Source organism: Mycoplasma sp. 5370, assembly GCF_054343435.1.
Window position 1 is genome coordinate 1 of sequence record NZ_JBTGVF010000001.1, and the last position, 57,671, is coordinate 57,671.

Here is a 57,671-nt window from a genome sequence, read left to right on the forward strand (position 1 = left end):
AATTATTATTTTTTATATCACTAAAAAAGGGACATTTTGATTAATAATTTACAAAAAAAGCAAGGATTTGGCAAAAAGTAGTTAAATTCAAAGAATTTTACATATATAATTTTGTTTTATTACATATGAAAACTTAATTTTTTATTTTACTTTTAATTTAAAGTTAAATATTGATTTTTATTATAATAAAAAGTTTTAGGAATAAAAAAACACTGCATTTTTGCAGTGTTGGTAAAATAATTATTTTGCTAATTCTTGTTTTAATCTTTCGATTTCACCGTCTAATAATTTTTCTCATTCACTAGACTTATCATTTGTTAAAAATAAGTTTAGTGCTAATCTTGCCACTTCTCTTTGTTGTTTTTCATATTCTTTTTTTTCTGCTTCTGATTTTTTATCATATTCTGATTTATTTTGGTTAATTGTTAGTTTTACAGTTAAATCAATGTATTCTTCTTTCTTTTTATCTAGTGAAGATTGACATGAAACTGCTAATGCAGCAGTTGTTAAAACAGAAATAGGGGTAGCTAATAATAAAAGTTTCTTTTTCATATTTTTCCTTTCTTTGAATGTTATTTTTAGTTTAATGCTTTTGCATCTTTGTTAGCTCATACGATTGTTAAGATATAAGCCACTATTGGTCAAATAGAGAAAATCATTCCTAAAATTGAACCAACAAATGGAATAAATGAGAATATTGAATTTATTATAATTATTATCATTACTGATAATCAAACAGCAAAGTATTTTTTGTTAGAACCATTTGTTGCATCTTTAATTTTTAATGCAGCAACAAATCCAACAATTGATAATACTAATATTACAATGTTTGAAAAGAAATTCAATATTCCAACAATTAATATAGAACCAACAAGTCCCACACCAGCAGCAAGTGCTCCTTCCGCACTTTGAGTTGCTGCAGCTCCTGCTGCAAATGCTAAAGTTATTATAAAGAGAATTAGACCTGAAAAGGTTAATATTAGATTGGTAATTGAAAAGTTTTTTAAACTTCTTAGTTTTTCTTTAATATTTATTTGCATATTTTTTCCTTATTTTTATTTTTGATTAATTGAAATTTTAAAAAATGAATTATTGAAAAATTATTGAAAATATATTATAAGAGTTTCTTATTTTATAATTTCAAATCTCAATTTGTATCATTTCTTAAAATTAAATTTTACAAAAAAAAAAAAAAACAAGGATTTGCTAAAAATTCATAAAATTTGAATAGTTTTGCATATATAATCATATTTTTTCTATGAATAAATTCATATATAAACTTTTGTAAAGTTTTAAAATAAATTACAAAGAAAATAGGGTTATTTTCAACTTAATTATTAATGTTTTTTTATTATTTTGCTAAAATTTAAATAATTATGATAAAGAAGAAATTTAATTTTTTTGTTTTTTTAAAAGAACACTTTCCAGATAGTTGAAGTAAATGAAAATTATACTTAAAATTTTCTTTACCAATTATTCTTTCAGGAATAATTTTTTCGCTAAACGGTTTTATTGATAATTTTATGGTAACAAAAATACCTCATGGTGTTGATTCTTTATCTTATGCCAACTCTTGAACAGGAATTATAGGTGGTGTTATTGGTGGAATTTCTATAATTTGTTCTGTGCTTGTTGGACAGTATTGAGGAAGCAAAAATTATAAAAAAATAAAAGAAGTAATGAGAGTAAGAGTCTTATTGACTTTTAGTTGTATGACTATATTTGCAATTTTTGCTCTCACTTTATCTGAAAAAATGATTTCTGTTTTTTATCAAAGTAATCAAGATCAAGCAACATTGCAGCAGTCAGTAGATTATTTAAGATTAATAGTAATAACATGAGTTATTTTTGGTTGAACTTCTCCAATGAGTTCTCTTCTTGCAGAAACAGGTCATGGAAAAGAAGCTTTGATTTCTTCTATTGGTTCTCTATTAATTAACATTTTTTTAAATATTCTTTTAATATATGTTTTTAAATTAGGAGTTAAAGGGGCAGCATATGCTTCCATAGCTGCAAGAATTTTTGGAATATTTGGTGATACTTTTTTTGTATTTTTAAAAATAAGAAAAACATTAATTAATCCTTTATCACTTTTTAAAGTGTCAAGAGATACATGAAAAAAAGTTGTTTTTAGATTACACAGTGCCTTTTTAATTACAGGAAATTCTGTATTAATAATACTAAGAAGTGCTCTTTTTAATAGAATTTTCCCTCAAGGAACAATCGGGAAAGAAGAATGAGCAATTGGAGCTGCTGCTATTCTTGGATTAACAGGATCGATAAGTGAAATATTTTTAGCTGTTTTTGGAGCTCTTAGTTCTAACATTTCTGTTTTTGTAGGAAAACACCTTGGAAATAAAGAATTTGAAATTGCTAAGAAAAATGCAAATGAACTTAAAGGTTTTCATTCAACAATTGCACTTGCATTATCATTATTACTTTTACTTTTTACTGTATTTATCCCGTATATTGATTATTTTGCTGCTGAAATAGGAAAAAATTCAGATACAATTTTAGAAGCTAAAAAATTATACTTATCACAATTGCAAGCAACTCTTTTTGTAATAGTAGTATTCAATCCAATTTGAATTTGATTTTCTACTTCAAGTCGATTAATAGCTTCTGGTGGAAGAACAAACTTAGCATCATTACTTGAATTCAGTTTAGAAATTATTGCTTTATTATGACTAGTGATTATAACTTTTGTAATTAAACCACAATCTCTTGGATTAAGTTTAAGTCAAACATATTGAATTTTCTTTTTAGTTGATTTAATCAAATTCCTTGTATTTGAAATAGTGTATTTAAAAGTAGACTGAGCAAGACACATAGATGATCCATTAATAAAAAGAAAAGTGTGAGAAAAAAATGTCTTCAACAATGACTAAAGGAATTGTTATTAATTATCAAGAATACGATGATTATGATGCAATTGTTAAAATTATTACCAACAAGAGAATTATTTCTTTTCTTGCTCGCGGAGTAAGAAAAGTACATAGTAAAAACAGAAGTTCTTTGTTACTTTTAAATGAAGCAGAATTTGAAATCTTTTTAGCCAGACTCAATAATAGAATGTCTAAACTTAAAAAAGCAACACTTATTAGTTTTTTTGATTTACAAAATAATTCTTTTTCATATACAGAATTACAAGAAATCCTTTTTTATTTAGATAAATTAGAATATTCTAACTCTTATTTATATGAACTTATAAAACAGAGTATAAAAATAGCAAATAAAGAAAATGTTTTCTTTATTAAAACATATCTTCTTTGTCATTTATTAGAATACTTTGGTTATAAACAATCTTTTGATAAATGTGTTACTTGTAAAAGTAATAAAGAATTAAGAGATTTTCAATTTTTTGAAGGTGGTTTTAGTTGTAAATACCACTTCAAAACAAGTTTTCAAAGAACAATTGAAGAATTAAAGACATTTTATTATTTATCTCATTCATTAGAAGTTTATATAAAATTTGCTAATTATAAAGCAAATTTCTCTATATATAAAGAGATTAAGCAATTTATTAAGGAAAATATTATATAATTAATAAATATATGTTAAGAATAATAGCAGGAAATTTACGTGGCAGAAAAATAGAACAACCAGACTTAGAAATAGTAAGACCAACAACGGATAAAACAAGAGAAGCCATTTTTTCTTCTATTCAATTTGAAATAGAAGAATCATTAGTTTTAGATTTATTTGGTGGTTCGGGAGCGGTTTCTTTTGAATTTATTTCACGTGGTGCAAAAGAAGTTTTTTTATCTGAAAAAAATAGAAAAATTTTTAATCATATTGTTAATGAACAAAAGAAACTAAAAATTCAAAATATGCATTGTTATAATCTTTCTGCTCTTCAATTGATAAATATGAAAAAGGATAATAAATTTAATTTTATTTTTTTAGATCCACCTTATGAAGAAAAAACATTATTAAATGAAACTTTAAAAGAAATAGCAAACAATGATATTCTTTTAGATAATGGTCAGGTCATTGTTGAAACAAATAGTGATAATATAGAAATTAGTGAATATTTTGAAATTTTAAAAGAAAAAAAATACGGTAAAACTTATATTTATTTTTTAGGTAAGAAATAATAAAGGAAATATATGAAAAAAAATAAGTTAGTAATTTTAGCTGGTCCTTCTGGGGTTGGAAAAGGTACCATTGAAAAAATTTTATTTGAGAATAATGAATTAAAATTAAAGTTATCTTGTTCAGCTACAACAAGAAAACCAAGAGAAGGGGAAATAAATGGGGTACATTACCACTTTATTTCTAATGAAGAATTCGAAGATAAAATAAAGAAAAATGAATTTATTGAATGAAATAAACATTTTGATAATTATTATGGAACTCTTTACTCAGAAATTGAAAAAATTAATCAAGAAGGTTTTTTACCTTTACTTGAAATAGAAACAATCGGTGCATTAAATATTAAAAAATATTACAAAGAAAGAAACGAAGAAGATTCTGTTATTTCAATTTTCTTGTTACCACCTTCTATGGATGATTTGTATACAAGAATAAAAAATAGGGGAACAGAAAGTGAAGAGCAAATTCAAATAAGAATTGATAAAGCAGTTTTAGAATTAGAAGAAAAAGATAAATTTTTACACAAAGTAGTAAATGATATTCCTTTAAATGCTGCTTCTAAAATTAAAGAAATTATTATTTCTGAATTAAACAAATAAAACTTTTATAAAGGAAATTAATGGATAATTATATTTTTAAAACAAATAAAGGCAAAAGGGTTCAAAATGAAGACTCTGTTTTAATATTAGAAAATGAAAAAGTAATTTTTTCAATTGTTTGTGATGGAATGGGTGGACATAATGCAGGAGAAATTGCTTCACAAATAACAGTTGACACATTTAAAACATTATTTTCTACTTTAGAAATAAAAGAAGATAAAAAATCAATTACTAACTGATTTTCTAAAGGGATTAATGATAGTATAATCAACATGAACAAAGCAGCAGAAGAAAACGAACAACTTTTAGACATGGGTACAACAATGGTTGCAACCATATTTGTTAAAAAAAATAAATTACTTTCCTTTGTAAATATAGGTGATTCTAGAATTTATCTATATAGCGATATTTTACAACAACTTTCAAGTGATCAAAATTTAATGAACTATTATATAGAAAAAGAAAAGGTTTCTTTCGAAGTTGCTTCACAATTACCTGGAGCATCTTTTCTTACTTCTTCGCTTGGGCCTAAAAAACGCTATACACCTGAAATCGGTTTTCTTTCTTTAAGTAAAAGAAAAGAAAAAAGTTATTTAATTCAAACTACAGATGGAGTGCATGACTTTATTGATAAACCAACATTAGAAAACATTATGTTTTTGAAAGAAAAAGATCTTGAATACAAAGCAAATAAAATTATAGAAACAGCATTAGCTAATGATTCTAATGATAATTTAACAGTAGCAATAGTGGAAATTAAATAATGAATATACCAACATATAACAAAAAACTACTTCAAAACTATTATATTAGTAACACCTTAGGAAAAGGTGGAATGTCTGTTATTTATTTAGCTGTTAGAAAAAAAGATAATTTTAAGTGTGCAATCAAACTTATGAATTATGAATCAATGAGTGATTTAAGTATTGAACGTTTTAAAGAAGAAATAAGAATAACTAAAAAAGTTGATTCACCTTATGTAGCAAGATTAATTGATTCTTGTTTTGATTTAGAAAATAAGGAATTTTGAATTGCAATGGAACTTGTTGATGGAACCATTTTAAAAAACGTTATTGAAAGATCTGGAACGCTTTCTAAAGAAGATGTTGTTAATTACGCAAAACAAATAACTTTAGGAATTAAAGCAATTCACAAAGCCGGTATTTTCCATAGAGATATTAAAGACACTAATATTATGGTAACAAACCTAAATCAAATTAAAATAATTGATTTAGGTATTGCAATAGATAATGAATCACAAAGGTTGACACAAGAAAATAAAGTCATAGGTTCTGTTCATTATATGCCAGGAGAAATAGCTGATTATAAAGAAAAAGGTTCTGTAAAAATTGATATTTACTCTATTGGTATAGTCATTTATCAAATGTTAATAGGTTGTGTTCCTTTTTCAGGAGATTCACATCTTAAAATTCTTGCTAAACACAAAGAACAATCTTTGCCAAAGATTCAGAATTTAAAACCAACTACAAGTCACGGATTAATAAACATTATTCATCGATGTTTAGCTAAAAATCCATATGATCGCTATAACAATATGAACGAATTATATAATGATTTATCTACTTGTTTAAAACCTGAAAGACTAAGTGAAAATATAATAAATTTTGACCAAAAACAAAGGAAAAACCTTTTTGAATGGCTTGCAACCAGAACCGGAACAATTGTCATAATAAGTGTAATTGTAATTATTTTAATTTTGTTAATAATTACTTTAATTCTTTTATTTAGTTTTTAATATTAAGTCAACTAAATAAAAGAATAAATTAGAAAGGAATTTTGTATTGAATAAAAAAATTGGAAGAGTAATAAAGGTAATTGCTGGTTTTTATGATGTGGAAACTGAAAATAAAGAAATTATAAGATTAAGAGGAAGTGGTAAATTAAGAAACGACAATTTATCACCTGTTGTTGGTGATTTTGTGGAATATGACGAATTAGGTTTTGTGATAAAAGTTAAAGAAAGAAACAATGTTTTTGTAAGACCTAAAATAGCAAACATTGATCAAGTGATTATTGTAATGTCTGTAAAAGAACCTAATTTTAGTTCACTGCTTTTAGATAAGTTTTTAATGATTGTTGAAAGCAAAAACATTAAACCAGTTTTAGCCATTACTAAAATTGATTTAAATTCTAACTATAAAGAAGTTTTAAAAGATTATATTAATTTAAATTATGAAATTCATTTCATTGATAATCATAATAAAAAGGAAGTAAATACAGAATTTTTTGGACTTTTTAAGGACAAAGTTTCTGTATTTATGGGGCAAACTGGTGTAGGAAAAACAAGTTTAATAAATTTATTATCTGAAAATCAATTTGAAACACAATCCATTTCTAAATCCTTAAATAGAGGTAAACACACCACTAGAGTTGTACAAATGATAGATTGAAATCAAGGGAAGTTAATAGATACTCCTGGTTTTTCTTCGTTTGAAATAGAATTAAATAAAGATCAAATAGCAACTGCCTTTAAAATATTTAAATTAAATGCAAATTTATGTAAATTTCGCTCTTGTTTTCACTATAAGGAAGAAGAAAAATATTGTAAAATTAAATTAATGGTAAAAAACGGAGAAATACCATTAACTAGATATGAAAACTATCTTTACTTTTTAAAAGATTTTTTAGGAGAAAAAAATGAAATTAATTAGTCCTTCACTTTTAAGTATTACAAAAGAAAAGAGATTAGAAGTAGCTAAGATTCTATTTAATATGGGAATTAGTTGAATCCATTATGACTATATGGATGCTAAATTTGTTGAAAACAGAGCAATTGAAATTGAAGAAATAGAAAATATAAAAAATAATTCTAAACATCATACAATGGATATTCATATAATGGCTTATGAACCAGAAAAAATAATTGATAAGGTTATTGGTGTTGTTGATTATGCAACAGTTCATTATGAAGTTTTTGACAATCAAGAAGAGATTCTAAAATTGGTTAAAAAATATAAAAATAGAATCAAGTTAGGTATTTCAATTAAACCTAATACAGATTTTAGTGAAATTAAAGATTTACTTAAATATTTTGATTTATTATTAATTATGTCTGTAGAACCAGGTAAAGGCGGACAATCATTTATTGAAAATTCTTTAAACAAAATAGAAGAAGCAAGAAAATTTATTGATAATAATAATTTAAATGTAATTATTCAGGTTGATGGTGGTATTAATGATAAAACTGCGTCTGGCGCTTTCGAAAGCGGAGCAGATGTTTTGGTTTCAGGTTCATATTTAACAATTGAACCTTCAATAGAAAAATTAGAAAAATTATTAAAATAAGGAAAATATGTTAGAGTTTGGAACAGCAGGTATACGTGGTAAATTAGGAAATAAAGAAAGTGAACTAAACACTAAACACGTTTATAGAATTATTGATGGATATGCAAGATATTTACTAAAAAATTTTGCTAATGCAAAACAACAAGGAGTTGTTATCGGAAGAGATAATAGAAATAAATCATTTATCTTTCTAAAATTAGCAACACAAATTTTAAGTAAAAATTATGGTATAAAAGTTTATACTTCTAAACAACCAATTGCAACCCCAATTGTTAGTTTTTTAATAAAACAAAAACAAGCAATAGGTGGTATTAACATTACAGCTTCTCATAATCCTAAAGAATATAATGGTATTAAAATTTATAATAAATTTGGAGCTCAAATCCTTCCTGATGAAGTTAAAAAATTGATTCCATTTTTTAAAAAATATAATAAAATCAACAATAATTTAAATACAAAAAAAATAAATTTTAATAAAAAAGTAATTTGTATAGATAAATATTTACCTGTTTATGTTCAAGAGATATCAAGAATTTTTTCTAATAATTTGTTTGATAATAACCTTAAAATAGCTTATTCGCCACTTCATGGAACCGGTTCTCAAGTTATTAAATTGATTGAAAAACAAACTTCAGTTAAATTTTTAAAAGTAGAATCTGAAATGAAAAATAGCAAACACTTTAATTTTGTTTCGTATCCAAATCCGGAAGAAAAAAGTGCTTATATTAATTTAATTGATTTAATGAAAAAAAACAAAATTAAATATGGGATTTTAACTGATCCTGATGCTGATAGAATTGGTTTTGTAGAACAATTATCAAATAATGAATTTTATTATTTTACTGGTAACGAACTAGCAACTATAATTTTCAATTTTTTAGTAGAAGAAAATTACTATAAAGAAAACGATCTATTAATTTATTCATTTGTGTCAAGCAACCTTCCTTCTATTATTGCTAATAAGCACAATATTAAAAGTCAAATTATTCCTACAGGTTTTAAATGAGTAGGTCCTGAAATAAATAAATATAAAGAAAAATCGCATATTTTTGCATTTGAAGAAAGTTATGGATCTTTAATCAATAGTGATATTTCTTTCGATAAAGATGCATTTCAATCATTAATTTTAATATTAAATATTTTATCTAAAAAAAGAAATATTTCCTTTTTAGAAGAGTTAAATAATATTTATAAAAAATATGGATTTATTTTTAGCAAGGTAGTTTCAATAGAATTGAATTCAATGGAACCATCAAAAATAAACTCTTATTTAGAATCATTTTTAAAAATAAATTTTAGTTTGAAAGTTTCAAAAATTATTGATTATCGAAAAGGTTATAATAATATTGTTGAAAATATGGTTCAAATATTTTTTGAAAATAATTCTTGAGCAGCATTGCGTCCTTCAGGAACAGAACCTAAAATAAAACTTTACATTTTTTCATTAGAAAAAAATAAAACTGAAGCTCAAAATAATTTAGATAAAATACTAAAACAAGCAAAAGAAATATTTATTAAATAAGACACTCGTTGTCTTATTTTTTTAATATAACAACAGTACTATAAAAAAAATAATTTTTTTTCGATACACTCGGCTAAGTTGTTATATAATTTATACACTTAATTATTATTAATAATAATGTTTATGAATAATTAAGTTTGTGAATATATAAATTAAAATTTAAAAATTGAAAGGAAAGACAATGCCAACAATAGCACAATTAGTTAGTCAAGGACGTGTTAATAAAGTAAGAAAAACAAAAGCTCCTGCACTAATAGTTGGTTACAACTCTTTACATAAAAAAGAAACAAAATTACCTTCACCTTTTAAACGTGGAGTTTGTACAAGGGTTGCAACAATGACACCTAAAAAACCTAACTCAGCATTAAGAAAATATGCAAGGGTTAAATTATCAAACGGAATGGAAGTTACAGCTTATATACCAGGAGAAGGACACAACTTACAAGAACACTCTGTAGTTTTAATTCGTGGTGGAAAAGTTAAAGATTTACCAGGGGTTAGATACCATATCGTTAGAGGAACACAAGATACAGCTGGTGTTAATAAAAGAAATCAAGCTAGATCTAAATATGGTGCAAAAAAACCTAAAAAATAATAATTTTATAATATAAAAAATATAGGAGAAAAAATGTCAAGAAGAAAACAAGCGCCTATTCGTGATGTATTAGCTGATCCAATTTTTAACTCTAAATTAGTTACAAAATTAGTAAATGCAATTATGTTAGACGGAAAAAAATCAACAGCGCAAACTATTTTATATTCAGCTTTTGATATTGTTAAGGAAAAAACAGGAAAAGATCCTTTAGAAGTTTTCCAACAAGCTATAAATAACATAACACCTCAATTAGAAATTAGATCAAGAAGAGTTGGGGGAACAAACTACCAAGTTCCAATGGAAGTTTCTGCAAGAAGAAAACAAACTTTATCATTAAGATGATTAATTAATTATTCAAGATTAAGAGCAGAAAAAACAATGGACTTAAGACTTGCAAACGAAATTATCGATGCATCAAACAACACCGGTGGAGCAATTAAGAAAAAAGAGGATACACATAAAATGGCAGAAGCAAATAAAGCATTTGCACATTTTAGATGATAATTATGGCAAGAAAATTTGACCTTAAAGATTATCGTAACATCGGTATAATGGCTCACATTGATGCAGGTAAAACCACAACAACAGAAAGAATTTTATTCCATACAGGAAAAATCCACAAAATTGGTGAAACTCATGATGGTGGTTCACAAATGGACTGAATGGAACAAGAAAAAGAAAGAGGGATTACAATTACCTCTGCTGCTACAACAGCTTTTTGAAAAGATAAAAGAATTAACATTATCGATACACCAGGACACGTTGACTTCACTGTTGAAGTTGAACGTTCACTTAGAGTATTAGATGGTGCTGTTGCGGTTTTAGATGCTCAATCAGGAGTTGAACCACAAACAGAAACAGTTTGAAGACAAGCAACAAATTATAAAGTTCCAAGAATTGTTTATGTTAACAAAATGGATAAAGCAGGAGCTGATTTTGAAGCTTCAATCCGTTCAGTTAAAGAAAGACTTGGAGGTAACGCGGTTGCTATCCAATTAAATATTGGTGCTGAAAATGACTATAAAGGATTAATTGACCTTGTAGAAATGAAAGCATTTGAATACGATGGAGAAAAAGAAGAAATTGCTAAAGAAATCGAAGTTCCAGTTCATTTATTAGATAAAGCTAAAAAAATGAGAGCAGAATTAGTAGAAGCAGTAGCAGATTTTGATGAAGAAATAATGATGCTTGCTTTAGAAGGTGAAGAAATTTCAGCTGATAGATTAAAACAAGCAATTAGAAAAGCAACATTAACTTCAGAATTTTTCCCTGTAGTTTGTGGAACATCATTTAAAAATAAAGGTGTTAAAAAAATGATCGATGCAGTTGTTGATTATTTACCTTCACCTTTAGATGTACCTGCTATTAAAGGATATATAGGGGATGAAGTTGTAGAAGTTCCAGCTTCAGATGATTATGATTTTTCAGCATTAGCATTCAAAATTATGAATGACCCATTTGTTGGAACTTTAACATTCTTTAGAGTTTATTCAGGAGTTTTACAAAAAGGTTCATACGTATATAACTCAACTAAAGATAAAAAAGAGAGAGTTGGACGTATTTTAGAAATGCATGCTAATTCAAGAGAAGAAATCGATGAAGTAAGAGCAGGAGATATCGGTGCTGCTGTAGGTCTAAAAGATACAGTTACAGGTGATACTTTAATTTCTGAAAAATCAAAGCATTTTGTTTTAGAAAAAATGGTATTTCCAGAACCTGTTATTTCTCAAGCATTAGAACCAGCTTCAAAAGCTGCAACTGAAAAATTATCAATTGGTTTACAAAAATTAGCAAATGAAGATCCTACATTTAGAACTTGAACAGATGATGAAACAGGGCAAACTATTATTGCTGGAATGGGTGAATTACACTTAGATATTATTGTTGATCGTTTAAAAAGAGAATTCGGTGTAGAAGCAACAGTTGGTGCACCACAAGTATCTTATCGTGAAACAATTACAAAATCAGCAGAAGTTGAAGGAAAACACATCAAACAATCTGGTGGAAAAGGACAATATGGACATGTTTGAATTAAATTTGAACCAAATCCAGATGGTGGTTTTGAATTTATAGATAAAATTGTTGGTGGAAAAATTCCTAAAGAATATATTAAATCAATTCAAAAAGGACTTGAAGATAAAATGGCTGCTGGTATTTTAGCAGGTTATCCAATGATAGATATTAAAGCTACTTTATTTGATGGTTCATACCATGATGTCGATTCATCAGAAATGGCATATAAAATAGCAGCTTCTAAAGCTTTAACAAAAGCAAAAGATGCTATTGGTACTGTTTTATTAGAACCAATTATGGACGTTTCTGTTGTTGTTCCTGCAGATTATTCAGGAGATGTTATGGGAGACTTATCTCGTAGAAGAGGTCAAGTTAAAGAGCAAGAAACAAGAAGTGATGGAGCAAACATTATTAGAGCAGATGTTCCATTATCAGAAATGTTTGGTTACTCAACTCAATTAAGATCTATGACTTCAGGTCGTGGAACATATCAAATGCAATTTGATCACTATGAAGTAACACCAAAACAAATTGCAGATGTAATTATTAAAAAACGTGCTATTAAAGCAGATGAAGAATAATCTTCTAAAACATAGAATTTTAGAATAACAAAAATTCTATGTTTTTTTACCCTAAAAAATACAAATATACAGAAAAATAAAGAAAAGAGGAATTATGAAAAAGAATTTATTTAAAAAATTATTACCATTAGGAATAACAACCTTAAGTTCAATAACTTTTATTTCTTGTAATGCACAAGAATCAAAAAAAGAAGAAAAGAATGTTATATCAGTTACTACAACACCTTCTCCAACCACCCCAACTACACAAGCAAACCCTGTTAAACAAACTCAAAAAGTAAATATTGATTACAGTAATGCTTTAGTATTTAAAAATGAAAATTCACAAATAAATTGATTTAAAAATTTAAAGAAATATGGTTTTACAGGAATTCAATATTATGCAACAAATAAATTCTTTGGATTAATTGGTCTTGGATGAACTGATAATGAAATTTTTGTTACAAGAGAAGGTTTGGATATAGAGAAAATTAGACAAGTTATAATTCCAAGCAATCCTAAAGAAATCAAAAGATATCGTGATGCTTCTTGAGATGAAGCAACTTCTACTTTAATTTTCAAATATAAAGTAAGAGATGATGAAACTAATAAAGAATATTCACAAACTATTATATTTAATAAACCTGTTGATGAAAATAAAGAACCAGAAAATAAAACAAATATAGATGATGAAAAAACTACAACTGCAGTAACTACAAATAAAAATCCAAATAATGAAAATCCTGATTCAAAATCATCAACTCAAAATTCAGAAGAACCTGCAACTTCAAAAAATGATCAAAATTTACAAAGTCAAGGTAATTCTCCAGAACCTACGCAAGGCGAAAATCCACAAACCCCATCAGATAATAGTGGAGAACAAGGACAAAGTGAACCAGCAGTAACAGAACCAACAAATCCTAAAAATTCAGATTCTGAAGAACCTTCAGAAAATAACTCAATAGATCAAAATATGTATGAAAATGCTTTAGTTCCAGCTTTTGACGATTGAAAATCTAGATTTTTAAATAAATTATCAAGTTTAACAAATCCTTCTTTCAAAGGTCTTCAATATTATTCAAGTAGCAATTTTATAGGAATCCTTGGTGGAAACAGAAGAGAAGATAACAAAATTTTTGTTGCAAAAGAAGGATTAAATCTATCACAAATTAAAAGAGTTTCAGAATTAAAAGGAAACTTTGACAATGTTAATAAATTTCCTTCCATTACAAATGATGCTGTATATGATGCAAGTACTAAAATACTAACTTTTAAATATAAAATAGAAGGGGATTCAACCAATAAAGTATATACACAAACTTTTGATTTAAATGAATCTTCAAATTAAAAAAAATAAATGAAAATACAGGAATTTCCTGTATTTTTGATTTTTAATAATATTATTTAATAAATAAAATTATTTATTTTTGTATTCATCTTTTAGTAATTTTTCTGGAATAGAATAAAGATTAATATGACAATAACCCAAAGGATTTTTTTCAAGATATTTTTGATGATATTCTTCAGCTTTTGTTTTGTCATAAACTTTATCAAATTCAATGTAATTTTCTTTATTTTCTTTATTAATAAATTCTTTATTTAAATCTTCAAATATTTGTAAAACAATTGGATCATTTGAATAAATTCCAACTCTATATTGTGTTCCTTTGTCATTTCCTTGCTTATTTAGAGAGTAAGGATCAATAATATTTAAATATAATTCTCATATAGTTTTTTCATCTATTTGTTCATCATCATAAATAACTCTAACTGCTTCAGCATGCTTTGAACCAGAACAAACTTCTTTATAAGTTACTCCTTCAAAGTCTCCATTTATATAATAAGATTCAGATTGAATAACACCTTTAATTCTTGAAAAATAAGCTTCTACTCCTCAAAAACATCCACCTGCTATAAAAACTTCTTTTTTCATATTTTCTCCTTATTTTTTATTGATAAATTAATGATACTAAAATATAAAAATTAGTATAGAAAAAAGAGCAATAAAATGAAAAAATGCATTTTTTTGCTATAATTTAAATAAAAATTATTTAAAAAGATTATTAAAGTAAGTGAGGTAATATGTTTTTTGATGATAAAGAAGAAAAAGAAAAATATATTCTAGATGACGAAGAAATGGAAACTGTTTTTAAAGAAGAAACAGCAGAAGAAAGTGATGAAGAGGAAGTAGCACCACAAGATAAAGAAGAATATGTGGTTTCTTCTCAAATTATAGAAAATGAAGCAGGTGGAATAATTCCTAAACCTATTTCAGATGAAATGAGAAATTCATTTCTTGAATACGCAATGTCTGTTATTGTTTCTCGTGCTCTTCCAGATGCTCGTGATGGTTTAAAACCAGTTCACAGAAGAATTCTTTACGGTATGAGCGAACTTGGTATTACCCATAGTGTTGCACATAAAAAATCAGCTAGAATTGTTGGTGATGTTTTAGGTAAATATCACCCACACGGTGATTCTTCTGTGTATGATTCAATGGTTCGTATGGCTCAAGATTTCTCATTAAGATATCCATTGATTGATGGACATGGAAACTTTGGTTCTATTGATGGAGATGCAGCAGCAGCGATGCGTTATACAGAAGCAAGAATGTCTAAAATTGCTTCTTTAATGGTAGAAAGCATTAAAAAAGATACAGTAGATTTTATGCCTAACTATGATGGTTCTGAAAGCGAACCAACAATTCTTCCTTCTAAAATCCCAAACTTATTAGTTTCAGGAGTTACTGGTATTGCAGTAGGGATGGCAACAACTATACCACCACACAATTTAGGAGAGGTTATTGATGCCACTATTGCTTTAGCTAAAAATCCAGAAATTTCAATTGATGAATTAATGCAACATATAAAAGGACCAGATTTTCCAACAGGAGCTATGATTTTAGGACAAAGTGGTATTACTAAAGCTTATGAAACTGGTAGAGGTTCCTTTATTTTAAGATCAAAAGCAAAAATTGAAGAATTAAAAAATGGAAAAAGTAAAATAATAGTTTATGAAATCCCTTATGAAATCAAAAAACCTATATTAATTGAAAAAATTGTTCAATTAATTAAAGAAAAAAAACTTGATGGAATTTCTGATATTAGAGATGAAACGTCAAGAGAAGGAATAAGAGTTGTTTTCGATATTAAAAAAGGATTTATCCCTGAAGTAGTACTTAATAATCTTTTTAAATATACATCTTTACAAGTTAGTTATTCTATTAATATGATTGCTTTAGTGAAAGGAGAACCAAAACTTTTAAATCTTAAAGAAGCATTAGAAGTTTATTTAGAGCATCAAATTGATGTATTCACTAGAAGATTGCAATTTGACCTTAAAAAAGCAGAAGAAAGAGTTCATGTTTTAGAAGGATTGAAAATAGCTATTGAAAATATTGATGAAGTAATTAAAATTATTAAATCATCTAAATCCGATGCAGAAGCACAAGAAAAACTCGCTGCAAGATTTAATTTAACTCAAATTCAAACCAAAGCTATTATTGAAATGAGATTAAGCAGATTAACTGGTTTAGCTGTTGAAAAACTAGTTAATGAAATGGAAGAGTTATATCAAAAAATTAAAGAACTTAAAGAAATATTAGATTCAAAAGAAAAATTAATTAACTTAATTGTTTCAGAATTACAGGAAGTAAAAGAAAATTTTGCTGATGAAAGAAGAACTGAAATTACTGCAACAGAAGTAGGAACTATTCAAGATGAAGATTTAATTCCATCTCAAGATGTTGCTATAACATTAACAAATAATGGTTATGTAAAAAGAATAAATATCGATGAATACAAGACACAAAATAGAGGTGGAGTTGGTTCAAACACTGCTTCTACTTATGAAGATGACAACTTAAGTTCTATTTTAATTACTAATACACATACTGATTTATTAATATTTACAAGTTTGGCAAAAGTTTATAGATTAAGATCATATCAAATACCAGAACAAAGCAAACAAGGTAAAGGAATTCCTTTCATTAATTTAATAGGAATTCAAAAGGATGAAAAAGTAATTTCAATGTTATCTATTAATGAATATAATTCAGGTACTTATTTAGTAACAGTTTCTAAAAAAGGAATTATTAAAAAAACAGAAATTAGTAACTATGAAAGAATTAATGCAAATGGAAAAATTGCACTTGGTCTAAAAGAAGGAGATGAACTAAAAAGAGCATTTGTTGTTAAAGATGGTGAAGAAATCATTATTGGAGCATCAAATGGAAATGTTGTTCGTTTCTTAAGTGATGAATTAAGAAGCACAGGAAGACAGTCTGAAGGAGTTAGAGCAATAAAACTTGAACAAGATGATGAAGTAGTAGGTGCTTCAACAACTGCTGAAGGACAATATATTTTAGCTCTTGGTGAATTAGGTTTTGGTAAAAAAACTTTAATTGATGAGTATAGAATCACTGCTCGTGGTGCTAAAGGTGTAAGAACTATTAATAGTGAAAAAGCAGGGAAATTAACTTATATTGGAAATGTTAAAGGAAACGAAGAAATTCTTATTTTAACAAAACAAGGAATTGCTATCAGAACATCCCTTTCTCAAATTGCAGAGACTTCTAGAAATACAAAAGGTGTTAAAATTATTTCTTTAAGAGAAAAAGATTCAATTAAGGCGATTGCAAAAATTGATGGTTTATCAGAAAATTAAAATATTTTATAATAACAAAAATAGTATAAAGAAAAATGAAAAACAATAAAATCAATCAAAAAATGGTTGATTTTTTAAATTTTTGCTATTAACTGGGAAAGAGGAGATAAAATTTCCATTTATACTTACAAAAGCATAAATGGAAATTTTTTGACTAATTAATTATCTTTTAATTTGTTTATGATTTAATAATTCAACCGGTACAATAATTATTAAAATTATACTCATAGGTATTAAAGAACCTAATATTCCTGATAAATAAATATCATCTTTTTTTACAGGATTTGGCAAAAAAGTTCCTATTGCAAAAAGAATAACAATTATTAAAAAGAGCAAACCAAAGAAGATAAAAAAGTTTTGTATATATTTTTTAATATTTCATTTTTTATCAAATGCAAAATCAATATTATTTTTATTTTTTATATAAAATATTAAAGGAAAAAAAGAAAACAAGAATTTATTTACTTTTTTATTCATTTTAGAAATTCATAATCACTGATAAAAAAATAAAAATACCATGACTACAAAACAATAAAATCAAGTAAAAAATAAAAATATTAAAGTAATAATTCTTGTGCTAATTTTGTCAAATAAAGATAAAAAAGATAATATGAAACAAATCACAAAAGTTAATTTAAATATAATTGAATATAAACTAAATAGATGAATTTGTTTTAATTTCATTTGAAAAGAATCTCCCTTTTATTTTTATATTTTCATTATATACCTTTCTTGGTGTGAAATTTAAGAAAATTTCAAAAATAGTATTTTAACAATATTTTTTGTATATATTGAACATTTTTGTTCTATAATAAAAAAAGAAAGAAGGAACAATGGAAAAAATAGATAAAGAAAAAAGATTAAAAGAATTAAGTGATCTTGAATATAAAGTTACACAAGAAGGTTATACTGAAAGACCATTTACAAATAAATATGATAAGCATTTTGAAGAAGGTATTTATGTTGATATAGTAGATGGAACTCCTTTATTTAAATCTGATGATAAATATGATTCTGGTTGTGGTTGACCTGCATTTTCCAAACCTATTGAAGAAGATATTATTACTGAACATAATGATTTTTCTCACAATATGATTAGAGTGGAAGTAAAAAGTAAAAATGCTAATTCTCATTTAGGACATGTTTTTACTGATGGACCTAAAGATAAAGGTGGATTAAGATATTGCATTAATTCAGCATCTTTACGTTTTATCCCTAAAGATGAAATGGAAAAAGAAGGTTATGGAAATTATTTAAAATTATTTGATAAAAAATAGCTTTTATAAAGGAAAAACAGTTGTTTTAGGATAAAAAAAGAAATATCTAGTCGATATTTCTTTTTAACGTCTAAGTATAAATAACATGTCTAAAAAGATTCTTATAAATGATAAAAGTAGGTTTAAACCAAAAAGTAAAGATCTTTTTAACATTATTGATTTTATTTCTTGTTCGTCAAAATTTGTAGAAATGATAATTGAAGCTTCCCTTTGAATTATGTTAAAGTTGAATCCTATTAAAATTCAAGAAACAGCTATACTTATTACTGAAATTACTGTAATAATAACATTGTTAGAAATAAATCAAGTAATTATAGATAAAACTAACATCATAACAATACCAATATAAACAAATATTCTTCATTTAGAAAAATCAATTATATTGAAATATCCTAAAAATCCAAAAACCGCAATTGATAAAGTAGGAATTAACATAGCTAATAATATATATGAAATTGCATTAGCTTGTTCTGTGTTGACTACTTGTAAAATAATGATAGGTATTCAAAATGATTGAAGTAGTATAGTAACAATATAAGCTGCAACTAATAAAAATATATTTTTCGTTTCACTATTGCGAGCTAGATAACTTATTAATGCAAAACATACTAAAATTATGACTAAGTGAATTAATCAGTAAAGATTAGAAACAGCTAATCTAAATATTAAATTTAAATAAGCTGTTTTTACTGCTTCTATAGCAATTGTTGCATAGGAAAGTAAAAATATAACTGCTAATCCAAAAGTTAGTCATAATAGAGAGTAAAACACCATTCTATTTTTTAATTTTTTTTGTGTATGATCTAAAGATACATTTATATTTTTTTGACTTTTATTTATTAACATAATTAATAATTATAACACATTGTTATCTGAGAAAAAATACCTATTTTTCCTAATTTTTTCCTTTTTGAAGTATAAATCTTCTTTTTTGGAAATATTAAATATGAAAATAAGGAAACAAGAAGATATAAAGGACTGTGGACTAGTAGTTTTGCAATCACTTTATCATTATTACCACTCAAAATGGATAAATTTATCTGATTTAAAAAAAGAAACCTTTTATAATCAAGATGGAATAGTGATAAAAAATCTGCAAACACTTTCAGAAAAACACGGAATAAAATTAGAAGCATTTCATATTGATTTTGAAGCACTTTCAAATTTAAAATCAGAGAAACCTTCTATTATTTTAATAAACGAAGGCGAGTTAAATCACTATGTAATCTTTTTAAAAATAGATAAAAATTTTGTTTATTTACTAGATCCGCTTGTAGGTAAAAGAAAAATAGAAATTGAATTTTTTAAAAAAATATTTGTAAATATAATTCTTACAACAGAAAAAATTTTTGATCCTAAAACAAAAGCAATTAAACAGAAAAATCCTTTATTTTTGTATATTTGAAACGAAAAAAGTATTACTATTTTTTTGTTAATTATAGTTTGTTCAATCCTTACTTTTTCTAGTTCTTTCTTTTTAAAAAACGTTATAAATAAAGCAATTTATTTTAATAATATTAGCATTTTGATTAAGTTAACTATTGTTTTTGGTTGAATTTTGTTATTTAGATTTTTGCAAAACATCTTAAAAAGCTTATTTTTAAAAAATTTGCAGATGGTCATAGAAGAAAACATTATGAAAAATTTTATTTTTTCTCTTAAAAGTGCTCAGAACTCACAATTATTTAAATTAGATACTTCAGACTATATAAAAAGATTTAATATAATACCAAGTTTTGCTTCTTTTATATCCAACTTTGCTTTTACATTAGTTTCCGAAATTTCTACTTTTATCTTTGCATTTTTCATTATTTTGTTTTTAAATTGAAAATTATTCTTGATAACTTTCTTAATAGGTTTTATTTTCTTTATGTTTTCCTTTATAGAGAAAAAAGTAGTTAATTCAAAATATAATGATATTTTAAAAAGCAATGCTTCATTAAATTCTAGTTATTATAAAGTAATTACAAATTTTGATAAACTAAAAAAAGAAGATTTTTACAAAATGATTAATAAAGATTTTGAAAGCAAATATAAAAAACTGAAAGAAAAAGATTTTCACTTATGAAAAATTAATTTTATTTTTAAAAATTTCCAAAAATTTTTAATTGAGTTTTTACCAATAATACTAACTTTTATTTGTGCTTTATTTGTTATAAAAGGGGAATTCAAACTCGGTGATATGATTTTATTTATAACTTTTTTTGCTGCTTTTGTAAATCCCTTGAATAGTATTTCAGATTTAATAGTGTATTATCCAATTTTTTTAGAAGAGTATGATTTATTAAAATTCATTTTATTTATTGAAAAAGAAAAAAATGGTACTCATTTAATTGAAAAAATAAAGTCTATTCAACTTGAAAATATAGATTATAAACCTAATAATATTAAATCAATATTAAAAATTAATAATTTAGAAATCAATAATAATTTAATTTTAAAAGGGCAAAATGGTTCAGGAAAATCTACTTTATTGAAAATTTTAAATTTAGATTTAGAATCAAATTTTAAAATAAATAATTTACCAATTTTACATTTTGATAAAAGTGAATTAAGAAAAAAGATAATTTATATTAATAAGGAAAGTTTTTCATCTAGTATAGATGTATTTGGTTATATTACTAAATATAATCCACAAAAAGTTGATACTTTTCTAAACAATTATAGTTTTTATGAATTGGATAAATTATTTATTAAATGACAAATAGATTTAAAAACAGAAATAAAGGAAAATTGGGTTAATTTTTCAGAAGGACAAAAACAAATAATATCTATCTTACAGCTTTTGTGTCAAGAATTCGATTTGATTTTATTGGATGAAGCTTTTGAAAATATATCAATGGAAAATTTTGAAATTTTAAAGAAAATAATTTTAAATTTTCAAAAAGAAGAAATTTTTATAGAAGTTTCTCATTCTAACAAATATTTAAATGAAAGTGAGATTTTTGATCTTGACAAAGAAAAATAATTTAATAATATTTTTATCTATACTTTTATTTTTTATATTTATTATTTCTATATTTTTAATAACAAATATAAAAGAAAATGAGCAAATTCCTATTTCTATTACAGTAAATAATAAGAAAGAATTAAATTTTGAGATAGATACAAACACTTTTTTATCTATTAAAAAAAGTAGTTATATTATAGTAAAAAAACCTTATTTAAAAGATGAAGATAAAGAAACGCTTTTATTTATAAAGGAAATAAAAAACATTAAAAACAATGTTTTTAATGTTCGTTTATCTCAAAATAGTAATTTGAAAATAGTTCCAAATTCATTAATATATGCCAATTTAGTTTTAACCAAATATAAAAATTTTATAGAATTTATTATTTAATTCTTTCAAAAAGTATTTCACCTTTTTGAGTTAGTGTATTATCAAAAAGTTCTCATTTTCCTATATTATCAAAATCAATTGACTCAATATTTAATTGTTGAAGAGCTAAATTCGCTTTGTTTTTTAAAATAGAAGACATAAAGCAAGTTATAGCATAAATTCCGTTTAAAAGAGTATTTAAAACAACTTCCAATCTTTCTTTATTATCTTTTAAAGTTCATGGAAGAGTTAAATCAATATAACCATTTAATTTTTTTGATAGATTAAAAACTTCTTTATAAGCTTTATCAATTTTAAAAGAGTCCATTTCATTGCAAAATTCTTTTTTGGTATTAAGTATTTCAGAAAAAATTTCTTGTTCTAAGTCTGTTAGTTGTTCTTTTTTATATTTTAATGGTACATTAAAAGATTGGTGAATCATTGCGATTGTTCTTGATAATAAATTTCCAAAATTATTAGCTAAATGAGAGTTGTAAACATTTTTGAATTGTTCTTCATCAAAATTAGCATCATGTCCCATAATAATTTGTGTAGATAAGTAGTATTTTACTGGTTCTGCTCCATATTTGTTAATTAATTCAATAGGATCAACTACGTTGTTTAAACTTTTGGACATTTTAATACCATTAGCATCTCTAATAAGACCATGACTTAAAATTGTGGTAGGTAGTTTTAAATCCATTGATTTTAACATAATTGGTCAGTAAATACAGTGAAACCTTGTTATTTCTTTACCTACTATATGAACGATTTCATCTCCATTTTCTCAATATTTCTTAAAATCAGAATCATTTTTTAAACTAAAATTAAGAGCACTTACATAATTAAATAAAGCATCTAATCAAACGTAAATGACGTGTTTTGGATCGTTTTGTAGTTTTATTCCTCAATCAAAAGAAATTCTTGTAACAGAGAGATCTTCTAATCCTTTTTCTAAGAAATTATTTTCTAATTCTTTTATTATTTGTTTTGGAAAAATAAAGTTTTCATTGTTTTTTCAATATTCAAGTAATCATTCTTGAAATTGAGACATTTTAAAAAAATAAGATTCTTCTTCAACTTCAACTAACTCATCTTCACTAACTGGATGAACTAATTTACCGTTTTTTTCTTTAGCTTGTGTAATAGTTAAAAATTCTTCGGAACTAACAGAGTATAAACCTTTATATTTATCTTTATAAATAATTCCTTTAGAAAGTAAAGAATTAAATACATTTAAAACAACTTCCTTATGATTTGTGTTTGTGGTTCTAGAAAAATAATCATAGTCAATTTGTGCTAATTCTCAAAGATCTTTAAATTTTTGAACTTGCATATCAACGTATTTTTGTGGTTCTAGATTATTTTCTTTTGATTTTTGTTGTATTTTTAATCCATGTTCATCTGAACCAGTCAACATTTTTACATCATATTTTCTATTTTTCTTGTAGTTTGCAAAAACTCATGCAAGAGTAGTTGTATATAAATGTCCTATATGAAGATTCCCCGAAGGATAATAAATAGGCGTTGTAATAAAAAATGTTTTTTTCATTTTATCTCCTTGTTTTTATTGGTTTATAAAGTTCTTTAACTTCATCTCTGTATTCATGTTTGCTTTTATCGTTAATATGTAAATAAATGTTTTTTTCAAAAAAAGTCCCCCAACCAGATTGAAATCTAGATTCAATTAAAGCAAATTTAGGATTTTCATTTTCTCTTGGTAATACAAATTGAACTCTTTTTGGTTCGAATTTGTATTTTCTCAATAATTCAAAACAATCCACAAGTCTCTCTATAGGTAAAACAAAACTTAAATACCCTTTTTCTTTAATTATTTTGGAACTTCCTAAAATAATTTGTTCTAAGTTTAATTTTATTTCATGTGTTGCAATCAGTAATTCTTCATTTATCTTTGTTTTTTGCGTATTTTTGTCTATTTTATAAAAAGGCGGATTGCAAACTATTGCATCATATTTTTGTAATTGATTTTTATTGTGTTCTTTATAAAAAAGATTAAAATCATTCAAAATTAAATTAATTTGTTTTTCTTTTTTATTGTGAACAACATTTTTTTTAGCTAAATTTAGGGCTTTTTCTTGAATTTCTAGAGCATCTATTAATATATTTTCATCCCTTTCAGAAATGAAAATAGATAAAGCAGCATTATTTGTTCCTATTTCAAGAATATTTTTAACTTTTCTATTTATAGTTATGAAATTACCTAATAATATTGTATCAACTGAATAATTAAACATATTTTTATCTTGATAAATATACAAGTTAGAATCATAACCTAAAGAATTTAAAACTATTTTTTTATTCATATATTTAATTAAATTTTATTAACCTTGGATTTTCAGAGTATTTTCTTCCTTCTTTAGCTAATAATTTTCCATTAATTTTAGTTGCATCAGCACTGAAAGTATTATTTATGGTTAGCATAAACTCACCTACTCCATAAGAATCAACTGGTGTATTTTCTTTTTCAAACATTGCTATTCTTTCAGGATCAAAACCAGAAGACACAATTATTTTTACATGTTTTCCACCATTTTCATCTAGTGCTTTTCTTAAGTTTTTAATTTGATTTGGAGTAACTCCAAATTCATTTTCATTATTTTTAAACATCTTGTCTCTAACGGCTTTAGAAGTATCAACTCTTACACCGAAAAGTTTTTCTTTAAATTCTTTTAAAACTGCTAAAGAATCGCTAATAACATCGTTGTGAAAATCAACAAGTGCTATTAATGGTTCATCTGGAAAAAGTTCATAGTAATATTTCATTACTTCAACTAAATTCCCGTTAAAATTCTGTATTAATGCATGTGGAATCGAACCAAAAACCACTTCTTCTTTACCTCTTGCTCCTGCATTTGTGGAGTGAGAAGTTATACCAGCAAGTTCAACAGCTATTCCATCCCTTTCTTGATTAGAATAATGGTCTGAACGATCTCCCATAAAGACAATTTCTTTTGTTGGTGCTGCTTCCATACATCTTTTTGCATTAGTAGCAATAGAAGTACTTCTTGCTAAAACTCCATCAATTATACCTTCGTAAATTCCAAAATATTTATATTCTCCTTCTAGTTCAAGAACAACTTCTTTATTATTTATAATTGAACCTTCAGGTAAATATTTTATAGAATATTTAGAAGTATCTGTATTATTTTTTAGCAATTCTAAAGCTTCGTTCATTCCACCTAAAATTGAATTATCATGTCTTTGAAAGAACTGTAAAGTAACAATTGAATTCGGGTTAAATTTTTCGATAATTTGCTTTGCTTTAAAAAAATAATTAGCAGCATAATAATCTAATTTATGTTTCATTTTTTCCTCTTTTCAAAAATTAAGTTTCACTGAAATTAAAAAGTATAACATTTAGTAATAACTATCTTCAGACTTTACTGTCGGCTCGGGAATTCCGCCCGATCATGCTCTATGAGTACGATGGCTTTTACATCCGGTTGGGTAATTATCCCAGTCAGGAAACTACAAACAAATGTTTGCAATAAAATTTTACTAAAAAAAGCAATTTTCCTTTGTAAAAACTTGTTTTTTGTGTAAATTAATACTAATTTGAAAAAAACATAGAACCTAAAGTCCTATGAATTTTCTTTTTCTCCATTATTTACATCGTATTTTTTCTTAAGAAATTCAAATAATCTTTCTGCTTCTTTTTGATCGATGGGAGTATCTATTATTTCAACTTTTTTATTTTTATCTATTTTTAAAATTTCTAATATTGATTTGAAGTAAGGACTATTGGCAAGGTCTATTGTTTTAATTGGCAAATCCATTGCTTGAACTTTTTTCAAGATAAGTTGATTTGTCTGATTTTCAAAAAAAGGAATTAAGTATGAATAATAAATACCACTAGACATCCCTCAGTATCAAGGTTGTGACAAAATTAAATTATTATTTTCAAAAAATTTTTTTGAACTTACACCGTTTAAATAGTGCTTTTCAAATTCTTTTTTATTTATTTCTTGAATTTCTTCTTCACTCAAACTATGATAATTATTTTTATCTAATTCTGGATTTTGATTGTATAAATTTTCTCAAAAGGATTTGTTAAAAAAGTTTAAAAAACTTTCTTGTAATTCATTAAAAGAATAAATTATTTTATAACCATTTTTTATAATTTGATAAGCTTGCTTTTCATAAGTTTTTTTTTGATAATTAAAATGTTTATATTTTTCTAAATTTATCATAAAATGCGGATCTTCAATTTTCTTTATATTATTATTTTCTTGATATTGACTCAACAAATTTCCAAACTCATAAATATCTTGCATTCTATATTGTTTTTCTTCTTTAATTTCTTCATTTTCAGAATCAAAAATTTTTACACAAGAAACAAAAGAAAAAGGAATTGTTGAAACTAAAACAGTATTTAAATAAACTAATTTGTTTTTCATATTATTGAATTGTATAAGTTAAAGCAAGAGCATCATCAATTGAATTATCAAACAATCTATCACTATATTTTTTAATTTTAAATCTATATACTCCTTCGCTTTGAGTTTGGTATTCAAGAAGTTCATCTGATGATGAATTTGATATAATAGATTTTATTTTGACTCAATTTCCATCTGAGGATTTTTTTTCTAAAATTAAATCATAATCTGAGAAGAGAGAATCATTTTGTTTAGAAAGAGTAGTTTCTAGTTTTAGTCTTCCTTCATCTATATGTGTTTTATTTCATTCTTCTGTTTCTATTTTGATTCTTGTTGCTTCAATACCGTTTGAAATTAATCCACCAGCAAAACCTAAAAGTCATCATCAGTTAACATGTGGATTATATTGTGGTTTATTTTCTCTATTTTTTAAAATTCCAGCATTAAATAATCAAGAACTAGCACCTTTTATGAGTTTATTTTTTTCCACATAAAATTCTTTTGAATAAAGAACAAAATCTTTATCATTTTTTGTAATACTTTTTGTTACAAGATTATCTGCTGCTTCTAACATTTTTTCAAAATCTGCTATTCCTGAACCATATTTTAAACTATATCCATTATTTTTGTATTCTAAATCAGAAACTTTTGGTTTTCTACCTGAAGCACCAATTATAGCTTTTATAGCTTGCACTCTTACTGAATCAGTATCTAAAAACCTTTTTTCTCTTAGAAGAGTTGATATCATTCCACTAACTAGTGGTGCAGCAAAACTTGTACCATTATGAATATATTCAGAATCATAAAAAGTACCATTTTTCATCATATTTTTTCTACTATATAAATAACCAGGGGCGGTTATATTAGGTTTAGTATAATCTTTGTATTTATTCAAAACCATATAATTTGAATAAGGTGCAATTTCATCAGTAGATGTTTTGTTTCAATAATCATAATCTAAAGCGCCTACTACTATATTATTTATAGATATTTTATTTCCGTTAATTCATTCATTTGATGTATCTCTATTTTCATTTCCATTTCCTGAAGAAAAAACATTTACTACACCATATTTTCTGGAAATGTAGTCTAAAAAGAAATTATTTTCATCATATTTTGAATCTAGTAAATCATTTATTGAACCATAGCTGTGGTTAATAATTTTTACATTATTTTTTACTAATCATTCAATTGATTTTTGTCATTCTGCATTTGTATAAAAAGTACTAAAAAATAATTTTGAATATCTATCTACTCCTTCAGAACCCGATGCTATTGCAGTTACTTCATGTGCGTGATGAGAATCTAGAATTTGATTATTTTCAGGAACAAAAATCTCAAAACCATTTTTTTCAAAATAGTGCATTTCTTCCAAATTTAACTTACCTTTTGTTTCTAAAATACCTATTTTTCCGATATTATGATAATTTCTTTTGTTTTCTCTTTCTTTTTGTTTTTCAAAGTTAATAAATTTATGATTATTATTTTCAAATTTACGATCAATTTTATAATAATAATCTTCGATTGTTTTGTTTTTTGTGTAAGTATTTTTAAGTTTTGAATTATGATTATTTTCAAAAAGAATAGCAGAATATATTTCTTCTTCATTAATAATCATTTTTACAAAATTTTCTCTTTCATCTTCATTGTTAAAATAAAATCAAACAACAGGCATTATTGAACTAATTTTAAAACTGTGAAAATTATATTTCAGTAATTTAATTTTTTCTATAAATTGCTTATTTTTTATTTCAAAAAAATCTTCGTCATATTTGTCATAATCACTCATATCATAATTTAAAAGTAATTTGAATTCAAAATTATTGTTAAATATAATTTCTTTATTTTCATTATTTAATTTATTTAAAGAATTTTTTCGTAAAACTAATTTTTCATTTTTAAAAGTTTTATATCAGTTATTTTCTGTTACTAATATTTGTTTTGAATTACTTAATCCAAAGATAATTGCTGAACCCACTAAAGTAGAAGTAGCAAAAAGATATTTGAATTTATTTTTCATATTATTTCTCCTTTTTTATTTTTATATTAATATTATATCATATTAAAAATTTATTTTATTTTGAACAAGTTTAAAAAACATTGAACATAATATCCTATGAATTTTCTTTTTCTTCATTATTTACATCGTATTTTTTCTTAAGAAATTCAAATAATCTTTCTGCTTCTTTTTCAGCAATGGGGGTATTTATTATTTCAACTTTTTTATTTTTATTTGTTTTTAAAATATCTAATTGCGAATCAAAATAATACTTAATATTATCGGTGGATATTTGCGGATAATTCAAATCACTTACTTTTATTCTTTTAAAGACAAAATAATCATTTTTGTTTTCAAAAAAGGGAATTAAATAATATAAATTTCATCATAATTCAATACGGGGATACCACGATTGTGACAAAATTAAATTATTATTTTCAAAAAATTTTTCTGCATCTTGCCCATCTAAATAATATTTTTCAAATTCTTTTTTGTTTATTTTTTGAATTTCCTCTTCACTCAAACTATGATAATTATTTTTGTCTAATTCAGGATTTTGATTGTATAAATTTTCTCAAAAGGATTTGTTAAAAAAGTTTAAATAACTTTCTTGTAACTCATTAAAAGAATAAATTATCTTGTAATTATTTTTTATAACTTCATAAGCTTCTCTTTTGTTGTAATTAATAGATTTATAATTTATAAGATTAGTCATAAAATGATAATCTTTTATTCTTTTAATATTATTATCTTCTTGATATTTTATTAATAATTTTGAAAACTCTAAAGCATCTTCATCATTATATTCTTTGTTTTTTGACTTTTCTTCATTTTCAGAATTAAAAATTTTTACACAAGAAACGAAAGAAAAAGGAATTGTTGACACTAAAATATTACTTAAAAAAATTAATTTGTTTTTCATATATTTACTCCATTAGTTATATTATATAATTAAAATTAATTTTTGTGTAAAAAGAAATAAAAAATTCTCCTAAAAAGAAGAATTTTGTTTTTATTTGTATCTAATAGAATCAAGCATTTTTTGATCAAATATTTTTAAAAATTCAACCATTAAATTAATCATTGCTTCAATATCAAATAATGAAGCAACTCCTAAAGGTGAATGTAAATATCTTTGTGGAATTGATAAACTGATTGTTGGAACACCGCCTTTTCCATATTGTAATTCAGCAGCGTCTGTTCCACCACCTTGTGCTACATATTTATAAACTGGAATATTATGTTTTTTACCTAAATTCATTAAAATTTGTACTAATTTTGGATCCATTAATGTTTCAAAATCTTGAACATTAATTGCAACTCCTGCTCCTAATTTAGGAATTCCTGTAATTGCTTGATAAGTATCATGGGAAGCTCCTGTATCAATTGCAAAAGCGATATCTGGTTCAATTATAGAAACAGAAGTTTTTGCTCCTCTACATCCCACTTCTTCTTGAACTGTTCCAACAAAGTAAGGTCTATTTGGTAATTTTTCATCTTTTAGTCTGTTGATAATTTGATCAATTACTGTTACACCTGCACGGTTATCCATCGCTTTACCAGCAACTAAGTCAGGATTGAATAATCTAAATGTTTCTCCATGCATATAGATTCTGTCACCAATTTGAATTCCTTGTTCTTCAGCTTCTTTTTTGTCTTTGAAACCAAAATCAATAAATAAATCTTTAATGTTTATAGCTTTTTGGATTTTTTCGTTTTCCAAAATATGAATGGAAGTATGACCAAAAACCCCGTAAAATTCTTTATTTTCGGTAGTTATAAGTTTAGCTTTTGTTCCTACTACCACATTAGGTCATACTCCACCAATGGTTACAACTCTAACTTGTCCATTTTCTAAAATTTCAAGAACTGAAAAACCAACTTCATCCATATGTGCAGCAAGCATAATTTTAGGTCCATGATTATGATCTTTTTTAGTTATAATAACACTTCCCATTCTATCTCTTGCATATTCTACATTAGCATCTTTAGTGTTTTTTCTTAATGCTTCTACAACTTGGTCTTCGTATCTAGAAACACCTTCTATTTCCATGTATTCTTTTAATCTTAAAAATAATTGTTCTTTGTTATTCATTTTTGCTCCTTATTTATATTGTATTTTATTATATTCTTCATTATTCATAAATTTGAAAAATTCAGTTAATAATTGAATTACTGCTTGTAAATCATTTAAATCACAAACTCCAAGTGGAGAATGTAAATATCTTTGTGGTATTGAGATTGTTACGGTAGCAACACCACCTTTTCCATATTGTAATTCAGCAGCATCTGTTCCACCGCCTTGTGCTACAAATTTATAAATTTTTATACCTTTGTTTTTAGCCAATTGCATTAAAACTTCTATAAGTTTTGGATCCATCATAGTTCCACGATCTTGAACTCTAATTGCAACTCCATCACCTAATTTTTGTCTTCCGCTGATAGTTTGATAAGTATCGTGAGAAGCGGTTGTATCGATAGCAATTGCTATATCTGGATTTATTTTTGAAACAGAAGTTTTTGCACCTCTAGTTCCCACTTCTTCTTGAACTGTTCCAACAAAATATGGTATATTATTTAATTTTTCATCTTTTAGATTATTAACAAGAAAATCTAAAACAGTAACACCTGCACGGTTATCCATTGCTTTACCAACAACTAAATCTTGATTAAATAATCTAAATGTTTCACCGTGAATGTAGATAATATCTCCTGCTTGTACACCTTGTTCTTCAGCTTCTTTTTTATCTTTAAAACCAAAATCAACAAATAAATCTTTTGTTGTTACAGCTTTTTGAATTTTTTCTCTTTCCAAAATATGAATAGAAGTATGACCAAAAACCCCGTAAAATTCTTTATTTTCGCTAGTTACAAGTTTTGCTTTTGTTCCTATTATAACATTAGCTCATATACCACCAATGGTTGCAACTCTAACTTGTCCATTTTCTAGAATATCAAGAACAGTATAACCAACTTCATCCATATGAGCTGTAACCATAATTTTAGGTCCTTGATTATGATTTTTTTTGGTGATAATAAGTGAACCAAAATTATCATATTCATAATTTAAATTTTCACTCATAGTGTTGCTTTTTAGTTTATTTGCTACTTTTTCTTCTCTTCTAGAAACACCTTCTATTTCCATATATTCTTTTAGTTTTTTAAATATTTCTTCTTTATTGTTTTTCATTTTCTACTCCTTGTATAATTTCATTTTGTATGTATTCAAATGAGAACCTATTTATAATTATAAGATTTTCTAGGAAAAAGTTGCTAAAAATTGAATAAGCTTTCTCTTTTTTAAACATTTCTTTTTTATAAATTGTTTCAATAAAATCATTAATTAAATTGACTAATGGTAATATAAAATTTTCATTGAATGTTTTTGTGTGAATTTGAGTTTTTTCATTTTCATAATCAAAGTTGAAAGTTAAATTATCTTCTTTATCAAGCAAAATTAATAAAATTTTGTTTTTAGATAATAAAGTCAACTTTTTACTATTGAATATTGATTCAAAAATTGAACTATATTTCTCTGTATTTGTTAATTTGATAAATTCTAAACAAGCATTAAAAGTTTCTTCGTTAGCATTTTCTAAAGTGGTTTGCAGTTCATTAAAAGAAATATCTATTATTCCTTTAGTTTCGAACTTTTTAGTATTTCCAAGAAGTTCTTGATTAGTTTCAAAAAGCATTTTTTCAAATTTTTGCTTATAAGTTTCAGGAATTCAAGGGGCACTTAATTCAGTTTCAATTAATATTTTTTTAGTTATAAGATCTTTTTCTTTGTTAATTATTTCAATAATTTCTTCATAATAATTTGGTTTCATATTTTAACTTTAATAAAAATATAGATAATATAATAATCATCTATATTTGTTTTATTATTTTTTAATTCTAATTTCTTTAAGTCTAGCAGATTTACCTTTTCTATCTCTCATGTAGTAAAGTTTTGCTCTTCTAACTTTATTTGAACGAACAACTTCAATTGAAGAAATTGTAGGCGAATTTAAAGGAAATGTTCTTTCAACACCAATACCGTATGAAACTTTTCTAACAGTAAAGGTTTCTCTAGTTCCTTCGTTTTTCATTGCTATAACTAAACCTTCGAAAATTTGGATTCTTTCTTTTGAACCTTCTTTAATTCTTACGTGAACTTTAACATTATCACCTTGTTTAAATTTAGGTAAATCAGTTCTTAATTGTGAACTTTCAACAATTTCCATTAATTTATTTTGCATTTTCTTTCCTTTCTAAAATATCTGGTCTATTTTTTTTAGTTTTTTCAATTTGTTTTTGTTTTTTCCATTCTTCTATTTTTTTGTGATGACCACTAAAAAGAACTTCTGGAACTAACATATTTTTATAATTTCTAGGTCTGGTATATTGTGGATAATCTAATAATCCTTCATTTTCAAAAGAATCATTTAAATGGGATTCTTCCTTTATAACACCTTCAACCAATCTGATTACAGAATCAGCAATTATCATAGCAGGTAATTCTCCACCCGTCAAGACATAATCACCTATTGAAATTTCTTCATCAATTAAATAATCAATAATTCTTTCATCAAAACCTTCATATCTACCTGCAATTATTGTTATCTCTTTTTCTTTAGATAATTCTCTTGCTTTTTGTTGATTAAAAACTTTTCCTTGTGGGCTCATAACAATTTTTTTACCACCAACTGTTTGCAGCGCTAAATCAATTGGTTCTATTTGTAAAAGCATCCCGTGACCACCACCAAAAATTTGATCATCAACTTTTTTATGTTTGTTTTGTGAAAATTTTCTTATATCTATGATGTTTATTTCGATGATTCCTTTTTCAATTGCTTTTGCAATTATAGATTCACTTTTAAATATTTCGAAATAATTCGGAAATAGTGTCAAAAAGTTAATTTTCATACTATTTTGCTTTTTTAGAAGCAGCGAATTCGCTTAAAATTGATTCTTTTTTCAATAATGTTCTAACAGTTTCAGTTGGTACTGCTCCAATATTTAATCATTTTAAAATTAATTCTTTTTCAAGTTTTAATTCTTTAGAACTTGGGTTATAGTGTCCTAATACTTCAATAAATCTTCCATCTCTTGGTGCTCTTGCATCTGCAGCAACAATTTTGTAAATAGGATTGAATTTATTTCCTAAACGTTTTAATCTAATTTTTACCATATTTTCCTTTCTTGTTTTTTATACTTATTTATTTTATTAAATTATTTAATGCTTTAATAATGAAATAAATTTTACCACTTTTTGAAAAAATGTCAAGTAAAAGTGCTTGACAGATGATTTTATTTTTCATTTCTAAATTTAAAAAACTTAAAAAAAGAGATTTTTTTCATTTATAAAGACTAAAAAAAACAAAAAAATTACATTTTTTGTATAATTAAAAAATGAAAAATACACAAGACTTTATTACCATAGTTGGTGCAAAAGAAAATAACTTAAAAAATATAAATCTAAAAATACCAAAAAATAAGTTAGTTGTCTTTACTGGAGTTTCTGGTTCTGGTAAATCATCACTTGCTTTTAATACAATTTATGAAGAAGGAAGAAGGAGATATGTTGATTCTTTAAGTTCATATGCTAGACAATTTTTGGGTGGAACTAAAAAACCTGATGTTGTGTCTATCGATGGACTTTCTCCTGCTATTTCTATTGAACAAAAAACAACTCATAATAATCCACGTTCAACAGTAGGTACTATTACTGAAATATATGATTATTTACGTTTATTATATGCAAGAATAGGAAAACCATTTTGTCCAAAGCATAAAATAGAAATTACAAGTCAAAAAACTAAAGATATTGTTGATTCTATCTTTACTTTTCCGGAAAATTCAAAAATTTACATCCTTTCTCCTGTTGTTTCAAATGAAAAAGGTTCACATGAAAAATTAATTGAAAAATTAAAGAGAGAAGGATTTTTAAGACTAAAAATTGATGGAAAAATTTTCCTTATTGAAGAAGATGAAATCAAATTAGAAAAAAATAAAAAACACAACATTGAAATTGTTGTTGATAGATTAAGTATTGAAGAAAAAAATAGAGGTAAAATTACAGAATCCATTGATGTAGCCGCTGATTATTCTCAAGGAATAGTTAATGTTGAAATTCTCAACCAAAAAACAATTACTTTTTCCAAACAGCAAGCTTGTCCATATGGTGATTTTAATATGCCACACATTGATACAAAGGATTTTTCTTTTAATTCACCAAGTGGTATGTGTGACAAATGTAAAGGAATTGGTGTTATTTTAAGAGCGGATTTTGATTTAATAATTCCTAATAAATTCTTTTCTATTCAAGAAGGAGCAATTAAATTATTTCCTTTTCCAATTAATGGAAAATCTATTGAATGAAAAGAATTTGAAATTTTATTAAACTATTATGATATTGACATTAATAAACCAATTAACGAACTTTCTGATGAACAAATAGATATCTTAAAATATGGTTCTGAACATGAAATTAGTTATACTATCAAATCTGAAAGTGGTAATAAATACAATAGAACAAGAAGAATTGAAGGACTTTTAGAAAGAATTGAAAGAAAGTATTTAGAAACTTCTAGTGAAGATATTCGTAATTGATACAAGAAGTTTATGTCAGAATTTAATTGTGATGAGTGTGGCGGAGCGAGATTAAATCGCTACTCATTAGCTGTAAAAATTAATGATTTAAATATTTTTGAACTTTGTAACTTATCCATTGAAGATACATTAAAAGAGGTTCAAAATTTAAGAATTAATGCTTTTGAAAAAGAAGTTGCTGAATTATTAGTTAATGAAATAAAAGATAGACTAAGTTTTTTAGTTAATGTAGGATTAGAATATTTATCTTTAAATCGTAAATCAGAAACCCTTTCAGGTGGAGAATCACAAAGAATTAGGTTAGCAACACAAATTGGTTCAAATTTAACTGGTGTTCTATATGTTTTGGATGAACCATCAATTGGTTTACATCAAAAAGATAATCGTAAATTAATTAATTCTTTGAAAAAAATGGTTGAAATTGGTAATACATTAATAGTTGTTGAACATGATGAAGAAACTATTTTAGAAGCAGATCACATTATTGAAATAGGACCTTTAGCAGGTCGTAATGGTGGAGAACTAGTTGCTGAGGGAACTGTAGAAGATATTATGAATAATCCAATTTCAGAAACAGGAAAATTTTTATCAGGTAAAAATTTTATTGCTATTCCTAATAAAAGAAGGGCAGGAAATGGGCAATTTATTTCTATAAAGGGAGCTAAAGAAAATAACTTAAAAAATATTGATGTTAATTTTCCATTAGGTAAATTTATCGCAGTTACAGGGGTTTCTGGTTCTGGAAAAAGTACTTTAGTTAATGAAATTTTAGTTAAAGCACTTGAAAATATGACTTCTGAAGAAAAAGTAAGAGTTGGAAAACACCAATCACTAAATGGACATTATAATATCGATAAATTAATTAAAATTTCACAATCACCAATAGGAAGAACTCCAAGATCAAATCCAGCAACTTATACAAGTGTTTTTGACGACATAAGAGACGTTTTTGCTAATTTAGAGGAAGCTAGAAGTCGTGGATATTTAAAAGGGAAATTTTCTTTTAATGCTTCTGATGGTCGTTGTGAAAAATGTCAAGGTGATGGAATGCTAAAAATAGAAATGCATTTTCTACCTGATGTTTATATCAATTGTGATCACTGTGATGGAACAAGATATAAAAATGAAATTCTAGAAATTAAATATAAAAATAAAAATATTTCAGATGTTCTAAATATGACTGTTCTTGATGCTTATGAATTTTTTGAAAATCGCCCTAAAATTGCAAGTAAATTAAAAACTTTAATAGATGTTGGACTTGACTATATTACTTTAGGACAATCAGCAACTACACTTTCTGGTGGTGAAGCACAAAGAGTAAAATTAGCTAAATTCTTACAAAAAAAACCTACAGGAAAAACTTTTTATGTTCTTGATGAACCAAGTACTGGATTACATCCACTTGATGTTTCCAAACTAATTAAAGTTCTTAATAGATTAGCAGATAGCGGTGAAACTGTTTTAGTAATTGAACATAATTTAGATATTATTAAAGTAGCTGACTATGTAATTGATTTAGGTCCAGGTGGTGGAGTTAATGGTGGAACCATAGTTGCAACAGGAACTCCAGAAGCAATTGTTCAAAAGGAAAATTCTTTCACAGGTCAATATTTAAAAGGAGTCTTGAAAAATGGAAAACATTAAAATTTCTTTTTTAATAAATGAGTTTAATTTAAATCCCATCAACAACTTTCCAGAAGGGGAAATCAAAAGACCTTCTATTAATAGAGCGGGTTTATTACTTGCTGGGGCAGTAAGTAATGAAACTTTAACTAAAAACATTGTTGCCTGAGGTACAAATGAATCGGAATTTTTACTTTCTTTAAACCAAACAGAAAGGAAAAATGCATTAATTCGTGTTTTAGGACAACATCCACCACTGCTAATGTTGTCAATTGGTTTTTCTAAAAAACTATATGATGAAGTACTTGAAATTGCCAACCAATTTTCAGTGCAAGTTACTAATAGTGAAGAACATTTATCCACTTTAATTGCAAATATTGGGAGTTTTTTATCTGAATATTTTGCTAAAAAAGAAGCGGTTCATGGATGTGCAATTATAATAAATGGAATTGGAGTTTTAATAGTAGGTTCTTCAGGTGTTGGTAAATCTGAAGCAGTATTAGAATTAATACAAGATGGACATACTTTTGTTAGTGATGATACTGTTATCATTTCAAGGCTTGGAACCAGGTTTATTGGAAAACCTTCCCCAATTACTCAAGATTTATTAGAAGTACGGGGAATAGGAATAATAGATATTAGACATACTTATGGTTCAAGTATGATTAGAAAAAAACTTGATATAGATTTAGTTTTAGAGTTAGTTTTAAGTGATAACTCTATTAACTTTGATAGATTAGGAAATAGTGAATTGCACTATAATATATTAGGTGGAACAATTCAAAAGATTCAAATACCTGTTAAACAAGGAAGAACAACTTCTTCTTTAGTGGTAGCAGCTGTTAACTCTTACCTAGTTAAACAAGATGGTTTGGATCCTATTCAAAAAATACAAGAAAGGATAAAAAATAATGCCAAATAACCCCAATTTTCCTGATTATTTGAAAAATGCTCGTGCTTTTAATGAAGGAGAAGCATATTATTTATTTAATCAGACATGATTACCTGTTTATAGTGTAATGATTATGCTTGGTATGATTTTAGCGATTTTAACCATCTTCTTTTTCTGAAAAAGAGAAAAGATGAATACTGATCACTTAGCAATCTTGGTTATGATTACTATACCAACTTCAATCATTGGTTCAAGACTAGGATTTATTTTTGAACAACTTATTGCAGGTAATGCAGAAAGTTTAAAACACACTTGATGAAATATTAGATCAGGTGGTTTATCAATTCAGTGAGGTGTTATTCTCTCAACTGTTTGTGATTTAATTTATATATATTTTAAAAGAGATGTAATTGATTATCGAAAAGCAATGAGTATTATTTTACCAGCTGTTTTAATAGGACAAGCAATTGGTAGATGAGGTAACTATACCAACCATGAAGTTTATGGAAAAATAGATGCTGATGGAAGTACTGTTTTATGACTTGGTGAAACAATTGTTAGAAATATGTTCATCAGCGATGCAGTAAATACAGAAGGAGCATTAAGAGTACCTTTATTTTTCTATGAGTTTCTAACATCAATTGTTGGATACATCATTATTGTTTGAATATTCAATTTATTTAATTGATTAAAACCTGGAGTTACTGCTGGTTTCTACTTAATTTGATATGGAGTAGTTAGATCTTCAATGGAATTTTTAAGACAAGAATCATATGTATTTTACTTTGTTTTAGCAATTATTTATATTGTTGTAGGTCTTATATTTGTAATTTATTACCAATTTTTTTCAAATTACAGATATTCAATAAGTAAAGCAGGAATTAAAGTAACTAAAGTTCAAAGATATGAGAAAACAAAAGAAAAAATGTTTTTCATTACTTGAGTAAACTATAAAAGAATTAATTAAAATTACAAAATAAAAAAAGAAGGTATAAAAATGGAAAAAATTTATGATGTAGCAATAATAGGTGCAGGTCCTGCTGGTTTAACAGCAGCAATTTATGCATCTAGAGGAAATTTATCAGTTGCAATTATTGAAAAAGGTGCTCCTGGTGGAAAAATGGTAGCACAATCAAAAATTGAAAACTGGCCAGGAGATAAAGTTGTAATGGGGGCTGATTTAGCTCTTAGAATGTATGAACATGCTTTAGAATATGGTGCAGAGCATTTATACGGAGAAGTAGAAAAAGTATTATCTTTAAGTGAGTTTGAAAAAGAAATTCACTTAAAAAATAATAAAATTATTAAAGCAAAAGCAGTAGTAGTTGCTTCTGGTATGAACGAAAGAAAACCAATGGATATTGAAGGGATTTTAGAATTTGAGCATCGTGGAGTTTCTTATTGTGCAATTTGTGATGGTCCTTTATTTGGAAAAAACCCATCTATTATTATAGGTGGTGGAAATTCAGCTGTTGAAGAAGGTTCTTTTTTAGCTTCTATTGCTTCAGAAGTAAATATCTTTGTAAGAGATGCTAAATTTAATGCAGAACCAAGACTTGTTGATGAATTGATGTCAAAACCAAATGTTAAAGTTCACTTTAACTCTAAAGTTTTAAAATTAAAAGGAAATACATCTTTAGAAGAAGCAGAAGTTGAAATTAATGGTAAAGTTCAAACAATTAAAGTTGCTTCACTGTTTCCATACATTGGATTTATTCCTGCAACTAGTTTCTTAAAAGACTTAAATATTTTAGAACCAAATGGTTTTATCAAAGTAGATCACTTCCAAGAAACTAAAGAAAAAGGAATATATGCTATTGGAGATGTAACTCAAAAAGAAATTAGACAAATTGCAACAGCAACAAATGACGGAACCATTGTAGGAAAAATCCTTACTAATCGTTTAGGTAAGTAGATTATAAATCATAATAATATTTAATTATTTACAAAAACTATATATAGCAAAAAACTAAAAATAGAAAAATAAAAAAATTTGAAAAAAATTATTTTATGTTATCATTTTAAGATATATTAATTTTTTAAGGAGAATAAAATGAAAAAAAATTTAAAAAATATATTTTTATCACTAGGAACAGCAACAGCAGCATTATCAGGTTTTGCTTTTGTAGTTTCATGTGGAGAAACTAAAAAACAAGAACCAACAACACAATCAGATGTAGCAGATGATTTATTTGTAAATGAATCAGAAAAAACATTTAAAACAGAAACAACTGATTTTGCAAAATACGATTTTAAATTCGATAAAACAAAAAGTACTTCTACTGGTTTTGAATATGTTTTAGATTTAGTTGACACAACAGCTAATGACACAACACCAGTTAAACACGGAGACAAACAATTTACTTTAGAATTAAAAGAACTTACTGCTGACGGTAAAGTTAAAACAGATGGTAAAACATTTACTGCAACATCAACTGCTGATGGAAATCACTACAAATTTAGTTTTGAATATGGAAGCGATGTAACATCAAAAGATCACTTTGGTTCATTAGGTATTTCTTCATTAAAATATGATACAAATACAGTAATCGTTTTAAAAAATAAATAATTTAGTTATTTACTTAATAAATTAATAATAGAATATTGATATGTATTCTATTATTTTTTTTACTTTAATTAAAAGTAAAAAAAGCAAAAAAAGACATTTTTTTTATAAAAAAAGATTGTTTTTTTTTTTTTTTTTGTAAATTCAAAATTTAAAGTTATAAAATTAATTTGTATTAAAAATAATAATTATTTTTTTAATATATTGTTATAGACAATAAAAATAAGGAGAAAAATGAAAAAAAACTTAAAAAATGTATTCTTAACCTTAGGAACAAGCGTTACTGCTTTAACAGGTTTTGCTTTTGTAGTTTCATGTGGAGAAACTAAAAAACCAACAGTAACACCTGAAACGCCAGCTACTGAAGAAAAAGTTGTATTAATTAGTGAAGAATCTAAAACATTTAAAACACAAACAACAAATTTCAATAAATATAAATTTGTATTTGACAAAGTACTAAGTAATGATAAAGGTTTTGAATTTGATTTATCATTAATAGATACTTCAACATCACACAAAGACACAACACCAGTTAAACATGACAACGGTACAAAACAATTTACTTTAGAATTAAAAGAATTAGATGAAAATGGTAATTTAAAAGTTGGAGGTAAAACTTTCACTGCTACTTCTACATTAGTTGAAAAACAAAAATGAGGTAATTCAGAATTACCTGTAAGTCCACGTTATAACTTTAAATTCTCATATGACACAAGTACAACTTCAGAAATGAAAAAACACTTTTCTTCATTAGGTATTTCTTCCTTAAAATACGATACAAACACAGTAATTACTTTAGAAAAATAGCAAAGTAATATTAAAATAGTGAATAATTTTATAATTTTATATAAAAATGAAAAATTATTGACAAATAATTTTTAGACAAGATATTTATTTATCTTGTCTTTTTCTTTTTATTTGTAAAGACAAAATAGTATAATTTAAATAAAAATAAAGGGGAAAAATGAGTCAAGAGCAAATAGCAGTAATTGCAGGAATTAGTGTAAGTATGTTTTTGATGCTTTTAATAACTTTCTTTTTGCTTTTTTTAAGGTTTAAATATTTTAAAAAAATATCTAAACAGGAGCAATTAGGTTTAGAAGCAGAAAAAAATATTAATTTTCTTTTAAGAAAATGAGCAGAAAAAAATAATTTTTATTTTTTAGAAAGTAGTTTATACAAATACAACGATAATCAATTATTTGAAGTTGATGGAATATTACTAACAAACAAAGCGATTATTATAGTAGAAATAAAATCAATAAATGGTGTTATTAAAGGAAATTCAACAGAAAAAACACTAAATAAAGTCTTAGGAAATAAGAGTTTTGAAATTTCTAATCCTGTTTATCAAAATGATAAGCATATTTATCATATAAAAAAAATGTTAGATGGAAATTTTCCTATTCTTTCTTTAATTGTGTTTTCAAACAGAGCACAAAGGTTAGAAATCGAAAATGAGTTAGCTTATGTTATCATTTGCTTAGAAGATGAACTCAATCAAATTCTTTTTGATATAAACACTTCATTAGAAGAAAGAATAAACCCAGAAACTCTAAAAGCTATTAAAGAAGCTTTTGAAAAATATCAAACAAATAATAAAAAAGATTATTTAGCATTAAAATCTTTTTCAACAAGTAGGTAAAATATGGAAAGTAAAGAAAAACAAAAAGTATTAAGAGAATTAATAATTGATAATTTAGCAATTAAAGTTGAGCAAGAAGTAACTACTTCTAATATTCAAAAAATAGCATTAAAAAAAGATTTTATTTTAGTTAAAAATGAAAAAATACTTGATGATGAACAATTAATAGAATTTATTAGACCTTTTTTTAATAAGTATAAAGATAAAATAATAACTACTTTATTTACAAAAGATATAGATTTAGACAATAGATATTTTTATTTATTTGGAGAAAAAATTCATTGCCTTTTTGATTTATTTTTTGGAAAATATAAATTCGTTCCTTTAAGAACTGGTTTTCAACCAAGACTCTTAAAAACTAAAAAGCAAGTAATAGAATATATAGAAGAAATTAGAAAAAGAGAGTTATTAAAATATTTATTAGTGAGATTAACAAACATCGAAAAAGAAATGGGAATAAAACATCAAAATAGAGTATTTGTAAGAGTTAAAAAATCTACTTGAGGTACTAATCATATTTTTAGAAAAGAAATTTATTTTTCAGAAGCATTATCCCCTTTTTCCAAAGATATCATTGATTCAGTAATTTACCACGAATTAGCTCATTGTTTTGTCCCTAATCATTCAAAAGAATTTTGAGATATAGTATATAAATACTGTCCTGATTATGATCAAAAAACTAAAAAATTAAACAATAAGGAATATCAATAAAATGAAAGAAGAAAACATTTATTTATGTGGTCCAACAGTTTATAATCATGTGCATATTGGAAATATGCGCTCTCTTGTTTTTATAGATATTTTAAATAGAGTTAAAAAATACTTTAATTACCAAATAAATTATCTTCACAATATCACTGATATTGATGATAAAATCATACAAAAAGCAATCGAAGAAAATAAAAATGAAAAAGAAATCAGTGAATTTTATTATCAAGAATATCTAAAGTTATTTAAAATTTATAATATTGTTAAACCAACTAAAATTTTAAAAATTACAGATAAACTAGATTGAATTAAAAATTATATTAAAGAATTATTAGATAATAAAAATGCTTATAAAAGTGAAGGTAATGTTTTTTTTGATGTTAAAACAATAAATAATTATGGAAGTCTATCTAATCGCAAATTAGAAGATATGAAAAACGAAGAAGATAATTCTTTAAAAAAGAAAAATATACAGGATTTTTCTTTATGAAAGAATACAGAATTAGGTATAAAATACGATTCTGAATTTGGACAAGGACGTCCAGGATGACATACAGAGTGTTGTGCAATGATTTATTATTACTTTAATAAAAAAACCATTGATATTCATGCTGGTGGTGTTGATTTGCTTTTTCCCCATCACGAAAATGAAAATGCACAGCATTTTGCTTTAACAAATAAAGCAATTGCCAAAGAATGAATTCATGCTGGCTTTATTAATAAAAACGGATATAAAATGTCTAAATCATTAGGAAATATTTTGCTTGCAAAAGATTTTGCTTCTTTACACGGAACTGACACTTTTAGAAATATTATTTTAACAACTAATATTTTTGCTCCTGTTGATTTAAGTGATGAGCTCATTATTTCTAATAAAAACAAAATTCAACAATTAACTAAATCATTTTATCAATTTATTTTAGAACAAAATAATTTAGTAATTGATACTTCTAAAATTGAAAAAATAATGAAGTTATTTCTTGAATTTAAATTTGCACAAGCAAATAAAGAAATAAGTGAAATACAGAAAAATAAAGACTTTGCAACTCTATTTGAAATTTATAGACTAATAGGTTTTAATTATGTAAATTTACAATTAGATCAAGAAATTAAAGAAATTTATTATAAATGAAAAGAACTAAAAGAACAGAAAAAATACGAACAAGCAGATAAGTTAAGAGTAATCTTATATGAAAAAAATATTTTATAAACAAATAATGGAAAAATAAATAAAAGAAAGAAGAAAAGAGAGTTTAAATAATGGGAAAATATATTTGTGGGAAAAATTCAGTATTGGATGCAATAAAACATAATTTACCAATAATTCAAATTTTTTCTTCAAGACCTGAAGAGTTAATCAAAGTACAAAAAGATATTAAAGTTATAAAAAAAGATTACAAATATTTAGATAATCTGACAAAAGAAAACCATCAAGGTTTTATTGCACAAATCAGTGATATTGAAACACATGATTTAAATGTTATATTTAAAGATAAACCAGAAAAAATCTTAATTTTAGATCATATTCAAGACCCACACAATTTCGGAGCAATAATAAGAACAGCAAATGCCAGCGGAATTAATCATATTATCTTTCCTAAAGAACGTTCTGTTGATATTACCCCAACAGTTTTAAAAGTATCATCTGGCGGATTTATAAATATGAAATTTATTAAAGTTGCATCTATTAGTGCAACAATAACTAAACTAAAAGAAAAAAACTTCTGAATTTACGGAACAACTTTAAGTTCCAATTCCATCGATATTAATCAAACAACATTTAACTATCCACTGGCATTAATTTTAGGTTCTGAAGCAAACGGGATATCTAAAAGTGTAGAAAAAATGTGTGATCAAAATATTTATATCCCTTTAAAAGGAACTGTGCAATCACTAAATGTATCTGTAGCAGCCGGAATTGTTTTATTTAAATTAAAGTAAAACAAAGGAAAAGATGAACAAATCAGAAAAGGAAATAGAAAAATATAAAGAACTAGTAATCGCAGCTTCTAAAAATGTTTTTAGCAAATTTAAATACATTCCTTTAACTTGAGAAGATATTAATATTTATGGTTTATCCATCGTTTTAGAAGTAGCACAAATAGCAAAGAAATATAATCAAGAAGACAAAAAAGGTGTAATTTATGCAATCTTGTTTAATAAATTAATGACTTATGCTAAATCATTTACTAAAAATAATTCTAAAATAATGAATTTTAGTATTTCATTTGAAGATGAAATTTTAACCAAACTAGAAGCAGAAAATTCCAAAGAATACCTTTTTAAAGAAGATTGTCAAAGGTTTTTTAAAAAGTTTTCTCATGAAGAATTAAATATCTTAAATTTATATTATCTTAATAACAAAACAATTAAGGAAATATCTAATCAGTTCTATACATCATCCTTTAAAATTAAAAGGTTTTTAGAAAAAGTAAAACTCGAAGCAGTTGAATATTTCAAATAATTGCAAAAATAATATATAATTAATAAACTATGTCTAAAGAAAAAATTGCATTAGCTTGTGAAGTTTGCAAGTCAAAAAATTATGTTAAAAATAAATCTGTAGATGACAGATTAGTAATCAACAAGTTTTGCAGAAAATGCAATTCTCAAACTTTACACAAGGAAGAAAAATAATGAAAGAAAAAAGAAATAAAAAGAAAAGAGAAAAAAAATATTATTTCAGAAATTGAATTAAAGAAATAAAAAGAATTAAGTGACCAAAAGGTAAAGATGCTAATAAAAACTTTATGTGAACTATTATCTTTGTGGTTATTTGTTCAATTTTATTTGTTTCTATTTCTTTCGTTGCAACTTTAATTTGAAATTCAATAGGAGTAGGTTTTTAAATAATGGAAAAAGAAAATTTTAAATGATATATGATTTCAACCATATCAGGAAAAGAAGAACAAGTTATTGAGTCTTTAAATAACAGAATAAAATCAGAATTTTTAGATAGTATTTTTGAAGAAATTAAAATGTTTACGGTACCACATTTAACTCAAAAAGAAATCGATAAAAAAATAAAAGAGGAACCATTTGTTGTAAAAACAGAGAATCTGTATAAAGGTTACATTTTTGCTAAAATGCTTATGACCGATGATGCCTGATTTATTGTTCGTAATACTCAATATGTTACTGGACTTGTTGGTTCATCAGGAAAAGGAGCTAAACCAACACCAGTTTCTAACCGCGAAATCAAAAAAATGTTTGAAGCAGAAAAAAAAGGTTGAGAAAAATATAATGCTGGAATCATTGATTCACCTTTCAAACCTAATGTCGTAGTTAGAGTTATTGAAGGTAGTTTTGAAGGCGAAGAAGGAACAATCATAGAAACTGATGATAGATTAGGTGATTCTTGAGTAGAAATTGAAATATTTGGTAGAAAAACTCCTACAAAATTTTCTCATAAACAATTAGAAGCAGTAAAATAGTTCAAAAATTCAAAAAATTTGCATTTTTTTCAATAAAATGCATTTTTTTATTTCACTTTTATGCAAAAAATTCAAAAAGTGGTAAAATTAATGTATATGATATTCAAATTTTCGAAAAATTTCAAATATTAAGTGAATATTATATATATTAAAAATAATAAATAATAAAATAAAGGAATAATATGAAATTAAGTAAAAAATTATTATTAGGACTAGGTGGAACATTAACAGGATTTGCAACTTTAGCAACCGTTGTTTCATGTGGAGATAAAAACAATTACTATACAACTGATTACTCAGGTATTAAAAAATTAGTAGAACAAAAAGCTCCAGAAATCAAAAAAGCAATCGCTGATAAAAATGCTAAAGAATTGAAAATTACTTTATTAACAGCTGGAGGAAATGTTAATGATAAATCATTTAACCAATCAGCTTGAGAAGCAATTTCTCAATTATCATTCCAAACAGAATCAAAAGCTAATAAATATGTATTAGGAGATTCATCTAACTTAGAAAAAAGTTACAATTCATTATTAACAACTGATTCTAATGTTTGAGTATTAACTGGATTCCAACAATCAGGTGCTTTTTCAAACTGATATAAAGTAAATAAAGATAAATTTAACCAAAAAGGAATTATTGTTATTGCAATTGACTGAGACTTAACAGATTCAGAATTACCATCAGGTAGATTTATTTCATTAAACTACAATACAGATGAAGCAGGATGAATTGCAGGTTATGCAACAGCAGATTACTTCTCAACTAAAGAAATTGATGATGCAAAAAGAAAAGTTGCAGCATTTGGTGGAGGATTAGGAGCTGGAGTTACTGATTTTATTGCAGGATACTTAACAGGAATTAAATACTACAATGCTAATAATCCTAAAGTTACAAAATTAACAGCAGATACATTAACTTTAGATACAGGATTTAAAGCAGATTCAACATCAACACCAAAAGTTAATACAGTAGTAACAACAGGAACACCAAAAGTTGTTTTACCAGTAGCTGGAAGTTTAACTTCTACAACTATTGATCAAATCCAAAAATCAAATAAAGGTCAATTTGTAATCGGTGTGGATACAGATCAATCATTAACTTTTGAAGCTTCAAAAACACTATTCTTTACATCAATTGAAAAAAGAATTGGAAATACCTTATTTAGAGTATTAGCTGACTTATTTACTAAAAAAGGAGCATCTTCAGATATTATTTCAACATTTGCTGAAGGAACAAAAAATGCTCATGTTAAATTAGGATACTGAGATGATTTTGTTGGATTAGCAAAATCACAAATTAGCGACAAAGCTGCAGCAGATGCTTCATTAGACAAAGCAGCAGCAAAATTCAAAGAACTTGTTACAAAAGAACATAAAGAAACTGCTAAAACTCTTTTAAGCATTCCAGTAATGGACCCAGCAGGTGCAGCAACTAACCAAACTGAATTAGATAAATTAGCTGCAGAAATTAACAAACAAACAGGAAAAGCAGCAACAGCAGAACAACCTACTCCACCAGCAGATGGAGCAGGAGCACCACAGGGGGGGGGCAAATAACAACCCACAAAATCCTGCTGGAGGAAATGCAGCTGGTTCAACAACTGGAACACAAAATGGTTCTGGACAAGCTGATGGGGCAGGGACTCAATCGGGAACAGGAACTCCTTCAGGGCAAACTACTCCAACTTCAGGTACAAGTGAAGAAGGAAGTCAATCACAAGGAAGTAACACTGCTTCTCAACCTGCTAATAACACAGCACACCAAGGTTCATAATCTTATTAAAACAATCCAATAATCTACTATAACAATTAGATTAAAATAAAAAAATAACTTTTATGTTATTTTTTTATTTGTTTATTTGTTAAAATTATATGGGAAAGAGAAAAATGGAAAATACAGTTAATAAAGTAGAAAATGCAATTGAATTTATTAATGTTACAAAAGAATTTGGAACAATAATTGCCAATAAGAACATTAATATTAAAATCAAAAAAGGTACCATTCATGCTTTAATTGGTGAAAATGGTGCTGGAAAAAGTACTTTAATGTCAATTCTATTCGGTCTTTATACACCTACAAGTGGTCAAATTAAAATAAATGGTCACAGTATGTATATTAAAGATCCTAACCAAGCTAATGATTTAGGAATTGGTATGGTTCATCAACATTTTAAACTTGTTGATGCATATACTAATTTAGAAAACATTATTTTAGGTGATGAATTTACACATAGAGGTTTTTTAGATAAAAAATTAGCAATTCAAAAAATACAAACTATACAAAAAAAATATAATTTAAATTTTGATTTAAATCAAAAAACAGGTGATGCTACTGTTTCTACACAACAAAAAGTAGAAATTATGAAAATGCTTTACCGTGATGCTGAAATTCTTGTGTTTGATGAACCTACTGCGGTTCTAAACCCACAAGAAATTGAAGGTTTATTAGAAACAATGAAAATCTTTAGAGAAAATGGAAAAACAATTATTTTTATTTCTCATAAATTAAATGAAGTTAAATCAGTTTCTGATGAAGCAACCGTTATTAGACACGGAGAAGTTGTTGGACACTTTAATTCTTTAAAAAATGTTTCAATTTCAGAAATTTCAGAAGCAATGGTTGGTAAAAAGGTAGTAATGCCCAAAAACAACACTGAAAACAACTTTACAAAAGTTGGTTTTGAGTTTAGAAACGTTAGTGCCAAACATCTAAAAGGAATTCAAGACGTTTCATTTACAATCAATAAAGGTGAAATTCTAGCAATTGCTGGAGTTGAAGGTAACGGACAAGAAGAAATTGAATTTGTTGCTTCAGGGATGTTAAAACCTTCACATGGTAACGTTATCCTTTATAAAGAAGATGAAAAAGGTCAAATTCTTGAAAAAGATATCACTCATATGTCTGTAAGTAAAAAGAAAGAAGAAGGAATTTCATATATTCCAGGTGATAGACATAAATATGGTTTAGTTTTAGATTTTACAATTGGAGATAATTCAATAATTAGAAGACTAAAAGATAAATTATTTAAAAATTTAGGAATTTTATCAACTAAAAAAATTCACAATTTTTATAAAGAAATACAAACTGAATATGATGTTCGTGGTGGAAGAGATGGAAAATCCAAAGCTAGATCATTATCAGGTGGAAACCAACAAAAAGCAATTGTTGGTCGTGAGATGTTAACTGAACATAATTTTATTATCATTGTTCAACCAACTCGTGGATTAGATGTTGGAGCAATTAACATTATTCATAACAAAATACTACAAGAAAAAGCAGCAGGTAAAACTATTTTACTAATATCTTACGAATTAGATGAAATTTTTGCTTTAGCAGATTCAGTAGTAGTTATTAACAAAGGAAAAGTTTCAGACAAAAGAGATGTAAAAAATATTACAAGAAACGAAATAGGATTATTAATGGCAGGAGTACACAATGAATAAAGTAGAAGAAAAGAAAATATCTTTATTTAAAAGATTTTCAAACTTCTTTTTTGAAGAAGATAATACAAATGCAAGAAAGAAAATATTTAGTTCTTTATGAGCATTATTCTTTGGAATGATAATTGCTTCTATCTTTATTGCATCTTTAGGTTCTAATCCGTTTGAAATTTATTATCAAATTATAAATTCTTCATTAAAAGAAGAGTTTATTTATAGATTCTTAATTACTATTTCAGTATTTATATTTGCATCGGTTGCTGTTGGTGTTGGATTTAAAGCATCGATGTTCAATATAGGAATACCAGGTCAAATGATGGCTTCAGGTCTTGTTTGTTTTGTTGTGGTAAGTTATTTAGGTTCAACCAGTAATACCGAAATAGTTGTTAAAGGATGACATTTAATAGTTGGACTTTTAGCAGGATTAGTTGCAGCAGTTTTTGTAGGGATGATTGCTGGATTACTAAAAGCATTCTTTAACATAAATGAAGTTATTTCAACAATTTTATTAAATTGAATTATTTACTATATTGCTTATCAATTACTTGTTGGGAAAATTCAAGGTCTTCCTTTTACTTTACCTCCAGGTTTAACAGATTTACCAATATCTAAAAAAATAATTTTTGAAAATGATTTCTTTAATTCACAAGCATTTGCAGGAATTTTATTAGGACTATCATTTATTTTTGCTATAACAGTTTGATTTATAATCAAAAAAACACCTATTGGTTATAAAATTAAAATGACTGGATTTAACAAAAATGCTTCTAAATATTCTGGAACAAATGAAAAATTATTAATTATATCTATTTTAAGCGTTTCAGCAGTTTTAGCAGGAATAGCAGGATTTCTTTGATTTGTTTTCTCAAGACAAAATCTACCTATACTTTCATCTCCCGAACCTTTAGGATTTGATGCAATAGCAGTTTCCTTGCTTGCTTATAATTCACCTATAGGAATTATTTTCACAGCAATATTCTATTCACTTTTAACAGTTGGTTCAGATAATATTCAAATTTTAAATCCAAAATTAGATGCACAAGCTGTTCAAATGATTTCAGGACTAATCATTTATTTTGCTGCTATCGCTGTAATTTTCTTTAAATTTAAACCAGTTTCTAAATTTATTAAATTTGTTTTCTTAGTTAAAAGCCATTATTTCTATCATGAAAATAGAAAAATTTATGAATATAAACAACTAAGATCAAAAATCAAAAAACAAATAAAAAATAAAAATAATTCTTCAGAAACAATTGAGTTATGAAGTAAAAGATTAGAAATTTTAAATGATTATATTAAACACTTGCAAAATTTACATAAAGAAAAACCTTATGTATTTAAAAAAGCAAAAGCAGAATATATTCAAGAATTTATAAACTTTAAAAATAACAACCCATTAAGTAAAAATGCTACAATTAATGAATATATTAAACATCTTGAAAAAGAATTATTAATTAATACAAGATTTTTAAATAAATTATCCAATTTATCAAAAGAACATAAAATTAGTATATTTAAAGCATATTGATTTAGTAAAAAAATCATGAGAAAAAACAATAAATTATCTGTTAAAATAATCGAATTAACAAACGAACCAAACAAAATACAATGAAAAGTTCTTCAAAATGAACTTAAATCTGATTTTTTTAAAAAAGCTATGAATCAAAAAGACATTAATGAAGAGCAAAAAATTGAGTTATTTAGAGAATTATCTGAAAAAAGAAGAGAAATTAACAAACAACTTTCTGAACTTGGTTTTTATGACTTAAAAGTTTTAAAAGACCAATACAAGGCAAATAGAGTTGAATTAAAAGCTCAATACACCAAAGAAAAAGATTTAATTGTTCAAAATATGAAAAACGAACACAAATGAATTAGAATTGAGGTAATATAAAATGGCAATATTTTCAATAATTTTAGTTTCATCAGTTTTACTGTTTGTTATTCTTGGTTTTTCAGCACTTTCTGGAATGTTCAGTGAAAGAGTTGGAATTGTTAATATCGGAATTGAAGGAATGTTAATAATTGGTGCTACTGTTTATGGATTACTTAATTATTTATTTAAAGTAGAAAGTGCTTGAATGCAAATACCATTATTAATAATTTCTTCATTGGCAACCGCTTTATTTGCATTATTGCATGGTTTTGTTACCATTAAATTAAAAGGAGATCATATTATTTCAGGGGTTGCAATAAACTTATTAGCTCCTGCATTAAGTATTTTTTTCTTAAGAACTTTTGGAGATGCTAATAAATTCCCGCAATATACACAAGAATTAGCATGATCTCAAGATTCATTCGCAAATCTCAAAAATATTGTTTCTCTTAAATTAGTTTTAATATTAGTTATATTTCTTGTTGCACTAATAACATTAAATAAAACAAAATGAGGTTTAAGACTAAAAGCTATCGGAGAAAATCCACAAGCAGCAGATGTTGCTGGAATTAATGTTAATTTCTACAAATGACAAGGATTAATTATTTCTGGATTACTTGCAGGACTTGGAGGAGGAATCTTCTATCAATGAAAAGGAATTAGTTTTACAGGAAATGCTGGTGGATTTGGATTCTTAGCTCTTACTATTTTAATTATGGGTAGATGAAGAACATCATGAATCTTCTTTGTAACTATAATCTTCTCATTAATTTACGGAACAGCTTTAACATTACAAGCATCAAGCACAGGAGTGTTAGCAGCTGCAAGTCAATATGGTTTCTTAATTACAGCTACACCATTCTTGATTACAATATTTATTTTAATATTTACATCGAAAAGAGCTATTGCTCCAGCTGCAGTTGGACAACCATATGACAAATCAAAACGTTAAATTTAAAGCAAGCCAAAAAATGGTTTGCTTTTTTATTACTTTAAAAGTGATAAAATAATAATTATGAAAAAAAATAAAAATCATTTTAAATTTTGAAAATCATTTATAGTTTTATCGCCTATTACTTTATCTTTAGTAGCATGTGGACAAAATAAAACTGAAAAAACAACAAATGAAGATTCAATAAAACCGGAACAACCAAAAATCACAAATCCAAGTGAAAATATAAATACTTCAACAAATACAAATTCCAATACACAAGCAGGAAATAATAATTCTTCTAATAACACTTTAAACAACGATGAAAACAACAATAAACAGCAAAATACAGATGTTTTTGCATCTTTAAAAGATTTTCCAACAACACTAGAAGTAACAGAAAGAAATAAACAATTAGATGCACTTTCTTTTTATTATAAATATAAAGATGCTCCTGATTTAATTGCTCAAAACATTTCAATTAAATGAGAATTACAAGAAGAATATAAGATAAGAGTTATTTTTCCAAATGTAGATAAAATTAATAATTCAGCAGGAAAAATTAGTGATTTAGTTTTAATTTTTATTAAAAATCATCAAGATAAAAACATCGCCATATCTTTACAAGGATTTAAAACTAATTCAACAAATACAGTTGATGAAAGAGAAAACTTTTTAACAAAAAAAGATTTAAATGGCTCAAGCGTACTAAAATTATTTCCTTCTTTAGTTGCTTCAATGCTACAATATAATTCAAATATTGATAGTTTTAGAGAATTGCAAAATTCATCAACAACTGATGATTTCACTTTAAATTATGAATATTTAGGTTCAGGAAATAAAGAAAATTTAAAACAACTTTTCAAAGATAAAAATATTGTTTTAAATCCTTCATTAAGTACTTTATTTTTTGAAAAACACGAAGATTCAACTAAACCAAAATATAATTATGAAGTTGTTGGGGTATCTGCTAACGATTTAGAAGGGACTATGCAAGTTGAAGTCTCTATTAAACAAATTGATAATAATACAGGAGTTACAGATTCTTATCATAAATATTTTGAATTTTCAGGATTTAGAAAATTTGAAAAAAATCAAAATGGTAATTTAATTTCTAATCCCTTTTCAGTTTATTTACTTGAAAATGAAGCAATAGAAATAATTAATAAGTATAAATTAAAATCCAAAATTGAAAATAGCATTAGTAATATGAATATAACTAATGAAAAACAAAAAATAACACTTTCTATTACAAACCAAGAAAAAGATACACTAAAAAATGCTATATTTAATAAATTGTTAATTGCTGTTTATGATAAAGAAAAAGAAAAAATCTATAACAACTGAGATAATTTACCAAGAGCAACTAAGTTTATAGCAAGAAAAGATAAAACTTCAATATATCCTTTTATAACATCAATTACAAAAGAGATTATTGAAAATGTTGACTTTTATGTATTTAAAGAAACTAACTCTGAAGAAAATAAAATAATAATGCAACTTGAATTAAAGATTTTTCCTTTTGTTTCCAGTTCTATTAATGACTTAAGATCCATTACTTTTTCAGATCAAGAAATACACTGAACAAAAGACTTAATTGAATTTAATTTAAATGAACTTAAATAATAAAAAAGTTTTTCAAGAAAGAAAAACAGTTGAAAGATATAAAAAAGACTTTCAAGAAATAGGATTGTGAGAATCAGAAAAATTTTTAATTGATAAATATTTTCCAAATAAAGAATTAAAAATTTTAGATTTAGGTTGTGGTGTTGGTAGAACAACATTTGCTCTTTATGAACTAGGTTATAAAAATATAACTGCCATTGATATTTCACAAAATATGATAGAAAAAGCAAAAGAAATTAATTTATCTAAAAAATATAATATTGAATTTAAAGTAGAAGATGCATCGAGATTATCTTTTAAAGATAATTCTTTTGATTATGTTTTATTTTCCTTTAATGGTTGACCTGGAATACCAAGTGAAAAATCAAGATTAAACGCTTTAAAAGAAGTATTTAGAGTTTTAAAAGAAAATGGAATGTTCATTTTTTCTTGTCATGATAGAGAAGAAGTAGAATATTTAGAATATTATAAAAACTTTATAGAAGAATGTAAAAAGGAATTTAGATTTGAAAAATATGGTGATTTTATTTTCAAAAATGAAGACAAAATCTGTGATTTTTTACACTTATATTCTAAAAATGAATTAAAAACAATTCTTGAAAATCAAAATTTTGAAATTTTAGATATCATAAGTCGTAATGAAAATTTTCAAGAAAATAAAAAAATTTTAGAAATTTCAGACAATACAAATTTTTGAATAGTAAAAAAATAAGGATTAGAGTCCTTATTTTAATTTATAAAAAAAAGAATAAAAAAATGGCGATCCCGAGAGGATTCGAACCTCTGACAACAAGCTTAGAAGGCTTGTGCTCTATCCTGCTGAGCTACGGAACCACTAATATGTATTATACCATAATTTAATATTTTTCTTTAATTCTTTTTAAATTAATTTCTGCTTTTTTAAAGTAAGCATTAATTAGCATTTCTTCTTTAATATTTAAAATATCTAAAAAACCAAGAATTAAGCTAAAAAGAGTTGATAAATTTGTTGAGTTAAACTCTGTTTGAAAATCAATTGCAGCTTTAAAAACATTTTGCAATTGGATGTTAATATCAGCTGAAACTGCTGTTTTTTTAATTATAGGATTTAAATTTAAATTATTAGCACATGAACTTAAAAAATGAATTATGTCAGCTCATTCTTCTAATAATTTTTCATTATTAATATTTCTATTTTGTTTTCAATATTTGAATGATTGCAATTCATTTGCAAATTCAGCAATTTCGACAATTATTGCCAAAGTCACTTGCTTATGTCACTCCAAAACATCCATTGAAACATTTCTTTGTTTTATTGATTCTTCAAATTTAGAATCAAGTGTTTTTTGAAAAATAAATATTTTAGTAAAATCCATAATATTATTATATATTAATTTCTTTTTTATTTTTAAAACTAAAGAAACTTTTATTTTCTTTTAATGAAGATTAATAATTTATAAAATTGTTTGGCAAAAAACGATATTATTGTATAATATTAATAATTATGGCGGATGTGGCGAAGTGGCTAACGCATCGGGTTGTGGCTCCGACATACGCGGGTTCGATCCCCGTCATCCGCCCCATTTTTTAAGTTATCTTAAAATTTAAGAAATTTAAAAAATGGTTTTTTTTATTTTCTTAATCATATCTGAAATATAGTAAAATAAGAATATGCAAATAAAACTTGATCAATTTTATACAAAAAAGGCAATTGCTAAAAAATGTATCTCTAAAATTGATAATTTAGAGCAATATAGTATTATAATTGAACCTTCAGCTGGAGAAGGTAGTTTTAGTGATTTGTTAAATAATGTTATTGCTTATGATATTGAGCCTAAAAACAGCAATATCATTAAACAAGATTTTTTTTGTGTCAAAATCAATAAACCAAATACTGAAAAAATTTTAATTATAGGGAATCCGCCTTTTGGTTATAGATCATCTTTAGCTAAAAAATTTATCAAACATTCAATAGATTTAAATGCTTCAACAATTGCATTTATTTTACCTAATACCTTTAGTAAAATAACTAATCAATCAACTAGTTTATTTCCAAAAGAGTGGAAATTAGTTACAGAATGAGAATTACCGAAAAATTCTTTTTTTGTTTATAATCAAGAACAAAAAGAAGTATATCACGTTCCTTGTACGTTTTTTGTTTGAACAAAAATGACAGAAAATAAACAAAAAGATTTAAGAAAGAAAAAACCTACAATTATTCCAAAAGAATTTACTTTTTTACCAAGAGGAAGCCAAGAAGCTGATTTTACTATAAATGGAAATTCTGCAAAAATTAAATCATTACAAGAAGTGACAAATTCAAAATCTGAACATTATATAAAAGTAAAAGAAAATTATGATATTGAACTAATTAAAAACGAATTTAGAAAATTAGTTTTTAAACCTAAATCATCAATAAATGGTGGTAATTATTGAATAAATCAAGATGAAATAATAATCGCTTGAAATGAAAGGAAAAAAACACGTGAGTAAAGAAATTAAAGACATTTTCAAAGTTATTGAAAGTTATAAAATAAGAATAAATAATTTTAACAAATATGTAAATAAAGAAAGTATTGATGAGCAAAAATTAGAAGATATCACAAGTTCTATTAAATATTTTTTTATTATCTCTGTTTTGAGTCCACAAAGTAAATCCACCTTACAACAAACTTTTATAGAAAAAAAAGTTTGAATTTGAAAAGATATCACCGAAGTTAGAAAAAGGTGATTCAAAAGATAAAGACAACCTTTATTATGAAATAAAATGTTCCACTCCTTCTGCAAATGGCAATATTTTAAATATTGTCCAAATCAGATTACACCATGAATTAGATTATTATTTATGTGTTTTTATAGATGATTTGTTTTATAAAAATAATTTTCTATTTTTATTAACCAAAGAAGAAATGGAAGAAGAAATTAAAATTTTAGGACATAGTGCACATGGAGTTATCAACAAAAACAATAATAATAACAAACAAGAATATCGTATTAGCATAGATTTAAATGATTTAAATAATACAAACACTAGTAGGTGATTAGAAAAATACAGAGACTCAAAACTTGAAGAAAAATTATTCAATTCATAATAACTTTAAATCTTGGATTTTACTATTAAATAAAAATAAATAATCTTTTTTTAATTTGTAATATAATTTAAAGGAAATAAATAATTTTAAAAACAAAAGTAAAAATACATTTATTTTTAAAGAAAGGTATAAAATGAAAAAAATTGCTATAAATGGATTTGGTAGAATTGGTAGATTAGTTTTCAGAGCAATTCACAAATTACATAAAAATGATTTAGAAGTTGTTGCTATTAACGACTTAACAGATGCTAAAACATTAGCACACTTACTAAAATACGATTCAGCTCACGGAAGATTTGAAGGAACAGTAGAAGTTAAAAACGGAAACTTAGTAGTTGATGGAAAAGAAATTAAAATTTTAGCTGAAAGAAACCCAGAATTATTACCTTGAAAAGATTTAGGTATTGATGTTGTTGTTGAATCAACTGGATTCTTTACTTCAAAAGAAGGATCTGAAAAACACTTAACAGCAGGAGCTAAAAAAGTATTAATTTCTGCACCAGCTTCAGGAGATTTAAAAACTATAGTTTACAATGTTAACCACGACATTTTAACAAAAGATGACAAAGTTGTTTCAGCAGCTTCATGTACAACAAACGCTTTAGCACCAGTTGTTCACTTTTTAGATAAACACTTTGGAATTGAACGTGGATACATGTCAACAATTCACGCTTATACAGCAGATCAAAGATTACAAGATGCACCTCACTCAGACTTAAGAAGAGCAAGAGCTGCAGCTATTAACATCGTTCCTTCTTCAACAGGAGCAGCAAAAGCTATTGGATTAGTAGTTCCTTCATTAAAAGGAAAATTAGACGGTATTGCTTTAAGAGTTCCAACAATTACAGGATCATTTGTTGATTTAGTAGTTGAACTTAAAAAAGATGCAACAGCAGAAGAAATTAACTCAGTTA

At 25.4% G+C, this 57,671-nt stretch carries 60 protein-coding genes and 2 tRNA genes (1 of these 62 running past the window's edge); 43 read left to right on the plus strand and 19 right to left on the minus strand.

The annotated features are described in order from the left end of the window. Positions 1 to 240 precede the first annotated feature (240 nt). Both ACXX88_RS00005 and ACXX88_RS00010 read right to left on the minus strand, forming a co-directional pair. The gene (locus ACXX88_RS00005; protein ID WP_458559194.1) at positions 241 to 552 is read right to left on the minus strand and encodes a hypothetical protein; all 312 of its coding nucleotides are present in this window, start codon (positions 550 to 552) and stop codon (positions 241 to 243) included. 26 nt (positions 553 to 578) lie between these two features. Beyond that, positions 579 to 1,040 (minus strand): hypothetical protein, encoded by a 462-nt coding sequence (locus ACXX88_RS00010; RefSeq protein WP_458557429.1) that lies wholly within the window; start codon positions 1,038 to 1,040, stop codon positions 579 to 581. Between the two features lie 336 nt (positions 1,041 to 1,376). Here ACXX88_RS00010 and ACXX88_RS00015 point away from each other — a divergent pair, with 336 nt between their 5' ends. The 13 genes from ACXX88_RS00015 to ACXX88_RS00075 all read left to right on the plus strand — a co-directional run bounded on the left by ACXX88_RS00015 (position 1,377) and on the right by ACXX88_RS00075 (position 14,038). After that, positions 1,377 to 2,888 carry an MATE family efflux transporter gene (locus ACXX88_RS00015; protein WP_458559195.1) on the plus strand — a complete coding sequence of 504 codons (1,512 nt, stop codon included), beginning with the start codon at positions 1,377 to 1,379 and terminating at the stop codon, positions 2,886 to 2,888. Further along, positions 2,869 to 3,543, plus strand: a complete 675-nt coding sequence (gene recO / locus ACXX88_RS00020) for a DNA repair protein RecO (protein ID WP_458559196.1) — start codon at positions 2,869 to 2,871, stop codon at positions 3,541 to 3,543. The genes ACXX88_RS00015 and recO overlap by 20 nt, the downstream gene beginning before the upstream one ends. Positions 3,544 to 3,554: 11 nt before the next feature. After that, positions 3,555 to 4,097 (plus strand): 16S rRNA (guanine(966)-N(2))-methyltransferase RsmD, encoded by a 543-nt coding sequence (rsmD, locus tag ACXX88_RS00025; protein WP_436358583.1) that lies wholly within the window; start codon positions 3,555 to 3,557, stop codon positions 4,095 to 4,097. A 12-nt stretch (positions 4,098 to 4,109) separates the two neighbouring features. Further along, entirely contained in the window at positions 4,110 to 4,694 is a 585-nt protein-coding gene (gmk, locus tag ACXX88_RS00030) for a guanylate kinase (RefSeq protein WP_436358582.1), read from the plus strand. Between the two features lie 20 nt (positions 4,695 to 4,714). Further along, a complete protein-coding gene (locus tag ACXX88_RS00035; RefSeq protein ID WP_436358581.1) occupies positions 4,715 to 5,458 on the plus strand; it encodes a PP2C family protein-serine/threonine phosphatase in 744 nt (247 codons plus the stop codon). After that, a complete protein-coding gene (locus ACXX88_RS00040; protein ID WP_436358580.1) occupies positions 5,458 to 6,450 on the plus strand; it encodes a serine/threonine-protein kinase in 993 nt (330 codons plus the stop codon). Before ACXX88_RS00035 ends, ACXX88_RS00040 begins: the two co-directional genes overlap by 1 nt. A gap of 46 nt (positions 6,451 to 6,496) precedes the next feature. Further along, positions 6,497 to 7,366 carry a ribosome small subunit-dependent GTPase A gene (gene rsgA, locus ACXX88_RS00045; RefSeq protein ID WP_458559197.1) on the plus strand — a complete coding sequence of 290 codons (870 nt, stop codon included), beginning with the start codon at positions 6,497 to 6,499 and terminating at the stop codon, positions 7,364 to 7,366. Next, a complete protein-coding gene (locus ACXX88_RS00050; RefSeq protein WP_458557434.1) occupies positions 7,353 to 8,000 on the plus strand; it encodes a ribulose-phosphate 3-epimerase in 648 nt (215 codons plus the stop codon). Before rsgA ends, ACXX88_RS00050 begins: the two co-directional genes overlap by 14 nt. A gap of 7 nt (positions 8,001 to 8,007) precedes the next feature. Then, a complete protein-coding gene (locus ACXX88_RS00055; protein WP_458557435.1) occupies positions 8,008 to 9,522 on the plus strand; it encodes a phospho-sugar mutase in 1,515 nt (504 codons plus the stop codon). 181 nt (positions 9,523 to 9,703) lie between these two features. Next, on the plus strand, positions 9,704 to 10,117 hold the full coding sequence (gene rpsL, locus ACXX88_RS00060) for a 30S ribosomal protein S12 (protein ID WP_436358576.1): 414 nt from the start codon (positions 9,704 to 9,706) through the stop codon (positions 10,115 to 10,117). Between the two features lie 33 nt (positions 10,118 to 10,150). Next, positions 10,151 to 10,621, plus strand: coding sequence for a 30S ribosomal protein S7 (gene rpsG, locus ACXX88_RS00065; RefSeq protein ID WP_027123189.1), 471 nt, complete (start codon positions 10,151 to 10,153; stop codon positions 10,619 to 10,621). A 2-nt stretch (positions 10,622 to 10,623) separates the two neighbouring features. Continuing rightward, a complete protein-coding gene (gene fusA / locus ACXX88_RS00070; RefSeq protein WP_458559198.1) occupies positions 10,624 to 12,711 on the plus strand; it encodes an elongation factor G in 2,088 nt (695 codons plus the stop codon). Positions 12,712 to 12,805: 94 nt separating this feature from the next. Beyond that, on the plus strand, positions 12,806 to 14,038 hold the full coding sequence (locus tag ACXX88_RS00075; RefSeq protein WP_458557437.1) for a hypothetical protein: 1,233 nt from the start codon (positions 12,806 to 12,808) through the stop codon (positions 14,036 to 14,038). Between the two features lie 69 nt (positions 14,039 to 14,107). Here the strand turns inward: ACXX88_RS00075 and msrA are convergent, their stop codons facing one another. Beyond that, positions 14,108 to 14,623, minus strand: a complete 516-nt coding sequence (msrA, locus tag ACXX88_RS00080) for a peptide-methionine (S)-S-oxide reductase MsrA (RefSeq protein ID WP_458557438.1) — start codon at positions 14,621 to 14,623, stop codon at positions 14,108 to 14,110. A 149-nt stretch (positions 14,624 to 14,772) separates the two neighbouring features. Here msrA and gyrA point away from each other — a divergent pair, with 149 nt between their 5' ends. Then, positions 14,773 to 17,355, plus strand: coding sequence for a DNA gyrase subunit A (gene gyrA / locus ACXX88_RS00085; RefSeq protein WP_458559199.1), 2,583 nt, complete (start codon positions 14,773 to 14,775; stop codon positions 17,353 to 17,355). Positions 17,356 to 17,517: 162 nt separating this feature from the next. On the opposite strand, the gene ACXX88_RS00090 is transcribed toward gyrA, so the two are convergent. Then, complete coding sequence (locus tag ACXX88_RS00090; protein ID WP_458559200.1) at positions 17,518 to 17,832, minus strand: hypothetical protein; 315 nt, start codon at positions 17,830 to 17,832, stop codon at positions 17,518 to 17,520. A 356-nt stretch (positions 17,833 to 18,188) separates the two neighbouring features. On the opposite strand from ACXX88_RS00090, the gene msrB reads away from it, so the two are divergent. Continuing rightward, positions 18,189 to 18,632 (plus strand): peptide-methionine (R)-S-oxide reductase MsrB, encoded by a 444-nt coding sequence (gene msrB / locus ACXX88_RS00095; protein WP_458559201.1) that lies wholly within the window; start codon positions 18,189 to 18,191, stop codon positions 18,630 to 18,632. A 63-nt stretch (positions 18,633 to 18,695) separates the two neighbouring features. Here msrB and ACXX88_RS00100 read toward each other — a convergent pair whose 3' ends face one another. Next, positions 18,696 to 19,478, minus strand: a complete 783-nt coding sequence (locus ACXX88_RS00100) for an MAG0110 family membrane protein (RefSeq protein ID WP_436358918.1) — start codon at positions 19,476 to 19,478, stop codon at positions 18,696 to 18,698. A 100-nt stretch (positions 19,479 to 19,578) separates the two neighbouring features. Between ACXX88_RS00100 and ACXX88_RS00105 the strand changes: the two genes are divergently transcribed. Beyond that, positions 19,579 to 21,600, plus strand: coding sequence for an Mbov_0121 family peptidase domain-containing ABC transporter (locus ACXX88_RS00105; protein ID WP_458559202.1), 2,022 nt, complete (start codon positions 19,579 to 19,581; stop codon positions 21,598 to 21,600). Further along, entirely contained in the window at positions 21,563 to 21,973 is a 411-nt protein-coding gene (locus ACXX88_RS00110) for an MAG1140 family protein (protein WP_436358920.1), read from the plus strand. The genes ACXX88_RS00105 and ACXX88_RS00110 overlap by 38 nt, the downstream gene beginning before the upstream one ends. On the opposite strand, the gene metG is transcribed toward ACXX88_RS00110, so the two are convergent. The 12 genes from metG to rpsP all read right to left on the minus strand — a co-directional run bounded on the left by metG (position 21,966) and on the right by rpsP (position 33,521). Next, positions 21,966 to 23,504, minus strand: a complete 1,539-nt coding sequence (gene metG / locus ACXX88_RS00115) for a methionine--tRNA ligase (RefSeq protein WP_436358921.1) — start codon at positions 23,502 to 23,504, stop codon at positions 21,966 to 21,968. The two genes, ACXX88_RS00110 and metG, sit on opposite strands and share 8 nt — an antisense overlap. Before the next feature lies 1 nt (position 23,505). Next, positions 23,506 to 24,276, minus strand: a complete 771-nt coding sequence (locus ACXX88_RS00120) for a tRNA1(Val) (adenine(37)-N6)-methyltransferase (RefSeq protein WP_458557444.1) — start codon at positions 24,274 to 24,276, stop codon at positions 23,506 to 23,508. Positions 24,277 to 24,280: 4 nt separating this feature from the next. After that, the gene (locus ACXX88_RS00125) at positions 24,281 to 25,279 is read right to left on the minus strand and encodes a nicotinate phosphoribosyltransferase (protein WP_458557445.1); all 999 of its coding nucleotides are present in this window, start codon (positions 25,277 to 25,279) and stop codon (positions 24,281 to 24,283) included. Positions 25,280 to 25,554: 275 nt separating this feature from the next. Then, positions 25,555 to 26,370 (minus strand): hypothetical protein, encoded by an 816-nt coding sequence (locus ACXX88_RS00130; RefSeq protein ID WP_458559203.1) that lies wholly within the window; start codon positions 26,368 to 26,370, stop codon positions 25,555 to 25,557. Position 26,371: 1 nt separating this feature from the next. Continuing rightward, on the minus strand, positions 26,372 to 28,369 hold the full coding sequence (locus ACXX88_RS00135; RefSeq protein WP_458559204.1) for a S8 family serine peptidase: 1,998 nt from the start codon (positions 28,367 to 28,369) through the stop codon (positions 26,372 to 26,374). Between the two features lie 94 nt (positions 28,370 to 28,463). Further along, positions 28,464 to 29,270 carry a hypothetical protein gene (locus ACXX88_RS00140; RefSeq protein ID WP_458559205.1) on the minus strand — a complete coding sequence of 269 codons (807 nt, stop codon included), beginning with the start codon at positions 29,268 to 29,270 and terminating at the stop codon, positions 28,464 to 28,466. A 90-nt stretch (positions 29,271 to 29,360) separates the two neighbouring features. Next, positions 29,361 to 30,443: a M42 family metallopeptidase gene (locus ACXX88_RS00145; RefSeq protein ID WP_458559206.1), complete on the minus strand. Its 1,083-nt coding sequence runs from the start codon at positions 30,441 to 30,443 to the stop codon at positions 29,361 to 29,363. Between the two features lie 9 nt (positions 30,444 to 30,452). After that, positions 30,453 to 31,538, minus strand: a complete 1,086-nt coding sequence (locus ACXX88_RS00150) for a M42 family metallopeptidase (protein ID WP_458559207.1) — start codon at positions 31,536 to 31,538, stop codon at positions 30,453 to 30,455. After that, a complete protein-coding gene (locus ACXX88_RS00155) occupies positions 31,525 to 32,178 on the minus strand; it encodes a hypothetical protein (RefSeq protein ID WP_458559208.1) in 654 nt (217 codons plus the stop codon). The genes ACXX88_RS00150 and ACXX88_RS00155 overlap by 14 nt, the downstream gene beginning before the upstream one ends. Before the next feature lie 54 nt (positions 32,179 to 32,232). Continuing rightward, complete coding sequence (gene rplS, locus ACXX88_RS00160) at positions 32,233 to 32,589, minus strand: 50S ribosomal protein L19 (protein ID WP_436358928.1); 357 nt, start codon at positions 32,587 to 32,589, stop codon at positions 32,233 to 32,235. Further along, positions 32,579 to 33,256 (minus strand): tRNA (guanosine(37)-N1)-methyltransferase TrmD, encoded by a 678-nt coding sequence (gene trmD, locus ACXX88_RS00165; RefSeq protein ID WP_436358929.1) that lies wholly within the window; start codon positions 33,254 to 33,256, stop codon positions 32,579 to 32,581. The genes rplS and trmD overlap by 11 nt, the downstream gene beginning before the upstream one ends. A 1-nt stretch (position 33,257) precedes the next feature. Next, positions 33,258 to 33,521 (minus strand): 30S ribosomal protein S16, encoded by a 264-nt coding sequence (gene rpsP, locus ACXX88_RS00170; protein WP_458557450.1) that lies wholly within the window; start codon positions 33,519 to 33,521, stop codon positions 33,258 to 33,260. 221 nt (positions 33,522 to 33,742) lie between these two features. Between rpsP and uvrA the strand changes: the two genes are divergently transcribed. The 21 genes from uvrA (at position 33,743) to ACXX88_RS00275 (ending at position 54,398) form a co-directional block, all read left to right on the plus strand. Next, a complete protein-coding gene (uvrA, locus tag ACXX88_RS00175) occupies positions 33,743 to 36,586 on the plus strand; it encodes an excinuclease ABC subunit UvrA (RefSeq protein ID WP_458559209.1) in 2,844 nt (947 codons plus the stop codon). Next, entirely contained in the window at positions 36,573 to 37,487 is a 915-nt protein-coding gene (hprK, locus tag ACXX88_RS00180; RefSeq protein WP_458559210.1) for an HPr(Ser) kinase/phosphatase, read from the plus strand. The genes uvrA and hprK overlap by 14 nt, the downstream gene beginning before the upstream one ends. Then, on the plus strand, positions 37,477 to 38,424 hold the full coding sequence (gene lgt / locus ACXX88_RS00185) for a prolipoprotein diacylglyceryl transferase (RefSeq protein ID WP_436358933.1): 948 nt from the start codon (positions 37,477 to 37,479) through the stop codon (positions 38,422 to 38,424). The genes hprK and lgt overlap by 11 nt, the downstream gene beginning before the upstream one ends. 30 nt (positions 38,425 to 38,454) lie before the next feature. Further along, positions 38,455 to 39,372, plus strand: coding sequence for an NAD(P)/FAD-dependent oxidoreductase (locus ACXX88_RS00190; protein WP_458559211.1), 918 nt, complete (start codon positions 38,455 to 38,457; stop codon positions 39,370 to 39,372). A 138-nt stretch (positions 39,373 to 39,510) separates the two neighbouring features. Continuing rightward, positions 39,511 to 40,026, plus strand: coding sequence for a hypothetical protein (locus ACXX88_RS00195; protein WP_458559212.1), 516 nt, complete (start codon positions 39,511 to 39,513; stop codon positions 40,024 to 40,026). Between the two features lie 231 nt (positions 40,027 to 40,257). After that, positions 40,258 to 40,830: a hypothetical protein gene (locus tag ACXX88_RS00200; protein ID WP_458559213.1), complete on the plus strand. Its 573-nt coding sequence runs from the start codon at positions 40,258 to 40,260 to the stop codon at positions 40,828 to 40,830. Positions 40,831 to 40,987: 157 nt separating this feature from the next. Beyond that, on the plus strand, positions 40,988 to 41,668 hold the full coding sequence (locus ACXX88_RS00205; RefSeq protein WP_458559214.1) for a nuclease-related domain-containing protein: 681 nt from the start codon (positions 40,988 to 40,990) through the stop codon (positions 41,666 to 41,668). A 3-nt stretch (positions 41,669 to 41,671) separates the two neighbouring features. Continuing rightward, positions 41,672 to 42,379: a M48 metallopeptidase family protein gene (locus ACXX88_RS00210; RefSeq protein ID WP_458559215.1), complete on the plus strand. Its 708-nt coding sequence runs from the start codon at positions 41,672 to 41,674 to the stop codon at positions 42,377 to 42,379. Between the two features lies 1 nt (position 42,380). Continuing rightward, positions 42,381 to 43,586, plus strand: a complete 1,206-nt coding sequence (cysS, locus tag ACXX88_RS00215; RefSeq protein ID WP_458559216.1) for a cysteine--tRNA ligase — start codon at positions 42,381 to 42,383, stop codon at positions 43,584 to 43,586. 50 nt (positions 43,587 to 43,636) lie between these two features. Then, complete coding sequence (gene rlmB / locus ACXX88_RS00220; RefSeq protein WP_458559217.1) at positions 43,637 to 44,317, plus strand: 23S rRNA (guanosine(2251)-2'-O)-methyltransferase RlmB; 681 nt, start codon at positions 43,637 to 43,639, stop codon at positions 44,315 to 44,317. Positions 44,318 to 44,330: 13 nt separating this feature from the next. Further along, positions 44,331 to 44,840, plus strand: a complete 510-nt coding sequence (locus ACXX88_RS00225; protein ID WP_458559218.1) for a hypothetical protein — start codon at positions 44,331 to 44,333, stop codon at positions 44,838 to 44,840. Positions 44,841 to 44,869: 29 nt separating this feature from the next. Continuing rightward, on the plus strand, positions 44,870 to 45,013 hold the full coding sequence (rpmG, locus tag ACXX88_RS00230; RefSeq protein ID WP_436358942.1) for a 50S ribosomal protein L33: 144 nt from the start codon (positions 44,870 to 44,872) through the stop codon (positions 45,011 to 45,013). After that, positions 45,013 to 45,225: a preprotein translocase subunit SecE gene (secE, locus tag ACXX88_RS00235; protein ID WP_458557500.1), complete on the plus strand. Its 213-nt coding sequence runs from the start codon at positions 45,013 to 45,015 to the stop codon at positions 45,223 to 45,225. The genes rpmG and secE overlap by 1 nt, the downstream gene beginning before the upstream one ends. 3 nt (positions 45,226 to 45,228) lie before the next feature. Further along, on the plus strand, positions 45,229 to 45,810 hold the full coding sequence (gene nusG, locus ACXX88_RS00240) for a transcription termination/antitermination protein NusG (protein WP_458559219.1): 582 nt from the start codon (positions 45,229 to 45,231) through the stop codon (positions 45,808 to 45,810). A 182-nt stretch (positions 45,811 to 45,992) separates the two neighbouring features. After that, positions 45,993 to 47,369, plus strand: coding sequence for a BMP family ABC transporter substrate-binding protein (locus tag ACXX88_RS00245; RefSeq protein WP_458559220.1), 1,377 nt, complete (start codon positions 45,993 to 45,995; stop codon positions 47,367 to 47,369). Beyond that, entirely contained in the window at positions 47,335 to 47,586 is a 252-nt protein-coding gene (locus ACXX88_RS00250) for a hypothetical protein (RefSeq protein ID WP_458559221.1), read from the plus strand. The genes ACXX88_RS00245 and ACXX88_RS00250 overlap by 35 nt, the downstream gene beginning before the upstream one ends. 113 nt (positions 47,587 to 47,699) lie before the next feature. Beyond that, positions 47,700 to 49,256 (plus strand): ABC transporter ATP-binding protein, encoded by a 1,557-nt coding sequence (locus tag ACXX88_RS00255; protein WP_458559222.1) that lies wholly within the window; start codon positions 47,700 to 47,702, stop codon positions 49,254 to 49,256. Continuing rightward, positions 49,249 to 51,147, plus strand: a complete 1,899-nt coding sequence (locus tag ACXX88_RS00260; RefSeq protein ID WP_458559223.1) for an ABC transporter permease subunit — start codon at positions 49,249 to 49,251, stop codon at positions 51,145 to 51,147. Before ACXX88_RS00255 ends, ACXX88_RS00260 begins: the two co-directional genes overlap by 8 nt. A gap of 1 nt (position 51,148) precedes the next feature. Further along, positions 51,149 to 52,081 (plus strand): ABC transporter permease, encoded by a 933-nt coding sequence (locus ACXX88_RS00265; RefSeq protein WP_458557495.1) that lies wholly within the window; start codon positions 51,149 to 51,151, stop codon positions 52,079 to 52,081. A 63-nt stretch (positions 52,082 to 52,144) separates the two neighbouring features. Next, positions 52,145 to 53,686, plus strand: coding sequence for an LppA-related lipoprotein (locus ACXX88_RS00270; RefSeq protein WP_458559224.1), 1,542 nt, complete (start codon positions 52,145 to 52,147; stop codon positions 53,684 to 53,686). Next, complete coding sequence (locus ACXX88_RS00275; RefSeq protein ID WP_458559225.1) at positions 53,673 to 54,398, plus strand: class I SAM-dependent methyltransferase; 726 nt, start codon at positions 53,673 to 53,675, stop codon at positions 54,396 to 54,398. The genes ACXX88_RS00270 and ACXX88_RS00275 overlap by 14 nt, the downstream gene beginning before the upstream one ends. A 45-nt stretch (positions 54,399 to 54,443) precedes the next feature. Here the strand turns inward: ACXX88_RS00275 and ACXX88_RS00280 are convergent. Further along, positions 54,444 to 54,520, minus strand: a tRNA-Arg gene (locus ACXX88_RS00280). A gap of 23 nt (positions 54,521 to 54,543) precedes the next feature. After that, positions 54,544 to 55,041 carry a dUTP diphosphatase gene (locus ACXX88_RS00285; RefSeq protein WP_458559226.1) on the minus strand — a complete coding sequence of 166 codons (498 nt, stop codon included), beginning with the start codon at positions 55,039 to 55,041 and terminating at the stop codon, positions 54,544 to 54,546. A gap of 131 nt (positions 55,042 to 55,172) precedes the next feature. Here ACXX88_RS00285 and ACXX88_RS00290 point away from each other — a divergent pair. The 5 genes from ACXX88_RS00290 to gap all read left to right on the plus strand — a co-directional run. Further along, positions 55,173 to 55,248: transfer RNA gene (locus ACXX88_RS00290), tRNA-His, on the plus strand. A gap of 88 nt (positions 55,249 to 55,336) precedes the next feature. After that, positions 55,337 to 56,158, plus strand: coding sequence for a class I SAM-dependent methyltransferase (locus ACXX88_RS00295; protein ID WP_436358952.1), 822 nt, complete (start codon positions 55,337 to 55,339; stop codon positions 56,156 to 56,158). After that, positions 56,151 to 56,408, plus strand: a complete 258-nt coding sequence (locus ACXX88_RS00300; protein WP_458559227.1) for a hypothetical protein — start codon at positions 56,151 to 56,153, stop codon at positions 56,406 to 56,408. Before ACXX88_RS00295 ends, ACXX88_RS00300 begins: the two co-directional genes overlap by 8 nt. Positions 56,409 to 56,574: 166 nt before the next feature. Then, on the plus strand, positions 56,575 to 56,757 hold the full coding sequence (locus tag ACXX88_RS00305) for a hypothetical protein (RefSeq protein ID WP_458559228.1): 183 nt from the start codon (positions 56,575 to 56,577) through the stop codon (positions 56,755 to 56,757). Between the two features lie 133 nt (positions 56,758 to 56,890). Further along, positions 56,891 to 57,671, plus strand: the 5' portion of a protein-coding gene (gene gap, locus ACXX88_RS00310) for a type I glyceraldehyde-3-phosphate dehydrogenase (protein ID WP_436358954.1). The gene runs 218 nt beyond the window's last position; 781 of the gene's 999 nt are visible here — the first part of the coding sequence; its start codon is at positions 56,891 to 56,893; its stop codon lies beyond the right edge, outside the window.